Raw genomic sequence first — 57671 nt, forward strand, 5'->3', positions numbered from 1 at the left:
TTGTAATCACATTGTGTGCGCTTTTTCTTGTGTGGACTCGTATTCATAAAATAAGTCTAATTTGTGTCAACTTATTTCAGGACGGGACAAAAATTATATAAAAAGGCAACCATCAAGGTTGCCTTTTAGTTTGAAAATTATGCATCATTAATATAAAGAATATGAAAGTATTTATACTCGATAATAAGTTTTTAGCAAAAAACACAAAATTATTTCTTTGTATTTTAAGTATAAATATCTAGTTTTGAGACTTTAAAATTAAAAAAAAACAAGATTCTATGAAAACAAAACTACTTCATGTGGTTGCCTTTTTGGTAATTTCATTTTCATTAAATTCACAAAATTTATTAGATACTAATGTCTGGACCGTTGGCTCAGGTTCCGTTTCTGGATTTGCTCAGAATGGAACTACTGCTGAAAATAGTAGAGAATATGGTATTGGTCCTAAAGGAACTAATGTGATGTTATGGAAAGCTACTCCTGATACTTCCAATGATGCAGATGGGGGATGGAATTCTTCATATTCCAATATAGACCACACAAAAACGTATCGATTTGTTATTTGGTTAAAAAAGATAAACTCAAACGATGGTACTTCCTATTTCGGATTCCACAGCCCAGACAATGGGTTAACTCTCAATGGCACTGTAAATAACAATCCCTATTTCTGGTATGGAGATTTACCCCAACTTAATAAATGGTATATGTTAGTTGGATTTGTACATGGTAGTACTTATAATTCTACAGTCAGCTATGGTGCTATTTATGATGGTACTACAAGGCAAAAAGTAAATAGTATTACTGATTATAAATTTAAAACCACGGCTATGGTTTTAAGGCATAGAGCCTACTTATATTACGATACTAACACATCTGATAGGCAATATTTTTACGCTCCTAGAATGGAGTTGGTTGATGGGAATGAGCCATCTGTTCAAGAATTATTAGGATTAAATGATAATAATTCTGTAAACTTATTAGCTCCATATTTACCCAATTGGAATGTAGGTAATGGAAGCGTTTCTGGTTTTGGACAGAACGGTTCAACATCAGAAAATAGTAGGGAGTTGGGAAGAAACCATATAGGAGAGGAAGTTATTTTATGGAAGGCTACTCCTGATAACTCCAGTAATGCAGATGGAGGATGGAATACAAATTGGGTCTATGGAATAAATTCCACTATATCCTACCGATATAGTGTTTGGATAAAAAAAACGAATTCTAGCGATGGAACAACTTATTTTGGTTTTTATGCTAATGAAGAAGGTTCATTAAGATTAGACGGAACGTATAATAGTAATCCTTATTTTTTTGTTGGTGATTTACCAAAGTTGAATAGATGGTATTTGTTAGTTGGTTACGTACATAAAAGTAGTCATACCGGAACAACTAATACTGGAGGTATTTATGATGGTACTACAGGAGAAAAAGTAAGAACAATAACAGACTATAAACTGAAAAGTACGGTAAATTCTTTAAGACATCGATCTTATTTGTATTATGATACTAATACATTAGATAGGCAGTATTTTTTTGAACCCAGAATAGACCCTGTAAATGGTAATGAACCTACTATTGAAGAATTATTAAAAATAAATAACGATTCTAAACTAGTACTTTCATATGATGCCGCCAGCAACCAAACACAAAGTTTTTATTGTGGCGATCCTTCTTATTGCGCCCCTCCTGCTGCTCGTGAACAAGAGAAAGAAAAAGAATCTATTTCTTCTACAGCCGAAGAAAGCAGTAATGAAAAAAGTAAAGAAGAGATTGATAATACTCTTCAACTAGATGGTCAAGTACATATTTATCCCAATCCAACATCAGGATGGGCTACTTTAAGATTAGAAGAAACACTTCTTAAAAATATTCATTCTATAAAGCTATACAATACAAATTCAATATTAATTCAAAATATTACGCCGAGTACTAATACCCAACTAGATCTTTCTACTATGGCCTCAGGAGTATATTTTGTACATATTCATGTAAACAGAGGAAAAAGTATCACTAAAAAAGTTATTAAAAAGTAAAAGTTAGAAAGATGAAAAGAAATTTATATACTCTTATTATATTTTTATTATTTGTAGGAATACAGTTTTCAAAAGCACAAGACCCTAATGTTTTGGGAGGTAAGACTTCTGTAAAAATGAGGTTTAAGAAAACAAAATTAAAAACAAAAAAAACATTTAATGAGATTAATGAAGGAAGGACTACATTGGCAAAACTACCTATTGATGAACCTTGTTTAATGGATCCTGACACAGGAGAGTGCGTTGAAATTGATCCTATAGATCCTGTTGTAGTTACACCTGAAGCTGGAAGTACAGTTGGTAGTCTATCTGTTTCTTTGACAGGGTCAGCAAATTATTCTGTTCCAATAGTTATACCATCAGGAATAAGAGATATAGCCCCTAATATTTCAATAACTTATACGAGTCAAGGTTCAAATGGGTTAGCAGGATGGGGGTGGAATGTATCTGGGTTATCTACGATTAGTAGGATACCTGCTACTAAATATTATGATAATAAACATGATGGTATCGATTTTAAAGATGATCGGTTTTCTTTAGATGGACAACGTTTAATTATAAAATCAGGAGTTTATGGAGCAAATGAATCTGTGTATCAAACTGAAAATTTTTCAAACGTAAAAGTTGTTGCCTATGGAACCTCTCCTTATGGAGCGTCTTATGGCCCCTCGTATTTTATAGTTTATTATCCTAATGGGAATAGGGCTTGGTATGGTAACTCAGGGAACTCAAGAAGTAGATTGGAATGGGCTATTTTTAGATTACAAGATCCCCAAGGTAATTATATTGATTACAATTATCAATCTGATAATGGATTGTTAAGTATTAAAACAATTAAATATGGAGGGAGAATCGGTGGTACTACTCCTATGAACCAAATAGATTTTTCCTATGTTTTAAGAAGCAGACCTGAAAATGTATATGTTGGAGAATCTGTTTTTAAAAGAACTAATTTATTAAGAAGTATTGAGGTAACAACAAATGGTTCTCAATATAGAAAATATGAATTAGCTCATAATACCACATCTTTAGGGTATCAACGCTTAATTTCCGTCAAAGAATATAATGCAGAAAATAAGGCGTTAGTGCCAATAACTTTTGGTTATGATAATACTTCTTCATGGATTAAAGAAAGGGTGAAATCAGGAGATTTATACCCTGGATTTGATTATAAAACAAGCAGTTTAATAGCTGGAGATTATGATGGAGATGGAAGAACCGATGCTATTTTTTATAATAAAAATACTAGAGATAAGATATATATGCATATGAGACTATATGATCAAATCAGTCTGGCATATGAAATAAATACTGAGAAGTTTAGTGATATTTTTTCAAGCACTATTTTATCTCACAATAACAAAATATTGAGTCAACAAGCAGTAACTACAGTAAGGGAAACATCTTCATCTGGTTCTGCAACATCCTCTATTCGATTTAGAACTTTTGCTCAAGCAGCTTATGGTCCCGTGCATCAATATGACAAAGTTTGGACCACAAATAAATACAGAAGTGATGGTTATTGTGGAAATACTAACTATTATACAATCCCTAAAAAATATATTTCCGGAGATTTTAATGGAGATGGTTTGACAGATGTTATTGCTATTGAAAAACAATATACTTCAAGTTCTTGTTACCCAAGAGATTGTGATGGTGGTGGAGGTCCACTTCTCCCCACAGAACTTAAAAAAGAAGATAATAATTCTAAGGACAAATCAGCAAGGTTACCTATTGAAGAATGTTGTGATTGTAATTCGTATACTCAAAACCAATACAATGCTAAGGTGCATTTTATTGATTTAAAAAGAGATGTTACCTCTAATTTCGCTAAGGTTTCAGGTTATCTTAGAAAAGGTATTGGAACAAAAGATAAAATATTAACAGCTGATCACAACGGTGATGGTAAACAGGATATCTATCATTTTAAAGAAGGGAAGTTATACATTTACACCCTAGATGTAAATAATAATTTAACTTTACTCTATGAAGAAACTGACTCAGCAATAAAATTAGATAACCCAGTTCTATTGGGAGACTATAATGGTGATGGTAAAACAGACTTTGTAATTGCAACTGCAAATAAATCAAATAATTGGAAATATTTTATTTCAAAAGATACAAGTTTTTACAAAGAAGTAAAAACGTTACCTTTTGCTTACTATAAGGATGAACTAATACAAGGGTCGGTTACTAAAAGTGGGGTTTATATTAGTAATCCTTATTATGAGTATCGATATACAGCACAAGATGTAAACGGAGATGGTAAAACAGATTTAATTATGCATAATACGATAGCACCGTATTCTGCTTATGATAGATCTGTTGAATATATTAGTATTTATAAGAATAATCAAAATAGTTCAAGTAGCACTCCTACCTTTTCTTATGAGACAGGATATACGGATACAAGTGGAGAGGTTGGTAAATTTGGATTTCCTATATTTTTAGAATCTAATCGTACTAATGGTAACTTAGAATATGGATATATCAGTGTTAATAATATCTATATGTATGAGTTTGTAAAAGACCATCGAAAAGATATAGCGCTAAGAAGTATAACTAATAATGGAGTAAAGACTACAGTTGATTATGAGCTTTTAGGAGTCCCTGAGAACTCATTTGGATATCAAACTTACACTTCTGATTATAGTCAAAATTATCCTTATGTTAATGTAAATAGAGCAAACTCTTTTAAACTGGTAAAGAAGCTAACTGAAGAAGGAGCAGGTATAAAACGCTATCAAGATTTTCTATATCAAGGAGCTGTTTCTAATATAAATATAGGTTTTCAAGGTTTTTTAAAGACAAAAAGAACTAATTGGTATGGTGACGATGTAAGTACATTATGGACAATATCAAAATATGATATCGCTAACAAAGGAGTTGTAACTGATCAGTGGGTTTCTACTTCATCGTATGAAGGGAGTAACTATATGTCTAAGACAACGAATACTTTTAATTCAAGTTTAGCTGGTAATAAGGTATTTATTAGTGTTCCTACAAAAATAGAACAACATGATGCTTTAACTGGAGTAACAACTACGAAAACAATTACATATGATTCTTATAAAAACCCATTAACTGAAAATACAGTTTACAACGGGGGAAGTGAAAACCTAGCATATACTTATAGTGATAACATATCTTCAAGCAATCAATATTATCATGTGGGTAGATTAACCAAAAGAATAGAGACCAACACTATTGGAGGAAATGTTTTTACCACAGAAGAAGTATATAGTTATGCTAATAATTTAGTAACCGAACAAAAAGTAAAAGGAAATGGAACTCCTTGGAATATAGAAAGTTTTACTTATGATGCATCCGGTAATGTTACAAAAAAAACACTAACCTCTAGTGGATTAGCAGCAAGAAGTGAAAACTTTAAATATGATTCAAGTGGCCGTTTTTTAATAGAATCTATTGATGTAGAAGGGTTGAAAACTACTTTTACATATGACCTATTTGGTAATCCATTAACTTCAACTAATCCATATAACCAAGTTACTACCTATACTTATGATGGATGGAATCGTTTGGCTTCTCAAAAAAATTATTTAGGAAATACCACTACAATTACATATTCAAATCTGAGTGGAGGGGGAATAAGAAAGAATATAAATTATCCTCAAGGAGCAGATGAAATAGAGGAATATAATGCATTAGGTTGGATTGTAAAAACGGGTGTATTAGGTATTAACAATAAATGGACCTATAAAAATATAGAATATGATGTGGCAGGAAAAATAGTTAAAGAAAGTGAACCTTATTTTAGTTATCCAAGTCAATGGAATACTATTGCATTTGATAATTATGGTAGAGCAATTGCCAGAACTAGTTTTAATGGCTTAGTAGCAAATATTAGTTATAGTGGCTTAATTACTACAGTTGACGACGGTACAAAAACAATAAAAACAACTAAAGACGGTAGTGGAAACATCGTTAAAATGGAAGACCCCGGCGGTACTATAATCTATACATATCATGGTAATGGGGTTATGAAGTCTGCGAATTATGGTAGTCATGTGATAAGTACTGAAATTGATGGATGGGGAAGAAAAACAAAATTAATAGACCCTTCAGCGGGAACATATACATATCATTACAATAATTTAGGGGAATTATTAGAAGAAACCAACCCTAAAGGAGCTACAACGTATACTTATGATGCTTTTGGTAAAATAGCAACTAAAAAAATTAATGGGGAAGAAACTAATATGAGTTTGAATTACACTTATAATTCAACCACAAAATTATTAGCTTCTATTCAAGGAAATAATGCTCGTACCAATGAAAATTACACGTATACTTATTTGTATGATAGTCATAAAAGACCATCCATAACTAAAGAACAAAACGGCAAAGCCTATTTTGAGCATCAGGTAACAAGGGACACTTATGGAAGAGTTAATGCAGAAACATATATTAGTAAAAACTCATTAAATAACATAAGTAATACTGTAAAAGTTAAAAATATTTATGATACAAACTCTGGTATTTTAACCGAGATACAGGATTTCAATACGAGTAATAGTCTATGGAAAATTAAAGAAGTGAATGAGCGAGGACAAGCAAAAGAAGTACTTTTAGGAAATGGAATGGTTAAAAAGAGAACGTATGATCAATATGGATTTTTAACTAAAATGTTAGATCAGACCTCTGATGCTTCTAAAATAGCCTTAAATCTTGATTATAGTTTCAATACAATTAGGGGGAATTTAAACAGTAGAAAAAATAATAATTTAGCATGGAATGAAAACTTTACTTATGATAATTTAGACCGTTTAACAAATATTTCTGGTTCTGTAAGTAGAGAACAACAATACGATAACCGAGGTCGTATTACTTCAAATTCAGAAATAGGGACATATAATTATGGTAGTACTACTTCATATCGTTTAGAAGAGGTTAATTTAAATACTAGAGGAGATTTATATTATCAAAATCAACCCTTGCAAAAAATTAAATATAATGCATACAAAAAACCGATATCTATTTCGGTAAAAGATAAAGCAAAAGTTGATTTTGAATATGGATTGCTACAAAATAGAAGTCATGCATATTATGGAGGAAATGAAGATAATAAGTTAGACCGTAGATATCAAAAACATTACTCGGGAATTACTCCTGTAGAGATTGAAGTAGATAAACAAGGAAATACCAAAATTATTACCTATATAGGAGGTGATGCTTACTCAGCACCAATAATGCATGTTATGCAAACTGCTTCGGGTAGTGCTAATGGTTATCATTACTTGCATAGAGATTATCTAAGTAGTGTTTTAGCAATAACGAATAGTAATGGTACAATATTAGAACAACGTCAATTTGGCGCATGGGGAGAAGTTGATAAATTCAAGACTCTGAATAGTGAAATTGAATTTGAGCATGATACTACGTTATTAAGTCGCGGCTATACAGGGCATGAACATTTTATGGGGGTTGCTCTTATACATATGAATGGTCGTATGTATGATGCTAAGTTAGGGCGTTTCCTATCACCCGATAACTTTATACAAGAACCATTTAGTACACAGAGTTTTAATCGATTTGGTTATGTATGGAACAATCCTTTAAAATTTACAGATCAAAGTGGAGAGTTTATTATTACAGCTATTATTATTGGAGCTGTTATTGGAGGTTACTTAGGAGGTGTTCAAGCCAATGGTTCTTGGAATCCATTTAAATGGGACTGGAGCAGTGGAAAAACATGGTTAGGAGTTTTAGGAGGCGCCGTAATCGGAGGTGTGTCTGGAGGTGTTGGTGCATATGCGGCAGCTGCACTAACTCCTCTTATTACAACGGCAAGTGGTTTTATAGGTGGGGCTGTTTCTGGGTTTATTGCAGGAGCTGTTGGAGGTTTCATTACCGGAGGCTTTATGAGTCAATTACCGGGAGGAAATGGTGACTTTTGGGGAGGTGCTTTAAGAGGTACTGTAATGGGAGCTATAGGAGGTGCCGCCCTAGGAGGTGTTGTAGGAGGTATAAAGTCTGTATTTCAAGGGAAAAGTTTTTGGACAGGTAAAGACCTTGCTCCTAAAGTAATAAGCCCTAGACCTAAAGCTGAAGCTGTAAGTTCTATAAAAGCAAAAAGTGTTGAAGATGTAGCTCCTAAAAATAATTTATCAAATCAAAAACTTGATTTAAAAGCTCCAATAAGTAATAATAAACCTCCAACTACTGGTTCTTATAAAAAAATAGGAGGTTTAGATGGTAGAAAAAGTTTTAATTTTAGAGCAGAGCCAGTTTATAATTCACAAAGTAATCGAATAGCTCTAGGTGTAAGAGAAAGTTTAGATGATTTTGCATCTAAAGTTAAAGGTTTAACATGGAAAAAGTGGGGAGCAGTAGATTTTGAATCAAACTTCCTTAAACAAATAAACAATCCATCTACTGAAATTCATTTTAACCTTGATGGTGTTGATAATGTTTGGAGTGCTGTTCAACAAGGGGCTAGAGGACCAAATCTTGGAGGCTTCACAAATTGGGAACTATTCCAAATATATTCTAACTCAAATGCTTTATCTAGAACAATTTTTTATTCGAACGGTAGTGTTGTACCGAGTCCATTTTAATCAAAAAACACAAAAATGACAAAAATAATATTTAACTCAGAAAGATACTTCACAGTCTACGATTATAATTTAAGCCATGGTCAATTATTAATTCGATCAGATAAGAGAAAGGGGTATGATAATAACATTGATATTCTATTTTTTGACACACAATATATACAGATATTTAATATGTTAGATGGTATAACAATAAAATTATCGGATAAGACAGTATCAAATATTAAGTATGAAAGTGTTTCTAGTTATTTAAAATACGAAGACAATAATTTATTTGAAATAGAGAGTGGTGGTATATCATATTTTATAGCAGCTTCTTTTGTGAAGATTTATGAAAATAGATTAGAGCATTTCGAGTCAAGTATTGAAATGCATGAAAAAGGAAATTTAATTGGCTCTAGTATTTAAAGTTAAAGAACTTTTATTAACATTAAGAAATGATAGATCTTAATATAGAAAAAATTGAATGGATGTCTAAAGAGGCAGAAGAGGCTATTATTTATTTAAATGATGGTAATTATAAAATAATTTGTTTTAGTTGTCCATTTAATGAGCAGGAATTGAATAAAGGAAATTATCAAATCAATTGTTACGATGCTATAGGTTTTGAGCGTATAAAAGAGGAAACATATCACATAGGTAAACTTTCAGATTTTTTTTCATACCGTTTATATGGTAAAGTAAAAGATAGAGAAGTTGGTATTATAAAAGTAGGAGAGTTTCAATTCTATTTAGAAGATGGTGCTTTTCCAGGTGATATTGCAGATGGAGATTTTGTTACTTTTGAATGCAGCAGATTTGATTTATATTAAAAATGATAAAGGATGAGAATACTAACTTTAATGTTATTTAGTACGGTAATGTTGACAGCACAGAATCTATCCAACAAGTAATAATAAACCAGTAACTAGTGAATACAAAAAAATAACAATTTTAGATGGTAAACTCAATTTAAATTAAAAATAGAGCCTTTATAAATAGGGAGAAGTGTTGAAGCGTCTTGAGGTAAGCACTTTAATTATAGACACGGAGGAAGTATGAGTGCAATTGAACACATAAATTATAGACATGCTTTTAACTTTGGATTTGAAAATGCTAGCAGGTTTTCTCAAGGAACTTCAGTTAATATGATAAAAGACTATGTAAGTCAGGCTCTCAAATATGGAATCCCAATTAATGGAGATTTTGAATATACTTTTGGTAATGCTATTGGTACTAATATGAATGGAGGGGCAGCTTTTTCAATAAGAGTATTTGTAAGAGATGGTTGGGTTAGAACTGCTTTTCCTTTTTAAAAAATATTAATTATGAAAGTTTTAATAGATGATTTTATAAAAGAAGAAATTAATAATTATACAAAAACATTAATTTTAAATAAGATTGAAAATAAAGGTAAAAAACAAGAAGAAGAATTAATTTTTAATAAATATAGTTTAGAAATTAATTTTTCAAAAAATATAGTTGTAATATATGATGATGTTTTTTCAGAGGACTTGCCTTTAAAAATATGTTTAAAAGATTTTATCAGACATTTAAAAAATTACGATAGCGAAGACCAAGAATAAAAACAGTTAGCTCTTTAAAAGCAAAAAGTGTTGAAGATGTAGCTCCTAAAAATAATTTATCAAATCAAAAACTTGATTTAAAAGCTCCAACAAGTAATAATAAACCACCAACAACCGGTGAATATAAAAAAATAGGGGGCTTAGATGGGAAAGCTAGATTTAAGTTAGATGAACTTCCAAAGCAGAAACATCATTTTGCAACAAACAAACATAGTGTGTATACTCAAAAAATGGATAAAATAGCTTCTAAATTTAATTTATCTTTGGATGGGGAATGGAACCAAAAATTACTACCTCATTTAGGGAGACATCCTAATACTTATCATGAATTTGTTCTAGAAGGAATGCAACGAGCAGCTTCACAAGCAAGTAGTAGTCAATCTAAATTTATACAACTTTTCAATCAGTATGTTATAGACCCAGTTATTAAAAACCCAGAACTTTTAAGAAAATCAGGATGGCAATAAATAAAAAATACTATTCAATATATGCTAAAAACTTAAAAGAAGTTTCTAGCGCTAACTCTATAGGAAATGATAAATTAGATTATGAATTAATTCCTGAACTTAAAAACCTAGATGAAATGCCTTTTGAATTTGAATTAAAAATGTTAACTCATAGTAAAAGAGGTATTATTATTAGTGACGATACATCTTTATTGAAGCAAAAATGGTTTGATTATCAGTATAATGATTTGGCATGGCCTATTTTTTCAGAAAGATTAATGAAAGTTATTGAAACTAGCTTAAATAAAAATGAAAATCTTTCTTGGATTAAATGTATAATAAATTCGAATGAAGAAAAGAGAACCTATTTTATTCCAAAGTTTTCAAAAAAACCAGATTTATTGGACACTAATAAAACAATTTATGTACCTGGAACCAATCATATAATTAAACCTTACTTTTCTCTTTCAAAAGCCCAAAAGTACGCTGTATTTCCTAAACCGTCAACTTTTTGGGAAATACCTACTAGTATAGTTGTAAATCAACAGGTAAAAGAAGCTATTGAAAAGCAAAGATTTCCTGAAATAGAATTTGATGAGATACTAATTTCAGAAAGCTAGTTTTTATACTAATAATTATGACAAATTTTGATATTTTAATAAATATATATTTTAGTAAAAAACTCAATAAAGATAATATTGAATTTTTAACAGATTATATAAGTAAAAAAAGTATTCTTTTTTACAACAAAGAAATTGAAAACTTATCTTTTACTTCTGTTGAAGGAAAAAAAAGACAGAATAAAACATTAAAATTTAATTCTCAAAATTTAAAAAAAGTTTATGATTCAGTTCTTAAAGATTCCTTAAAAGGTTTTGATTTATTTAATCTTTCTAATGATTGGAAATATAAATCTAGAGATAATGACATATTATTTCTATATAGAAGTCAGGATGAATGGATTGAATATAGTTCTGTACTTTTAAAATTTAATGGAAACTTTAAAAATGAAAATTTAAATATTAATAATTCAATAAAAAATATTGTAAATGAATTATTAACTTATTTTAAACAAGAATTGTTTGATATAAAATATGGGTTTGTTTTTTCTATGGAAAGAGACAAGTCTCCAGCTTTTTTCGCGACAGGTATTAGTAGTGAAAATTTAACTAAGGAAGAGCAAGAAAAAGCTTTTTTATGGGGAAGAAGTCAACATCTTTGTAATGAGAAAGTATGGGATGTTTTTTGGGGAAATATAATAACTTCTAATCATTTCAAAAATGGTTTTTCTGAAAATCAATTAACTGATTTTTTTGGAGAAGGAAATATTATTAATAATGAAGGATTGTTTTATATATGTTATTTACCATATGAAATACCATTGTCTAGTGAAGTTAATAATGAAGTAAAAAGTCTTGGAAAAAAAATTAGAAATAAAATGAATGATTATAAAATGATAATTTAAAAACTGTAAATGAAGATTAAAATAATTTTATTAGTAGTATTAACATTTTTATCCTGCAGTTCTGATGATAATACTGTTGTAGAGTCTCAAGAAGAGCCACTAATTATTGAACTAGTAACTAATAATACTAATGTTACTATAGATGAAGTAGTAACTTTTCAGGTAAAGACTAATAAACCATTTGGGAGTATAACTTATTCTACAGATAATTTTATTACGTCAAAAACGGTTGGTAAAAGTTTGGGAGATTCTTTTGGTACAAGTTTAACATTATATGTTAACACTGCTAATATCGGTAAAATAACTCACAGTATTGAAGTTAGTGATGCTAATAACCCTAGCAAAAAGGCGAAGAGTAGTTTGAGTTTTACAGTAGAAAAAGGAAACGCCGTGCGTATTAAAGATGTTTTAGTTAACAGTTTTTATGATAAGGATAATATTTGGGATACAGAATTTTCTAATACGGATCCAAACAGATTGGCAGATGTGTTTTTTGTTTTACAAAAACCTCAAATAGGTACTTTGACAGGTCAATTTCAACAACAATTATGGTATAAGTCTAATGTTAAAGAAAATCAAGGTGATTTAAAATGGGATCTTTTACAAGACAATTTATATGTAAATCCGAATGCAATTATTCAATTAGGATTAGCTGATGATGATGGTGGAGGTATAGCGCAAGATTTATTATTGGGACCCCCTTATGAAAAGGATATTAATTTATCACAATATATTAGTACAAAACCTGACAATATTATTTTTGAGGATAATTCTATCAATTTAGATGTTGATTTTGGTTTAGAGTGGTAAAGAAGTAAATTGATTAAATTCCCGCTAACTAGTGGGGATTTTTGTTAACAAGATATGAAAACAATAGCAGTTTTCTTTTTTATTTTTAACATTTCTTTTTTTGCACAGAAAGAAACTAATATTTGGTATTGGGGTAAGTGTTGATTTTATTTCAGGTATAGTAATACTAATAACGTCTCCTCGAATAGGTTCTGATGTTGGTGGGTCAGCAACTATTTCTACATCAGTCATAAGTTAACCTAAGTTTTATGCCAAAACGATAATGGATTAACGATAAAGGTTAGAACGCTGTTTATAATGGACTGGTACTATCCTCAAATGACTAATGGTTTAATAAAGAGCTTATTGACCCAAAAGAAAATATTGTAAGAAAGAAAGGACGTTTTATTTTACTTAGATAATTGTTTTTACATTTTCAAATAAAAATCTTTTGTTAGATTAATATAGGCATCAGTATATTGGTGCCTTTCTATTTCAATAATTAATTCTTCCTCTTGAGTAGTTTTTTTTGAAAAAGAAAACTCTAATAAACTACGTTTAATTTCGGATGAAGGATTTCCTTTAACTCTACAAATTCTGTTTGCGTGTAGATGATAGCTCTCTGCTAACTGAATAAAATGTTCTTCTTCTTTGTAAGGAATAATAGTAGAAAAAATACCATTGTCTGATAAAATTTTACTCACTCCCATTACTAACTCTTCAAATGATAATGAACTGGTAAAACGGGCTTTGTTACGAGCATCGTTTTCTGTTTCAAAAGTATCGTTGTAAAAAGGAGGATTGGAGACTATAATATCATATTGTTCCTCTTCTTCAGCAATCTCATCAGCAAAGTCAACAAAAGAAGTATGATAGCAGAATAATCGATCTGCCCAGTCTGATTGCTCAAAATTTTCTACAGTCTGTTCATAGGCATTTTCATCAATTTCAACAGCATCGATAGTCATGGCATCACTACGTTGCGCCAACATTAATGAAATAATTCCGGTACCTGAACCAATATCTAATAACATATCAGAAAACTCACCTAAATTACACCAAGCACCTAATAATACAGCATCGGTGCCTACTTTCATGGCAGTCTTATCTTGATGTACCGTAAACTCTTTAAATTGAAAAGGTTTCATTTATAAAATACGTTCAATAAATTTTTCGGCATTAAACCAAAGTATAAGTATAATAATAAGTAAGAAAACTAAAAACAAGCCACGTTTAGGATTGGTTTTCTTTTTTCGTCCAAATCTTCTTTCAAATTTCATTGTTTTCTGTTTTAATTTTATAAAGCTAACTTATTTTTCTATGCAGAGAGCTTTACCCCGCGAAGCATTTCTCGTTTACCCGGAGGACCTGGCAAACGTTCTACATGAAAACCTACAGTTTGCATTGCACGTCGTACACTTCCTTTGGCAGCATAGGTTACTAAAACACCTTCTGATTTTAAAGCCGTAAACATAATTTTAAAAATATCTTCGGTCCAGGAATCAGGTTGCACTCTTGCTCCAAAAGCATCAAAATAAATTAAATCAAAGCAATTTTCATCTGTAATTTCAGAAAAAAACTGCTTACGCTTTGTAAGTAGAAAGTGTGGGGCAATAGTATGTTTTTTTTCCCAAGAAACCTCATGAATTTTTTCAAAAAGATTTCGGTTGTTTTCCGCCTTTAACACAGAAACATAATTAAGTTTTTCAACTTCTTCTTTGGTTATTGGATAAGCCTCAATTCCAACATAATCAATATTTTTTTCGGTTTCCAATAATGTTATAAAACAATTAAGCCCGGTACCAAAACCAATTTCAAGAATAGAAATTGCTTCTTTTTTTATAACCTCAAAACCACTTTTAATAAAAACATGGTATGCCTCTTGAATAGCTCCGTGTATTGAATGATATTGTTCGTTCCATTCAGGTAAATGAATGGTAGTTGAGCCATCTGAGGTTATAATAATTTCTCTCTTCAAATTATTTGATTAATAATTTTTGTATTCTGGGTATTGGACCGGTGCAAGTAGTTTTATGACAGGTAATGCAACTATTTATAGCGGTATTAAAATTTTCTTTTTGAGTATGTTTGTCATCTTCAAAAACAATTTTCATATTTCGAATATATTCATTAGAAAATTGCTCAAAACTTTCAGTTCTGTCATTAGGTTCTGTTAATGTTGCAGAGTGAATTTTTAAAAACCGTTCAGGAAAATAACCAATTGCCTGATTTTTTATAATCTTTTCTTTTATATCAAGATTAACATAGTACATTGTATTCATTAAAGCAGCCATTTCTGACTGCTTATGCATAATAAATTCAGTATCTTTTTTCTCTTGTTTTTTACATGAGAAGAAGCAAAAGGCTAAACAGATGATAAGGTAGTATTTCATTACTTTTTTAATAACACGCCATCAGCTTCAAAAGCATAAGTATATTTTGGTTCTGTTATTTTAGCAATTTCTTCTTCAGATTTACCGGCATCTTTAGCGTAATGCTGTAATTCTTCTACAGAAGTTTCAGTAACAAACGCTTTTCCGTTAACAATTACTTCTTTATTGTCGGCATTTAAAGGCATGAAAAAACCATAATCTTTAAAACGTACCATAGATTCTTTTTGATCACCCAAATCTAATTTCATCCAACATCCTTTTTTCTTACAAACCTCATTAATAGTTGAGGTAAATTTAATAGCTAAAGTATCTCCGACTTTTAAATTTTGAAATGTAGCCAAAGCTTCCGATTTGGTCAGTGGATTTTCTTCAGAAATAACTTCTCCAAAAGATAGGAATTCAGAATCTTGAGTGTTTTTTTGCGATGTGTTTTCCTTGTTTTCAGTTTTGCAAGACATTAGCAGATTGGCAAGAAAGAATCCTGCAATAAGTAGTTTTTTCATAATCAGTTGTTTAAGTTAAGCAAAATAACAAAGATAGATATATTTGTTTGATTCTTAAAGTAAATACCTTTAATACTGGTTGTTTTTGTAACTTTGTGAGGAAACAAAAATTTTACTTATGGATATTAAAATTCAACCGATTGAAACTTCTAAAATAAATAGTGTAGATTTTAGCAATTTAGCGTTTGGACATGTTTTTACTGATCATATGTTTATTTGTAGTTATGCCAATGGTGAATGGAAAAATCCGGAAATTGTTCCTTATGGTCCAATTGCTTTTGAACCTTCTGCACGTGTGTTTCATTACGGGCAGGCAGTTTTTGAAGGTATGAAAGCTTATAAAGATGATAGTGATGATATCTTTTTATTTAGACCTGATGAAAGCATTAAACGATTGAATAAATCTGCTGAAAGATTAGCTATGCCTGCTTTACCGGAAGAATTTTTTTATGAAGGGTTGAAAAAGTTATTACACATAGATACTTCGTGGATTAAAAAAGGGTTTGGAAACTCTTTATATATCAGACCTTTTATGATTGCAACTGAAGGAGCTATAGCTGCTTCACCGGCTAAAGAATATAAATTTATTATTATTTGTTCACCGGCTCAATCATATTATGCTGGTGAGGTTAGAGTTGTTATAGCTGAAAAATATAGTAGATCTGCAGATGGAGGTGTTGGTTTTGCAAAAGCAGCAGGAAATTATGCAGCACAGTTTTATCCTACAAGTTTAGCGCAAAAAGAAGGGTATCAACAGGTTATTTGGACAGATGCTAATACGCATGAGTTTTTGGAAGAAGCCGGAACTATGAATGTATTTTTCAGAATAGGTGATACCTTAGTTACTGCTCCTGTTAATGATAGAATTTTAGATGGAATTACCAGAAAATCAATTATTCAATTAGCAAAAGATTCCGGTGTAACTGTTGAAGTACGTAATATAACTGTTACCGAAATTAAGGAGGCTGCAACAAAAGGTGAGTTAAAAGAAATATTCGGATCAGGAACTGCGGCTGTGATTAATCCTATTAAAGGTTTCAAACATCAGGATTTTACGTATGAATTACCGGAGTTGGAAAATGCGTATGCTACTGTTTTTAAAGAAAAATTAATGAACATTCAGTATAATAAAGATACAGATGTACATAATTGGAGAGTGAAAGTTTAACAAAGTAAGCAATTTTTCCCTAAATTTATAGTTAGTTTGTTATAAATAAGAAAATTAATTATAGGGGGAAATGAAAAATATAGTAGTAGCCATACTGTCTTTAGCTATTGGTTTTGCCATTAGTGTTTTTGGAATTAAATTTTATTTAAAAAGCTATAAAGATAAAGTTGAGTCTAATACAAAAGAGAGTACACCAAAAAATATAAGGGCATCTCAGATGCCTGATTCAATTCAAGAGAGCTTTGAAAGTTGGACAGCATATTCTAAAGAGAATATTGATTTAATGTCAACATTCAAAGCTCTTGATGAAAATGGAGAGGGGATTGGAAAAGGATTTTTTTTAAACTTATTACGAACCGGTTCTTATTTACCTAAAAAAGTAGAGAAAGATAGTGAAGTATATTATCAACTAATTCCATTGGGTGAAACTACTGACGAAAAGATTAAAAAATCAATACAAAGTTTAGCAACCATGGCTAATCATTATTTTAGTATGGAAGGCAAAAAACTACCCAGTTATAATTTTGTAGACTTACAAGGAGTTTCATATAATAAAGAAAATACAAAAGGGAAGGTGTTGGTGTTGAAATGCTGGTTTATTACTTGTAAAACTTGTGTTGAAGAATTTCCGCAACTTAATGAGTTAGTTGATACTTATAAAGATAGAAATGTTGTTTTTGTTAGCTTGGCATTTGATGAAAAAGATAAACTGATAGAGTTTTTAAAAACAAAAACGTTTAAATATGCTACCATTCCTTTACAAAAAGATTATATGTCTAAAGAATTAAAGGTGAAACAATATCCTACCCATCTTATAGTTGACAGTAACGGCGTTATTTTAAAAATGGTTAATAACGTACATACATTGACTTTAGAGTTAGATAGGATAATGAATCAATCGTAGAGTGTTATTCGTGTAAGATTTTTTCTATATTCGGTTTAAAATAATTAGGTCCTTTTAAAACTTTACCGTCTTCTCTATAAATAGGTTTACCATCTCCTCCTAATTTACTCATGTTGCTACGTTGTATTTCATTGAAAACTTCTTCAATTTTATGTTGCATACCATGCTCTATAATAGTACCACACAAAATATATAACATATCACCTAAAGCATCAGCAACTTCAACCAAATCGTTATTATTAGCTGCTTCTAAATATTCTTCATTTTCTTCTTTCATTAAGTTAAAACGAAGCAAGTTTCTGTCTTCTCCAATATTAGCTATAGGCTTATTATTTATACCCAAACCAAAAGCCTCATGAAATTCATGAACTGCATTAATTTTATTTTTCATGTTTTATGTGTTGTTTATATAATTCCTAGTTTTTTTTCGGTTTCTTGTAAATCAAATTCAGTCCAATCATTAATATGATGTTTGATGTTCATTTTTTGAAAATCAGATATATTTTTTTTGTTAACTCCAACAAAATGAACGCCCAGATTTTGTGCGGTAGTAACATCCCATAAGCCATCACCAAAAGATATGATATGTTGAAAATCCGATACGTTATAATATTGTTTAGCTTTTTCTATGGCAGATTTTACAATATTTTCTCTGGTAAATATTTCATTAGAAGATTCTAATACTTGAGGAATCATGTTGATTTTTGCTTGCTGAAGTTTTAAAAAAGCGGGTTGTAATATAGAACCTGTAGCAAAACAAACGGCATAATTTGTTTGGTTGATGAAGAAATCGACAATTTTTTGAGCTCCTTTAATCTCCGGAGTATCAGGGAATGTTAAAAAACGTTCGGTCATTACAGATTCAAACTCAGGAATCAAATCAAAACTAAACTTTTTCTGATGTGTATTTTCATAGTTTACACTAAAAATATAGCTATCAGTAGCATTTTTGTAATTTCTCCAATCGGTGTCTATTTGTTTGATACCGAAGTGGTTCATGGCAAATAATAGAGAGTCAGTATGTTTTTCTTCACTTTTAGTAAGTGTATCGTCAATATCTAATATAATAAGATTTTTTTTAGTCATAAATTAGGTTGCTAATTTTAATAGTTTGGCAGGTACCAATTTAAGTACCCAAGCAATTAATATCCATCTTTTAGAAATGTAAGCTACTCGTTTTTTGCGTTTAATAGCTTTATAAATTTGTTTTCCGGCTTTTTCTAAAGAAGTCATCCAAAAAATATCATCACCAAGAGCCATAGCCGTATCAACATATCCGGGACGGATATCAGTAATAAAAACTTGTTTAAACGGAATTGTTTTAGTTTTAATATACAGGCTTTCTAAATAGGCTTTTGAGGCAAAATAAGAGGGAGCAAATCTGTTTCCTCTTAAAGAAGCAATAGATGAAATACCTACCAAATGTCCGTATTGTTGTTGTTCAAATAAAGTATAAGCTAAATCATACAGTTTAGTAACGCCTACAACATTAGTTTGTATTGTGGTGTTTTCTTTCTCCCAAATTAATTTATTATTTGTAAAACCAACTCCTGATGATTGTATAATAAGGTCGATTTTACCAAATTCGTCAACAATTTCGTTAAATACTTTTTCAACGTCTTCTACTTGTTGAATGTCATTTTGCTTATAAATAATTTGGTTTGGGTGTTGGTTTTTAATTTCTTGAAGTTCATTAAGTCGTCTTCCGGTAATGGCAACTTTATAATTATCAGTAAGTAACAATTCTGTTAATAGTTTACCAATACCTGAAGTAGCTTCGAAAACAATAGCTGTTTTTATTTTCATACGCATGAATTTTATGCAGATAGTTAGATTTGAAAATCTATTCAATATGAGTTTATCAATATAAAATCATTCTTTAACTTTGCTAAAAATACAATTTTATGTTTACTACCGGCCGAATAATTTTTGCAAGTTTGTTTGTGGTTGTTTTTGTAGCAGCTATGATTCTTAGTTATAAAAAAGATGCTAAAAGGAATAAAAAATATTATCAAAACGGAGCCTTGTATACAGCCATAGGTATTGTAGTAACAGTTTTATTACTTTTTTTGTTTAAGTATATAAACAAAAATTAATTCATTTTTTCAACATCACTTAGTTTATCATGATCTAAAATAGTATACCCTTTTTCATTAAAATGAGCAGAGGGTTTATATTTTACATCTACAATAAGATCAGAAAAATCATAGGAAGTAGCTTGATATACAATTTGGCCAAATGATTCTTCATGGTATTTTAGTAATACGTATAGTTCGGCATCTAAATCTTTTATTTCTGCTGAAGTATATTTTTGTAAAGGGCTTTCAGTATCAATTTCATGAACAATCGTCCATACAGTAGGAAGGTACATTATTTTATCTCTTTCTAAACTTATTTGGTAGTAATTTCTACTGTAAATATTTTGCTCATTTTTTTCATTCAAGGCAAGTGTAACCGTAATTTCAGGTTCTAACATAATGGTTTTTCTACGGTTCATTAACCTAAACATAACGGCCTTTTTACCATTAAAATCTCTTAAAATTATATTATTACTAAAACGAATAGCAGCTCTGGGTTTTGAAAATCTACCGTATAAGAGTCCTGTTATAAAAGAAAAACTAAGTAAACCAATCATAGCTTCAAAGGCAGCAATAATATTAGCTGTAATTCCTTGAGGAGCAATACCTCCATATCCTACGGTTGTTAATGTTTGAGCACTAAAGAAAAAACCGTTTAAACAATCGTCAAAAAAGTTTCCTTTAGAAGGAGTAATTTCTTCAATGCCAATAAAAACATAGACAAAACCAAAAAGAATATTTAGTAAAGTATATCCTAAAAAGACGAGGAAGAAAAATTTGTACCAAGACAATTCAATAAAATACGTGTATAAATCATCTATTGTAAACTTTTTATTTACATGAATTATAGTAGAACTACCATTTTTATTAATAATTCCACGAATATTTTTTTGAGAGTTATATCCAAATCCTGGATCTTTAACCTTTTTAGCCATTGATTATTTTTTCTGCTTAAAAATACAAAACCGATTCTAAACAGAATCGGTTTATAAAATTCAAAAGTTTATGTAATTATTTTTTAACCGGTAAAAAACTATAATTTTTTGAATAAAAATACATTTGTTCTTCAAAAGTATCAGGTTGTGTAACAGTTACATTGGTTATGTTGCCGTTTTCATCTGTTTCAGTAACTAAAACAGGGTTAACAAAACCACTGTATGGCGCTGAAGTAAATTGAGAGTTACGATCTAAAACTTCTTTGTGCAAGTCTTGGTCAACTTTTACTCCGTAGCCTTCTACCAATGCTTTAGCAGCTTCAAAATCTCCTTCAGATTTAATTCTTTGAGTTTCTTTTAATAAGCGCCCAAAAATTTCACGAAGCTTAGCATAATCATTTATATTATAGTACGTTTTACCATCTCTGGTAACTTTTTCAATAACATTGTCTTTCTTACCTTGTTCAAAAGCCCAAGCAGATACCCATTGACGGTTTACCATATGATCTTCTTCTATATCATCACCTAAATTAATTCTGATTAATTGCGTTATTAAACCATTTCTGATATAACCATCATAAGCAGCTTCACCTACTTTTTGCCAATCGTCAACTAACCCTAATTCTTGTAATTTCGGATCCATTAAATAGTATAATCCAACTAAATCAGCTCTACCTTCTTCCATTGTAGAAGCGTAGTTTTTTAAAGTTTCTTTTGGTTGACCAATACCATCATTAATTTTACCGGAAGCATGCCCGATAACTTCGTGTAAAGCTGTGTGTAACTTATCCGCTAATTTTCCATATTTGATTTCTAAATCAATTTCTTCCTTATCATTAGCAAATTCTTTTAATCTTCCGGTTCCTCCTGCATTATTGTATGAACCTATAATGTTACCTAAAGAAACCGATTTAGAACCGTGCTCTTGACGAATCCAGTTGTTATTAGGTAAGTTTACTCCTATTGGCGTACTAGGAGAAGCATCTCCCGCTTCACCGGCAACATTTACAGTTTTATAAGAAACACCTACAACATTTTCTTTCTTGTGAGAAGGATCTAAAGGAGAGTTATCTTCAAACCATTGCGCATTGTCTGATAAAACTTTCATTTTTTTAGACATGTCAAAGTCTTTAACTTGGATGATAGATTCATAAGAACCTCTATAGCCTTTAGGGTCATTATACACCTCAATAAATCCATTAATCCAGTCAATATTACCTTCTGTAGAGCTTACCCAAGAAATAGCATATTGATCCCATACATCTAAACTACCTGTTTTATAGTATTCGATTAATAATTCTATAGTTTTGGCTTGTTTTTCATTTTCAGCTACATCTTTAGCCTTTTCTAACCAAAAGATAATTTTATCAATAGCTTCACCGTATAAACCTCCTGATTTCCATACTTTTTCAACGAGTTTTCCATTTTCGCGAACTAAGGTTGAATTTAATCCGGCCTCAATAGGTTTTCCTTCCGGTCCTTTATAAGCTTTTGCATAAAAATCTTCAACATCTTTACTCGTAATGTCTGGTCCGTAAAAATTAATAGCAGAAGCAAGTACATTATCAACTCCGGCTTTTTTATTTACTTTTTTTACATCCTTATCATTAAAAATAGCGTCTAGGGCTTCGGAAGAAATAACGGTATTAGTTTCTTTTAATAAACCTTCTAAATATTCTTTAGAAAATTCCGGTTTAATTTTATCGTTAGAGTAGTGGTGGTGAATACCATTTGAAAACCATACTCTTTTTAAATACGTTTTAAAAGCTTTAAAATCATTACTTTCTTTATCTCCTTTAAATTGTGTATTTACATTTTCAAGAGCGGTTCTTATTTCGAGATTGTGGCGATAGTTTTGATCCCACATGATATCACGCCCTGATAAACCAGCTTGGGTTAAATAATAAACTAATTGTTTTTCTTTTAAGGAAAGTTGGTCAAATCCTGGGATTTGGTAGCGTAAAACTTTAATATCAGCAAATTGTTCAACAACATATTCAAACTCTTTTTTGGGCTTGTTTTCAACTGTTTTTGTTTCTTTTTTAGTGTCAACACCACAAGAAGATAAAATACTGGCGGCGGCAACAGCATAAAGCGTTTGTTTTAATTTCATGTATTATAAAATTTAAGTTGATCTTATTTAAGCGATAAAGTTACAAATTTTAAACTTCGTGATATCTAAAACAGTCGGTAGTATGGTCATTTACCATACCTGTAGCTTGCATATGTGCATAAATAACTGTTGAACCAACAAATTTGAACCCTCTTTTCTTTAAATCTTTTGAAATTGTATCTGAAATTTCGGTAGTAGCAGGAACTTCTTCTCTTTTAGCAAATTTATTTTTGATAGGTTTACCTTCAGTAAACTCCCAAATATATTTGGAAAAAGAGCCAAATTCTTTTTGTACCTTAATAAAAGCTTGAGCATTGGTAATAGTAGCTTTTATTTTTAATTTGTTTCTAATAATTCCCGGATCTTGTAAAAGTTGCTCATATTTTTCTTCAGAATATTCAGCAATTTTATGATAATTAAAATTATCAAAAGCTTTTCTAAAATTCTCTCTTTTTCTAAGTACAGTTATCCAACTTAAACCGGCTTGAAAGGTTTCTAAAATTAAAAACTCAAATAAAGTGTCATCTTCATAAACAGGAACGCCCCATTCATTATCATGATATTCTATATACAAAGGGTCATTACTTACCCAAAAACATCTTTTTTTCATGTATGTATTTTAAGAAGCTTAAAAATAATGTTAAATGCGTTAAAAAAAGTGAAAAAGAAGAATATTTTTCGCAACTTTATAAGGGTTAAAAGTATTGGTTATGAGATTTTTAAAAAATAGTTTGTTGGTTGTTTTTTTTATAGTTAGTGGTATAGCTTGTAGTACTTTAACACCTAAAAACAGTACAGTAGCTAAAGAAGAACCTGTGGTAATTGCCAATGATAGTTTAGAATATGAAATAACCATAATTGATCCCGGATTTACTACTTATTTAAATTCAATAGCTAGGCCAAGAGGCTATCATTCCTTAGCCTATTTAGAGATTAGAAATCGATTTTATGTACCTATTTGGAATACAAGAGTTAATAATCCCGGTTTATATAACCCTGCTATTTATGAAAATAGAATAGATTATGATCCGCATGTTAATTATGGCTATGAAGTAAACTATAAACTCTTTAATTATTTTGAGTTTGCACAGCGTAAGTATAGAATGGTTCTACGATAGTTAATCGTTAAATACTGTTGGTAAAACCGTATATTTGCCCCGTTAAAAAAAATACTTAGAATGAAGTTTTTACGAAATCTGTTAGCCTCTATTTTGGGCTTTTTTATTGCTCTATTTTTACTATTTATCTTTTTTGTTTTAGTAGCTTCACTAGTGAGCTCGCCGGAAGAAGTAGTTGTAAAATCAAATTCTGTTTTGGAGTTAGATTTAACATCTTCGGTTAAAGATTATGCTCCTAAAGAAGATAATCCATTTGCTGAAGTATTAGAATTAACAGGAAACAAATTAGCTTTAAATGAAATTATTGCAGCTATTGAAAATGCAAAATATGATAATAAAATAAAAGGTATTAGCATTAAAACTTCTTTTGTTAATGCCGGAGTAGCCCAAACTCAAGCCATTCGAAATAAACTTGAAGAATTTAAAGAAAGTGGAAAATTTGTATATGCTTATAACGATTTTTATGAGCAAAAAAACTATTATTTAAGCTCTGTTGCTGATAGTATTTTTGTCAATCCAGTAGGAGTGATTGATTTCAGAGGATTATCAACAGAAATTTTATACTATAAAGATTTTGAGGATAAATACGGTGTAAAAATGGAAGTAATACGACACGGAAAGTATAAAAGTGCTGTAGAACCGTATTTAGCTAATGAAATGAGTGAAGCAAACAGGGAGCAAATAACATCGTTTTTAAAATCTATTTGGTCTGAAATGACAGATGATATTAGCAGAAATAGAAAAATTTCTATTGAACAATTGAATGTAATTGCAGATGAATCTAAAGGAAGAAATGCGGAACTTGCGAAAGAGAATAGGTTAGTAGATGAAGTGGTTTATGAGGATGAATATAATGATAAACTTGAAACATTGATAGACGCTAAACCTAATTTTATATCAATTCAAGAATATATAAAATCAGGAAAAGGAAGAATAAAGTCTACAGCTAAAGATAAAATAGCTGTTATTTATGCTCAAGGTCAAATATTATATGGAGAAGGAAATGAAGATATAATAGGACAAGGATTGATAAATAAAGCGATAAGAAAAGCAAGAAAAGATAATGATGTTAAAGCTATAGTTTTACGAGTAAATTCTCCTGGAGGTAGTGCTTTGGCTTCAGAGTTAATATGGAGAGAATTAGAATTAGCAAAAAAAGAAAAACCCTTAGTGGTTTCAATGGGAAATTTAGCAGCTTCCGGGGGGTATTATATAGCGTGTAATGCTGATAAAATAGTAGCAGAACCTACTACTATAACCGGTTCTATTGGGGTGTTTGGTATGTTGCCTAATGTGAATACTCTTGCAGATAAAATAGGGATAAATGCAGAGCAAGTTTCAACCAATTCAAGTGCTAACTATAGTATTTTTGAACCAATGGATAAAAAGTTTTATGAAGTTACGAAAGAAGGTGTAGAGCAAATTTATACAACGTTTGTGTCTAGAGTTGCCACTGGAAGGAATATGAAATACGAAGCTGTTGACGCTATAGCTCAAGGAAGAGTTTGGACAGGAAAAGAAGCCTTAACAAATGGATTAGTAGATGCTTTGGGTAGTTTAGATGATGCTGTTAAATTAGCTGCTGTATTAGCCGAGGTTGATGTATATAGAGTGAGAAATTATCCAAATTATAAAAGGGATTTTAAAGAAGCTTTTAAATTTGCCCCGTTTGCTAATTCTTCTAAGAAAGAACTCTTAAAAGAAGTTTTGAATACTGAAGAGTATAAAGTATACTCAACGATTAATGAATTAAAAAATTTAAAAGGAATACAAGCAAGAATGCCTTATATTCTAGAGGTTAAATAATAAAAAAAATCCTACTTGGATGAAATAAAAAATGCTTAGAAAATTTTCTAAGCATTTTTTTATTTTTAATGAAGTTATTTTACATCATTCCGGGCATTCCACCACCCATTGGAGGCATTGCAGGAGTTTCTTCTTTAATATCAACTAAAGCACACTCAGTAGTTAAAATCATACCAGCTACAGAAGCTGCATTTTCTAAAGCAATACGAGTTACTTTTTTAGGATCGATGATACCTGCCTCTAACATATCTACATAAGTTTCAGATTTTGCATCGTAACCAAAATTGTTGCTTCCTTCTACTACTTTGTTGATTACAACAGATCCTTCACCACCTGCATTTTCAACAATTGTTCTTAACGGCGCTTCAATAGCTCTGTTTACTATTTGGACACCTGTAGTTTCATCTAAATTTTCAGTAGTTAAAGTTTCTAATATTTTCTTAGCTCTAACTAAAGCAACTCCACCACCGGCAACAATACCTTCTTCAACCGCAGCTCTGGTAGCATGTAAAGCATCATCAACTCTATCTTTCTTTTCTTTCATTTCTACTTCAGATGCTGCACCAACATAAAGTACAGCAACCCCACCAGCTAATTTAGCTAAACGCTCTTGTAATTTTTCTTTATCGTAGTCAGATGTTGTTGTTTCAATTTGTGCTTTAATTTGGTTAACACGAGCTTTAATTTGCTCTTCTGAACCAGAACCGTTAACAATAGTTGTATTGTCTTTATCAATAGTAACTGTTTCAGCAGTACCTAATAACTCTAACGTAGCGTTTTCTAAAGAGAAACCTCTTTCCTCAGAAATTACAGTACCTCCGGTTAAGATAGCAATATCTTCTAACATTGCTTTTCTACGATCACCAAAACCTGGAGCTTTTACTGCAGCAATTTTTAAACCTCCACGTAATTTATTTACAACTAAAGTAGCTAAAGCTTGCCCATCAACATCTTCAGCAATAATTAATAAAGGTCTACCAGATTGAGCAACAGGCTCTAATATTGGAAGTATTTCTTGTAAGTTAGATATTTTCTTATCAAATAAAAGAATGTATGGGTTGTCTAACTCAGCAACCATTTTATCAGCATCAGTTACAAAGTAAGGAGATAAATATCCTCTGTCAAATTGCATACCTTCTACAACATCTACATACGTATCAGTACCTTTTGCTTCTTCAACAGTAATAACACCTTCTTTACCAACTTTACCAAAAGCTTCAGCAATTAAGTTACCAATAAAAGCATCATTATTAGCAGAAATTGAAGCTACCTGTTGAATTTTCTCAGAAGAATCACCAACTTCTTTTGATTGTTTTGCTAAATCTTGTGTAATTGCTTCTACTGCTTTATCAATACCACGCTTTAAATCCATTGGGTTTGCACCGGCAGCAACGTTTTTTAAACCTTCTTTAACGATCGCTTGAGCTAATACAGTAGCTGTGGTTGTACCGTCTCCAGCAAGATCATTTGTTTTAGAAGCTACTTCTTTTACCATTTGTGCTCCCATGTTTTCAAGAGCATCTTCCAATTCTACTTCTTTAGCTACAGACACCCCGTCTTTAGTTACGTGTGGCGCACCAAATGATTTAGAAATAATTACGTTACGTCCTTTTGGTCCTAAAGTTACTTTTACTGCATTAGCTAATGCATCAACACCACGTTTTAGACCTTCACGTGCATCAACATCAAATTTTATATCTTTTGCCATTGTTTTTTAGATTTTAATTCTGGTTTTTAATAAACCTAAATTTACGATTAGTTTGAATTGTTAGTTTGTTAAACTGATTTTAGATAATAGCGAAAATGTCACTTTCTCTCATAATAAGATAGTCTTTTCCTTCAAATTTTAATTCGGTACCAGAGTACTTTCCGTATAAAACAGTATCACCAACGTTTACCGTTAAAGGCTCGTCTTTCTTGCCGGTTCCAACAGCAACAATAGTTCCTTTTTGTGGTTTTTCTTTAGCGTTATCCGGAATAATAATCCCTGATGCGGTAGTAGTTTCTGCTGCAGCAGGTTCTACAAGAACTCTATCTGCTAAAGGTTTAATGTTTAATCCCATTTTATATATTTTAATTAAATTAATTTTTTTGATTTACCATGTAATTAGTCAGAAACTATGCCATAGCATGAATGCTGACACTTTTTCAAAAAGCATGAATTTTTCACAAAAAAAATGTCAACGTTAATGACACGTTGACATTTTGTAATATTTTAAATTAAAGTATAATTTACTTTACGCTGTCTTTAGTTGTTTCAGTATTAGCAGCAGGTGTAGTATTGTTAGTAGTTGTTTCAACACCTTTTAATGTTTCATCTAATTGAGGTGCATTTTCAACATTTCCTCTTGGAATAGCAAAGTTTGATAATAAAATTAAAGCAAACATAGCAATAGCTAAAGTCCAAGTAGTTTTATCTAAAAAAGTATTAGTGTTTTGTACACCACCAATGTTTTGAGCACCACCACCAAAAGATGAAGATAAACCTCCTCCTTTAGGGTTTTGTACCATTACAATTAAAATTAGTGCTACTGCAACCACTAAAATTAAAACTAAAAGTAAAGTATATGTAGTCATTATTTATTGTTTTGTAAAATTTTAATTCTTTTGACTTGGTCTGCAAAGAAACCACTTTTTTCTGGATATTTCAAACTTAATATTTTATAAGCTTGAATAGCACTGTCATATTTTTTTTGTTCAAGGTAAACTTTAGCTAAAGTTTCAGTCATAAGCTGGTTATTTTGCTGGGTTTCCGGAGCTTTAACATCTGAGTTATTACCTTTAACTGGTCTGGAAATTTTTGGGTTATTTTCTATAAAACGATCAATAATTTCTTCTTGTTCAGATTTTTTTGGTTCATTTTCTTCTGAAATATCTCTGATGATAACTTTTTTAGAAGAAAGTTCTAACCATTGATTAAATGAAAAAGCTTCACTTTTTGTAAAAGATAGAGGTTTACCAATAGACAATTCTTCGATAGCTTTGTCAAGCTGTGAGTTTTTAACTTTAGAAAGAACCAGACTTTTTAATATCGGGGGCTTTTTTTCTTCAGTTTTTTCTTTTTGCTGAAAATCTTCCGAAGTTATAAGATCAAATAAAACTTCTCTGTCAGTTGTATATGCCGCCGTTATTTTTAGTTCATTATTGTATTTAAAGCTTTCATTATTTTTTAATGTTTTTAAATACAAGGCTCTCGCTAATTGGAAGTAAGGGTATTTTTCAGTTAAAGATTTTAACTGATGTGTGTCTTCTTCCTGAAAAGAATTGGTTTCAATAATAGCTTGTATATAATTATTTATAATCAAAATATGAGATTACCATTTAGCTACTGAGGCGTTAAAAATATCTTGAGTTATACGTTCTAATATTTCATCTAAAGCTGCTTCTAATACAGAACCGGTAAGTTGTTCTGAGGCACCATAATCATGATAAAATGAGAATTGTTTTTCAAAATTATCTTTTTCTTCTAAGTTATTGGTGTAACGAACATTTATAACAATAGTTAATCGGTTTTGTGCTGCTGTTTGGTTTGCAGTCGCACTCATAGGAGTAATTCGATAATCAACAATTTCACCTTCAAAATGCAATTCACCACCATTCGATACTAAAGTAAGATTGGTTTGTCGTGTAAATAAATCTTGTAAATCTTGAGTAAAACGTTGGCTTAGTGTAGGCTCAATAATTGGTGCTTGATTAGGGAAAAAGTCAACCTGAATAGTTTTAGCATTTCCTGTGTTTCCACCTGTAAAAGAATAGACACCACAGCCTATAAATGTGATTGTTATTGAGATGATGAATAGTAGTTGAAAAACTTTTTTCATTTCCTGTGTTTTTGGTAAAAATACTTAAAAGAACTTTTTATAAATCGTATTGTTTAATTTTTCTATAAAGTGTTCTTTCAGAAATTCCTAGTTCTTTTGCTGCCAGTTTTCGTTTCCCGTTATTTTTTTCAAGTGATTTTTTTATCATTTCAACTTCCTTATCTTGTAATGATAAACTTTCGTCTTCTTCAATAGCCTCTACAAAATCGTAATTACTTTGTTTAGGTGTTTTAGGAATCTGGACTACTTCAACTTCAGGGATTTCTTCTGTTTGTTGTTCTTGATAAATTTTTTGTATTAATCGATGATTGTCTTCTCTAACTTGTTTAGAATTTCCTTCTTTAAGTAAATCTAACGTTAGTTTTTTTAAATCATTAATATCATTTCGCATGTCAAACAAGATTTTATACATAATATCTCGTTCGTTCGCAAAATCGTTTTTATGGGTGTTGTTATTGTTTACTACTGCCGGTAAATTACCTTGTATATTTGGTAGGTATTGAGCAAGTTTTTCAGGTGTAATATTCCTGTTTTCTTCTACTACAGAAATTTGCTCTGCTATGTTACGCAATTGCCTAATATTTCCGGGGAAATTATAGTTAGCTAACATTCTAACGGCATTATCTTCTAATCGGATGGCAGGCATGCGATATTTTTGAGCAAAATCTGCTGCAAATTTTCTAAATAATAAATGAATATCTTCACCACGTTGCCTTAGTGGAGGAAGGAAAATTTCAATAGTACTTAACCTGTAATATAAATCTTCTCTAAACTTTCCTTTAGTTATCGCATCGTGCATATTAACATTGGTTGCGGCAACAATACGAACATTTGTTTTTTGTACTTGTGATGAACCAACTTTTATAAACTCTCCGTTTTCTAAAACACGTAATAAGCGTACTTGAGTGGTAAGCGGAAGTTCGCCAACTTCATCTAAGAAAATAGTACCTCCGTCTGCTACTTCAAAATAACCTTTACGTGCTTGCGTAGCTCCGGTAAATGCTCCTTTTTCATGACCAAATAATTCACTGTCAATTGTTCCTTCCGGAATAGCACCACAGTTTACAGCTATGTATTTTGCATGTTTTCTGTGTGAAAGTTGATGAATAATTCTTGGAATATTTTCTTTACCAACACCACTTTCTCCAACAACTAACACAGAAATATCAGTAGGGGCAACTCGTATCGCTTTTTCAATAGCTCTATTAAGTTGAACATCGTTACCAATTATTCCAAATCGTTGTTTTGTTGCTTGTAAACTTTCCATGCCAGTTACTTAAAAATTTAATTCTTTAATTAGATGTTTGAATTTTTCTAGTTTCTCGTTTGAAAAAAAAGTTTTTGGTAAAACAAAATTTTTAAAGTTATATTTAGGATAAATGACTATTTCTTTTTCCATTAGCAAAATTTAATTATTATCAGAATATCCAACGGCGGTACCTTTTAGAGTTGTAGAAGTACAATCTTCAATTTTTACATTAACAAACTCTCCCATTTTATAATTTTCTTTTGGAAATACCACTACCGTATTTTGTGTGTTACGCCCTTTCCATTCATTAGGGTTCTTTTTTGAAGTTCCTTCAATTAAAACTTCTTGAATTCTACCAACATGTTCTTTAGCTCTGTATAAACTATGTTCTTGTTGTAAATCAATTATTTCTTGAAGCCTACGTTTTTTTGTCTCTAAAGGTACATCATCTTCCATCTTTTTAGCAGCTAGGGTTCCGGGTCTTTCTGAGTAAGCAAACATAAAGCCAAAACTATATTTTACTTTACTCATTAAGTCAAGTGTATCTTGATGGTCTTCTTCAGTTTCACCACAGAAACCAGCTATAATATCCTGACTTAAATTCATTTCAGGAATTATTTTATAAATATTTTCAACTAGTTCTAAATATTCTTCTCGGGTATGTTGGCGATTCATAGCTTCCAACATTTTATTACTACCACTTTGAATAGGAAGGTGTATGTATTTACAAATATTTTTATGCTTAGCCATAATATGAATAACATCCAAAGTCATGTCTTGCGGATTAGAAGTTGAAAATCTAAAACGCATTTTTGGAAATTCGGTAGCACACATATCTAATAAATCAGCAAAGTTAACAGCAGTTGCTTTAGCCATTTCAGAAGCTTTGTCAAAATCTTTTTTTAATCCGCCTCCGTACCATAAATATGAATCTACGTTCTGACCTAATAAGGTAATTTCCTTATAATTTTTTTCTTGCATTGAACGAATCTCTTCAAGGATACTTTTTGGATCACGGCTACGTTCACGACCTCTGGTAAAAGGAACTACACAGAAAGTACACATATTATCACAACCACGAGTTATAGAAACAAAGGCCGATACACCATTAGAGTTTAAACGTACAGGAGATACATCTGCATAAGTTTCTTCTTTAGAAAGAATAACATTTACTGCATCTCTACCGGCTTCAACCTCTTCAATTAAATTAGGTAAGTCACGGTAAGCATCAGGACCAACTACTAAATCCACAATTTTTTCCTCTTCTAAAAATTTCGCTTTAAGACGTTCTGCCATACAACCTAAAACACCAACCTTCATTTTTGGGTTACGTTTTTTAGCATGATTGTATTTTTCAAGTCTGTTTCGAACTGTTTGTTCAGCTTTTTCGCGAATAGAACAAGTATTTACCAATACTAAATCGGCTTCTTCTATATTTCCGGTAGTGTTAAAACCTTGTTCTGAAAGAATTGACGCAACAATTTCGCTATCATTCATATTCATCTGGCAACCATAACTTTCAATAAAAAGTTTTTTTGTATTCTTTTCTTTTTGTTCAGTTAATAAAGGCTTACCTTGCTTTTTCTCGTCTATAACTTTCTCTACGTGCTCCATATAATTCTTAAAATCGTGATAAAAAATAGATTGCAAAGATACAACCAAAAAAGGTAATCTATGACAAGATGACAGAAATTAATTGTGTAAAATTTTATTTAAAAAAAGTAATTTTTCGTAATAAAAGGCCAAATAAAAAAAAAGTGTCTACTTTTGCAAACTGAAAATAACCATGATATCGTGGTGTGGTTTAGATAAGAGTTAGAAGTATGGCAAAGAATTTAGTTATAGTAGAGTCACCGGCTAAAGCGAAAACTATTGAGAAATTTTTAGGAAAAGATTTTCAGGTAGAATCAAGCTTTGGTCATATTGCAGATTTACCTTCAAAAGAATTGGGGATTGATGTAGAAGGTGATTTTAAACCCAAATATATTGTTTCTACCGATAAAAAATCGGTAGTAAAAAAACTAAAAGATTTAGCCAAAAAAGCAGATACAGTATGGTTAGCTTCCGATGAAGATCGTGAAGGAGAAGCAATTGCTTGGCATTTATTTGAGCAATTGAAATTAAAAGAAGCAAATACAAAACGTATTGTTTTTCATGAAATAACAAAGAATGCAATTTTAAAAGCAGTAGATAATCCAAGAAGAATTAATTACAATTTGGTAAATGCTCAACAAGCCCGAAGAGTATTAGACAGATTAGTAGGATATGAATTATCACCTGTTTTATGGAGAAAAGTAAAAGGAGGATTATCAGCAGGTAGAGTACAATCGGTAGCCGTTCGATTAATTGTTGAAAGAGAACGAGAAATTGAAGGGTTTACTCCGGAAGCTTCATATAGAGTTGATGCTGAATTTGTTAATTCTGAAAGTAAGAAGTTTAAAGCAAAACTAGGGAAGAATTTTTCAACCAAAAAAGAAGCAGAAGAGTTTTTAAATAGTTGTCTTGATGCAATATTTACGGTTACAGATCTACAAAAAAAACCGGCAAAAAAATCACCTGCGGCACCATTTACAACATCAACATTACAGCAGGAAGCTTCAAGAAAATTAGGATTTCCGGTTGCTAAAACTATGATGATGGCTCAGCGTTTATATGAAGCCGGATTTATAACGTATATGAGAACAGATAGTGTTAATTTATCTGACGATGCTAAAAAAGCTGCTCAAAAAGAAATTACAAGTTATTACGGAGCTGAATATAGCAAACCACGAAACTATTCAACAACTGCTAAAGGTGCACAGGAAGCTCACGAAGCTATCCGTCCTACAGATATGTCTTGTCATGAAATTTCTGTAGATTATGATCAGGATCGATTATATAGCTTAATATGGAAACGTACACTCGCTTCGCAAATGAGTGATGCAGAATTGGAGAGAACAGCTGTGAAAATAGATAATAACAAAAATGATAAAACGTTTTTGGCAAACGGAGAGGTAATTACTTTTGAAGGCTTTTTAAAAGTATATTTAGAGGGGACAGACAATGAAGATGAAGAGCAAGAAGGAATGTTGCCTATGATGGAAGTAAATGAAGTTCTTGAAAATGAAAGTATAATTGCTACAGAGCGTTATACACGACCAGCACCTAGGTATACAGAAGCGTCTTTAGTGAAACGTTTGGAAGAATTAGGTATTGGACGTCCGTCAACGTATGCGCCTACAATTTCTACAATCCAACGAAGAGAATATGTAGAAAAAGGAACGGTTGAAGGAAAAGATAGAAAATATACACAGTTAACTTTAGAAGGAGGGAGAATCTCTGAGAAAAAATTAACAGAAAAAGTAGGCTCTGATAAAGGAAAATTAGTGCCAACCGATATAGGAAATATTGTAAACGATTTTCTTGTAGAAAATTTTGAAACTGTTTTAGATTACGGATTTACAGCAAAAGTAGAAGATGAGTTTGATGAAATAGCATCAGGAAAAGAAGATTGGACTTCAATGATCAAAGATTTCTATAAAGGATTTCATGTACATGTAGAGGATGTTGCTGCGAATGCTGATAGAGCTAGTGGTCAAAGATTATTAGGAATAGATCCGGAATCAGGAAAAAATGTGTATGTTCGTTTAGGTCGTTTTGGTGCTATGGTACAAATAGGTGAAGCTACTGATGAAGAAAAACCTAAATTTGCAAGTCTTCAAGCAGATCAAACCATGAACACGATTACGTTTGAAGAAGCAATGGATTTGTTTAAATTACCTAAAACACTAGGTAATTATGAAGGAGAAGAATTAGTAGTTGCCAATGGGCGTTTTGGACCTTATGTAAAGTTTGGTAGTCAGTTCATATCACTTGATAAAGGAGAAAATCCTATGTCGGTTGATATGGAAAGAGCTATTGAGTTAATAGAAGAGAAAAGAAAAGCAGACGCTCCGATAGGTACCTATGAGGGAATGCCTGTTCAAAAAGGAGTAGGGCGTTTCGGACCTTTTATAAAATGGAATTCTATTTTTATCAACGTAAATAAAAAATACGATTTTGATAACTTAACACAAGCAGATTTAGTTGAGCTTATTGAAGATAAAAAGAAGAAAGAAAGAGAAAAGCTGATTCATAATTTTGAGGAAGTAGGAATTCGAGTAGAAAAAGCCCGTTGGGGACGATATAATGTTATAAAAGGGAAGGTAAAAGTAGAACTTCCTAAAACAGTAGAGATCGAAAAACTTACTCAGGAAGAAGCTGTTAAGATGATTGAGGCTAAGAGTCCCAAAAAAAAGACAAGTAAAAAAAAGTAATAAAGTATTTTTAGGAAGAGATAGTTTTTTTAGTATATTGCAATACCTTTTAATCCCCTTAAATAGATGATTGTCGATTTCTTTTCACCGGTAAATAATTCGGTAGTTGCGCACATTTTGTCGCAGCCATCTATGGTATTGGGTAAAACTGTAAGACTTCATACAGAAAAAGAGGGATTTCCCGATTTAACAGGAATAAAAATAGCTATTTTAGGAGTTGCCGAAGGCAGAGGTGCTGAATTGTATAACTGCTATGAAGGACTCTATTATGTTAGGAAAGAATTATATCAGTTATTTGCTGGTAATTGGCATGCTGAAATAGCAGATTTAGGAAATATTGAGCAAGGGAATACAATTGAGGATACTTATTTTGCCGTTGCCACAACCGTTTCTTCACTTTTAAAAGAAAATATCATACCGATAATTATTGGAGGAAGTCAAGACATAACATATGCTAACTATAGAGCTTATGATATACTTGAACAAACCGTAAACCTTGTTTCGGTAGATAGTAGATTTGATATAGGAACTTCTGAAGAAGATATGTTGTCCAGATCTTTTCTGAGCAAAGTAATTATGGAAGAACCTAACAACCTGTTTAATTATAGTAATATAGGATACCAAACCTATTTTAATTCACAAGAAGAGATTCTCTTATTAGATAAATTATATTTTGATGCTTACAGATTAGGGGAAGTTAAAGACATTACCTTGGTTGAACCTATATTAAGAGATGCAGATATAGTAAGCTTTGATATTGGATGTATACGGCAAAGTGAAGCACCTGCAAATAGCAATGCTTCGCCTAACGGATTTTATGGGGAAGATGCTTGTGCAATAGCAAGATATGCCGGAATAAGTGACAAAGTAACCTCTTTTGGTGTCTATGAGTATAACGGAGCTTTAGATATACATAATCAAACAGCTAAACTTATAGCACAAATTATTTGGTATTTTGTAGAAGGAGTAAATCATAGAGCTTATGATTATCCCTATGCAACTAAAGAGAGTTATGAGAAATATACTGTAGTTTTAGATGACGACGACCCTTTGAATTTTTATAAAAGTGATAAAAGTGGACGTTGGTGGATGGAAATAAATTTAATATCGAATAATAAACACAAAAGACATGCGTTAATACCATGTAGCTATCGAGATTACGAAGAAGCTTTAAAACTAAAAATCCCAAAAAGGTGGTTTAAAGCGTTGCAAAAGCTTGCCTAAAAGAGAGTTAACTTTTAAAAGCTTATTTTTTGTAACTCGTAATTGTTTTTTAATAAAAAAAATAATAGGTTTACGCCTCTTTTTATAAGAAAAGAATAAAGTATGAAGAAAATAGCAGTATTTGCATTATTAGTGTCTATCGTATACGCCTGTGGTGGTTCTAGTGGCGATAGAGGAGAGTTGGTGGGAGTGACATCAAAAAGAAAATGGTTTGCTGAAAAACCATACGGGATGGCTAAAATACCAGGAGGTTCTTTTACTATGGGTAAACAAGATGAAGACCCATTAGGAGCAATGAATGCACCAACAAAAACTGTTACAGTACAGCCATTTTATATGGATGAGTCTGAAATAACCAATAGTGAATATAAGCAGTTTGTGTTTTGGGTACGAGATTCTATTACCAGAACAAAATTAGCATACCAAGCTGAGCTTGCTTCAAGTGGTGATCAAACAGATAGTAAACCTACCGGAATACAACTTTATGCCTTTGCTTCAAAAGATACAGTTAATGAAACACCATATGAAAAATATATGCGTGAGAATTACTATGAAGTTGGAGCAGGATTAGATTCTTTAAAACCATTAAACTGGAGAGAAGAAATTATATGGGACCAACAAGAGTTTCCGGATGCTGATTATGTTGAAGTAATGGATTCTTTATACATTAAAAAAGATGAGGCTCTTAACGGGATACGAACTTTTAATACAAAATTATTAAACTACAGATATTATTGGTTTGATAATGAAAATGCTGCAAGATTTGGAAAAGACAGAAAAGAGTTTATGAAAAATGAAGTAATTAATGTATATCCAGATACTACGGTATGGATTAAAGACTTTAATTACTCATACAATGATCCAATGCATCAAGAATATTTTGCTCACAAAGCTTATGAAAATTATCCTGTAGTAGGGGTTAACTGGAACCAAGCTAAAGCTTTTTGTCATTGGAGAACTAAAAATAAAAACAGCTATCAACGTTCTAAGAAAAAATTAGGATTAGTTCCGGCTTTCAGATTACCAACTGAAGCAGAATGGGAATATGCAGCAAGAGGAGGTCTTAATTTTGCAAAGTATCCATGGGGAGGTCCAAGTACTACAAGTGATAGAGGATGTTTCTTAGCAAACTTTAAACCGGTTCGTGGAGATTACGCTGCTGATGGTGCTTTATATACTGTAGAAGCTGTATCTTACAATCCAAATGAATATGGATTATACAACATGGCTGGAAATGTAGCTGAGTGGACTAACACAGCGTACAATCAAATGTCTTACTATATGGGGTCTACAATGAACCCTAACGTAGAAAACAGAGAAAATAGAAGAAAAATAATCAGAGGTGGATCATGGAAAGATGTAGCTTATTTCTTAGAAGTAAGTTCAAGAGATTGGGAGTATGCAGATACTGCCAGAAGTTACATCGGATTTAGAACGGTACAAGATTATTTAGGCACAAATAAAAGCCAGTAAATAGAACCCAAAACAAATAAATAAATAATAATCAAATTAATTTCCCTTAAAAAGTAAAAATTATGGCACAATCAAAATCAACTAAGAAATTATTTAACATGGCCTATGGTTTAGGTGCAGCTATCGTTATTGTTGGAGCTTTATTTAAAATTATGCACTTTAAATTTGGTTTTATTACCGGTGGTCTTATGTTAACAATTGGTATGGCAGTTGAGGCTTTAGTATTCGCTCTTTCGGCTTTTGAACCGGTAGAAGAGGATTTAGATTGGACTAAAGTTTATCCTGAATTAGCCGGAGGAAGCTCTTCTTTAAATAGCAAGAAAAAAGAAGCATCTCCGGAAGAAGCACAAAGCATGTTATCTCAAAAATTAGATAACATTTTAAAAGAAGCTAAATTAGACGCAAATTTAATCTCTAGTTTAGGTGATAGTATTAAAAATTTCCAAGGAGCAGCAGAAGGATTAACATCTACATCTGCAACTATTTCATCAACTAATCAATACAATGAGCAAATGTCTATGGCAGCTGCTAAGTTAGAGTCATTAAATGGTTTATATTCAACTCAGGTTGAAAATGCTTCTAAACAAGCTGAGTTAAACTCTGCTTTAGTTGAAAATTCTCAACGTTTACAAGAACAAATGGAATCGTTAGCTACAAACTTATCTTCATTAAATGGAGTATATGGTGGTATGTTATCTGCAATGTCGTCTAATAGATAATTAGATCTTTTTAAATCTAATTATTAACTTTAAAGAATTTATATAATATGGCAGGAGGAAAACTATCACCAAGGCAGAAGATGATTAACCTTATGTATCTGGTATTCTTAGCAATGCTAGCAATGCAGATGGATAAAAAAGTTTTATCATCGTTCGGTTTCATGAAAGAAAAAATAGAAGACGCAAATACAATTGCAAGTTCTAATAACACAAAATCTCTACAAGGTTTAGCTACAAAAGCTAGTGAACAACCGGATAAGTTTGGAGATTTAAATGAAAAAGCTAAAAAAGTTAGTGAATTATCAAATGACTTTTTTGGATACTTATCATCTTTAAAAGAAAAAATGTCTGCAGACATTAAAGAAGAGGATAAAACTAATTACGAAGCACAAAAAAGTCCGGATAAAGTAGATGAATTATTATTTCAGGGAGATAAATTTACTGAAGAAGGAGATAAATTTGTAGCTGAGATTAATAACTATAACGCTAAGTTAAAAGAGGTCTTAGGAAACAAAGCATCAGCTGAGATACTAAGAAATATAGAAAAAAGATTCAATACGAATCCTGATAAATCCGCTGAAGGACAAGATATCGCTTGGTTAAGAAGTAGATATGAAGGAATGCCTTTAATTACTTCTATCGCTAACGTTAGTCAAATTCAGAGTGATATTAAAACTACAGAGACTGAAATTTATTCAGCATTAGTTGGAGGTCAGTTAGAAAGTGAAGTTTCTATGAGTAACTATAATGGTATTGTTGCTTTAGACAAAAATGCATTTTATCCAGGTGAAAAAGTAACAGGATCGGTAGTTTTAGGTAGATATGACCCTACGTTAAAACCAACAAGAGTTGAGTTTAATGATGAAAAAGACTATAAGAACTTTAAAGATGGTAGAGTAATTGTTGACATGCCTGCGGGTTCTGTTGGAGACAAAAAGATAAAAGGAACAATTTTCTTTACTGAAAATGGCGAAGAAGTTCCTGTACCTTTTGAAAGTTCTTATTCAGTAATACCAAAACCAAATGAAGCTGTAATATCAGCTGATAAAATGAATGTGGTATACCGTGGATTATCTAACCCGTTAACAATATCAATACCAGGTATCCCAGGAAATAAAGTAAACGCTAGTGCTCCTGGATTAAAAAGAGTTAATGGAGATAGTTACGTAATGAGCCCTCAAGGTGGTAACGAAGTAACCATTAGAGTAAGTGGTACATTGCCTGACGGTAAAGGAGTTAGCTCAAATAAAAAGTTCAGAATAAAAGATATACCACCAGCAGTAGGTATGGTAAGAAATCAATATGGTACGGTAAAAATGCCTAAATCAAGTGTTGAAAAAGTAGTTGTTGATGCCGGGTTACCTGATTTCTTATTCGATTTAAAACTTAATGTATCTAGTTTTAAAATACAAATTCCTGGTCAACTTACAATACCGGTAACAGGAACACGTTTAAATGCTAGAGCAAAACAAGCTTTACAAAAAGCAAGAAGAAACGATATAATCACTATTTTTGATATCGAGGCTTCGGTTTCAGGATCAAATTATAAGGTTAAAAAGGTATTGCCTGTAAGTATTGAAGTTACAAATTAATAAGTAAAATTATAGAAGTATGAATTGGAAGCGTTTTTATATGGTTGCATTAACACTTGTAGCAACAAGTTATGCAAGTGCCCAAGCAAACCTTTTAAATGCTAAAAAGGTAAGCGAAATTGGATTTAAGTCTGAAGCTCAAATAGCTTCTGAGGATGAAAAACCATTACCATACGGTCATATTAGTGATCGAGATGTGTTATGGTCTAAGGTAGTTTGGGAGTATGTAGATTTAAACCAAAAGATTAATTTACCTTACTACTATCCAATTGATACAGTAAGTGCAGGAAATAACAGACGATCTTTATACGATTCTTTATTAAAAGGAATCAGAGATGGTGAAATAAATGAGGTTTATAATGATTCATATTTTACCACTAAGATAGGTATGGAACAGATAAAACAAGCCACTGAAAACTCTAGAGATGATGGTTATGGTAATATCGATGTTTATACTATAAAATCTGATTTTATTAAAGGATTTATGTTAAAAGGTATATGGTATTTTGATAAACGTCAAGGAGAGTTAAAATATCGTTTATTAGGAATTGCACCAATGGGACCGGATGTTCAAGTATTAGGTGTTGATGAAATTGAAAACAAAGATGATGTATTTCCTTTATTCTGGGTGTTTTATCCGGATGCAAGAGAAACCTTACATAAATCAAAAGTTTTCAATCCGTTAAACTCTGCTAGACCTATATCGTACGATAACTTATTGAATGCTCGTAGATTCAATTCTGTTGTTCAAAAAGAAGAAAACCTTTATGGTGACAGAACGATTAAAGATTACGTTAGAGGAAATTCTTTATTCCAACTTTTAGAAGCGAATAGAATAAAAGAAGGAATTAGAGATAGAGAAATGGATATGTGGAATTATTAATTTCTGAATATTTCATTTCTATACAATCTAAAGAAGCGTTTACATATTGTAAACGCTTCTTTTTTGTATATAGGTTAGAGCTTTATCATTACCTTTGTTTTATGAAAAAAGAGGTCGATTATATCATTGTAGGTCTAGGGTTAGCAGGCATTGCCTTCACAGAAAAATTAATTGAAAACCAAAAAACATTTGTGGTTTTTGAAGATGATTCACAAACATCATCTAATGTTGCCGGAGGAATGTATAATCCTGTTATTTTAAAACGATTTACACCCGCTTGGAATGGACACGAACAATTAGAATATGCACTACCTAAGTATAAAAAATTAGAAGAAAAGTTAGGCGTTAAATTTGATTCAAAATTTAATACGAAAAAAGTGTTTTCTTCTATAAAAGACCAAAATAATTGGTTTGTAGCCTTAGATAAACCCAATTTATCTAATTATATGCAAACTGAAATTGAAAAAGGACAAATTGAAGGGGTAAATGGAGATTACGGATTTGGTGTTTTAAACGGAACAGGAAGAGTTAATACTGAGTTGTTAATCGAAAATTATAAAAGTTATTTAAAAGAAAAGAATAGTTTATTAGAAGAAAAGTTTTCTTACGAAGAATTAACTATCAGTGAAGAACTTATGTATAAAGATATAAAAGCTTCCAAAATAGTTTTTTGTGAGGGATACGGACTAAAAGAAAACCCGTTTTTTAATTACTTACCTCTAAACGGAACCAAAGGAGAAATACTCACAATACACGCTCCGGAATTAAAAATAGACTTCTTATTAAAGTCAACTGTTTTTGTTTTACCTATGGGAAATGATTACTATAAAGTTGGTGCTACATTTAACTGGACAGATAAAACTTCTATTCCAACAGAAGAAGGAAAAAACGAATTAAAAGAAAAACTAGATAAAGTAATTTCTGTACCTTATACGATAGTAGACCAATCAGCTGGTATAAGACCTACGGTTAAGGATAGAAGACCACTGGTAGGAAAACATCCACAATATGAAAAATTAGCTGTTTTAAACGGATTAGGAACTCGTGGGGTAATGATAGCTCCAACAGTTGCAAACAGCTTATTTAACTACCTCGAAAAAGGAATAGAATTAGATTCTGAAATAGATATCAAAAGATTTAGTTAATCTTTTTCAGTTTGTAACTCTTTAGCTTTTTTATTATAAGAAACAAAAAAGTTGATCCAAATAATTCTTGATAAACGCAAGCTGATAGGTGTTAATAATAATGAAATAACTATAACAGTAATAAAGCTGTGTAAAATTGAAAATCCTAAAAATACTTTCGAAATAATAAAAACAGCTACAAAAAGAGCTACGGCAATAGCATAATTAACATACATGGCACCAAAATAAAAAGAAGGCTCCATCATATATTTTAAGTTACACTTTGGACAATGATCGTGTAACGTAGTTATCTTTTTAGGATTTAATGAAATTTTATATTTAAAAAAGTCACCTTCATGGCAACGTGGGCATTTATTTCTAAAAATACTATATAATTTATGGCCTTTTCCAAACATATCTTAAAGGTAAGGGGTTAAATAACTATTTCGTTTTTGTAAGTTTGTGCAAATTTCAACAATAACAAGAAAATGTCTTGTAACAACGGTTACAAAATTACATTAATTAGTTAATAAAGTATGCTAAACGTACATAATTTAACGGTTTCTTTTATGGGAACCGATTTGTTTTCCGGAGTAACCTTTAAGTTAAATAAAGGAGATAGAGTTGGTTTAATAGGGAAAAATGGTGCCGGAAAATCAACATTATTAAAAGTATTGGCAAAAGACCTGGAAAGTAGTGGAGGAACCATAGCTTTTGATAAAGAAGTACGTATAGGTTTTTTGAGGCAGGATATTGATTTTGTTCATGGAAGAACTATTTTAGAAGAAGCCTATCAAGCTTTTACCGAAATAAAAGAACTGGAAGGTGAGATTAGTACTATAAATAATCAATTAGTTGAGAGAACAGATTATGAAAGTGATAGTTACAATCAATTGATTATTGATTTAAACGAAAAAAATGAACGTTACGAACTGTTAGGAGGGTATAATTATCAAGGAGAAACAGAAAAAATATTACAAGGATTAGGATTTCAACGAAGTGATTTTGATAAACTGACTGATACTTTTTCAGGAGGTTGGAGAATGCGTATTGAACTGGCAAAGTTACTATTACAAAATAATGATATTTTACTGTTAGATGAGCCTACGAACCATTTAGATATAGAGTCAATCATTTGGTTAGAAAACTTTTTAAAAAACTATCCCGGAGCTATTGTGTTGGTATCTCATGATAAAATGTTTTTAGACAATGTTACCAATAGAACTATTGAAATATCTCTAGGACAAATTTATGATTATAAAAAGCCGTACTCAGAATTTTTAGAATTACGAGCAGAAATCAAAGAAAAACAATTACAAGCTCAAAAAAATCAAGAAAAAGAAATAGAACATACTCAAAAATTAATTGAGAAATTTAGAGCAAAGGCCAATAAAGCTTCAATGGCTCAATCGCTTATAAAAAAGCTAGATAAAGTAGAAAGAATTGAGGTAGATCAGGATGATAATGCAGTAATGAATGTTCGATTTGAAGTGTCAAAAGAGCCCGGAAAAATTGTTGTAGAAGCCGCGCAATTATCAAAAAGCTACGGAGAAAAAAAGGTATTAGAAAATGTAAGTCTATTAATAGAACGAAATAGTAAAATAGCCTTTGTAGGACAAAATGGTCAGGGTAAATCTACGCTAGCCAAAATGATGGTTGGTGAAATACCTTTTGAAGGAAGTTTAAAACTAGGACATAATGTAGAAGTAGGCTATTTTGCGCAAAATCAATCTGAATATCTTCCACCGGAAAAAACAGTACTTGAAATTATGGAAGATGCTGCTAATGAAACCAACAGAACTAAGGTGAGAGATATGTTAGGCGCCTTTTTATTTGGAGGTGAAACTGTTGATAAAAAAGCTAAAGTACTTTCAGGAGGAGAACGAAACCGTTTAGCTTTGTGTAAATTATTGTTATCTCCATTTAACGTACTTATAATGGATGAGCCTACAAACCATTTAGATATAGCATCTAAAAATGTATTGAAAAAAGCACTACAAAGTTTTAATGGTACGTTGATTTTAGTTTCTCACGACCGTGATTTTCTTCAAGGATTAACAACAACTGTTTATGGTTTTAAAGACAAAGAGATAAAAGAATATTTAGGTGATATTGATTATTTCTTAGAACAACATCAAATGGAAAGTTTACGTGATGCAGAAAAGAGAACAGAAATAAAAGAAGAAAAAAGTACCTCAAAAAAAGAAGCTTATAAACTATCAAAAGAACAAGAAAAAGAACTTAAAAAGTTGAAGAATAGAGTAAGCAAAGTAGAAAATCAAATTCAAGATTTAGAAGCTGAGATTGAACAAATAGATTTAGAGTTAGCTCAAAATTATGAGGAGGTTTCATCAAAACCTAATTTCTTTGAAAATTATAAAGCAAAGAAAGCAACTTTAGATACTTTAATGGAAGAGTGGGAATTATTGGAAGAGCAAGTGTCTAACTTTAGTTAAGCGTTGTATGTTTAATTCTGAAATTCTTATTAAAAATCAACAAATTTATCTTTCCATATTAAAAGAGAAAAAAGTTGAGCTTTTTATAAAAAGAGAAGATGAAATTCATCCGTTTGTTTCCGGTAATAAATTCAGAAAACTAAAGTATAATATAAAAAAAGCTCAAGAACAAAAGTTAGCTACATTACTCACTTTTGGCGGAGCATACTCAAATCATATTGCCGCTACAGCATTTGCCACTAAAATATCCGGTTTAAAAAGTATAGGAATTATTAGGGGAGATGAATTAGCAAATGATATACATAGAACGTTAAAACAAAATTCAACCTTAAAAAACGCTGTTGAAAATGGCATGGAACTTAAATTTGTTTCAAGAGAAACGTATAGAAAAAAAAGTTCTGAACGGTTTATTGAAATACTAAAGCAAGAATATGGCGAGGTGTATATAGTTCCAGAAGGAGGAACTAATGAACTGGCGGTAAAGGGATGTGAAGAGATTTTAACTTCTGAAGATGAAAAATTCAATTATATTTGTTGTGCAGTAGGCACAGGAGGAACTATTTCCGGTTTAATAAATTCAGCCAAAGAACATCAAAAAATTATAGGATTTCCGGCGTTAAAAGGTGATTTTTTAAAAGAAGAAATTTGTAAGTATTCAAAAAGAAATAATCATTGGGATTTGGAGTTAAACTATCATTTTGGTGGTTATGGAAAATTTGATAGAGAGCTGGTAACATTTATAAACCAATTTAAAGAAAAAACGGGTATTCCGTTAGATCCGATTTATACAGGTAAGATGTTGTATGGAATTTTGGATAAGGTGGCCAAAAATGACTTTCCTCCTTACAGTAAGATTTTAGCTATACATACCGGTGGATTGCAGGGAATTGAAGGGGCTAATGAGAGATTAAGAAAAAAAGATGAAGAAATAATTAAATAACATTTTAATTAAAAATGAAGTTTAGAGCAGCATTTGTAATAATAGTAGGATTGTTTTTTTTAACCAGTTGTGGTTCAAAAAAGAGGGTTGTAACTTCTCATAAAAAAAGAATTGTTGTAGAGCATAAAGAAGAAATACCGGAAATACCGGAGTTGGAACAAATAAAAAGAACACATCCTACAACAACAAACAATACACTTGGGTATATAGAAAAATTCGCTCCTATTGCCGTAAAAAAAATGCATGAATATAACATTCCGGCAAGTATAACTCTAGCTCAGGGAATATTAGAGTCCGGAAGTGGAAGAAGTCCGTTAGCTATTCGATCTAATAATCATTTTGGAATAAAATGTCATAAAGGATGGGAAGGAAAAAGCGTAACTCATGATGATGACGAAAAAGGGGAGTGTTTTAGAAAATATAAATACCCGGAAACTTCGTATGAAGATCATTCTCAGTTTTTATTAACTCGTAAACGATATGCAGGACTATTCAGGCTAAGACATACAGATTATAAAGGTTGGGCATATGGTTTAAAGCGAGCAGGGTATGCAACTGATAAAAGATATCCTCAAAAGTTAATTGGGCTTATTCATAAGTACAATTTAATGGATTATGATAAAATAAAACCTGTTAAAGATACAACAAAATACACTCCGGTAAAATCTGTAGGAAATTATTATGAAGTTAAAAAAGGAGATACTTTATATTCAATTGCAAGAAGACATAATACTACCGTCAAACAGTTAAAAGAAATAAATGGTTTAAAGAATAATGAAATTAATATAGGACAACATTTATTAGTTCAATAAAAAAAAGCGAAGTAGTGCACTTCGCTTTTTAAATAACCAACCAAATGCTACCTACCATGAGTAGTTTTTCTTTTTAGCTTGTTTTTTTATAGCATTTAAAATAACGCTTTCAAGCTCGTTACTTTTTGCATTTTCTTTTTGCTTTTGAGTAACATAAATGGTTCTTTTCTTATTCAATTCCTGAATTTTTTGTTGAATAGCTTTACGTTCCTTACTTTTTTCTTCAACGTATTTTTCAATTTCTTCGGTTGATTTATCTTGTAATACACTAGGCAATTGTTTTTTCTTTAAGTCTTTATAAGAAAAACTTTTTTCTTTAGACGCATCAACTAAATCCCATGAGGCATTAGAATATAATTTAGAACTTTTGGTTACGGCTCTTTTTACAGCAACAACCTCATCGAGTTCTTGAGCATTAGTATCCTGAACAGCTTGTTTTTCATATTTTGAAGCACCAAGAGCTCCATAGTATAAATATGTTTTATTTAATTTTTTGTTTAAAATAATAATGTCATTGTCATAAGGAGTAACAATATGAACAATGTTCTTATTATGATTAATTGTCATATAGTCACCACCACCTAAATGAGCTCCTTCTTGCCAACTACCTGAAATTCCTTGGTTATATGCTCCGCAAAAAATAGTATTAATCGTAATGTCTTTCTCTTTAGCATCGGCAATAGCATCTTTAAAGTGAACTTTTCCCTGTGTAAAAGGCTCATTACCTGCAATAAAAATTAATTTTAAATCCTCTTTACTATTTCCCCATTGTAATTCATTAATTGAATGCTGAATAACCTGCCCGCAGTATTCACTACCACCATTAGTAGTTAAAGAAAATAAACGCTCAGAAATTTCATCTAAATCACTTGTAAACTCTACTACCTGTCGTATAAAACCTTTTTCAGAAGCTAAAGAATCATTTCCATATTCATATAAAGCAATTTGAAGATTAGGATTATCTCCTTTGCATTTAGCATAAGAAAGTTCATTAACAATTTCCCATAATTGAGCTTTTGCTTGGTTAATTAAACCATCCATACTATTACTAGTATCTAATAGTAAAGCAACTTTAATGGTTTGCTTTTTGGTGATTGTTTTAGGAGATTCATTGTTAGCAAAACCAACATGCATCACAGCTAAAAAAATAAAGGTAAGTACATTAAAAAAATAGGTTCTCATGGCTTTTGTTTTTTAAATTAATAACTAAAGGTTTGGAGTTGAGTTATTTTACAAGGTAAAACTAGGAGCAACTTTTTTAGAAAAAAAATAAGAATGAGTAAAAACTACTTTTTAGTGAGTAATAGCGTTTTTTGATTGAGTAATACCGTATAAAATAACAGGGAAAATAGAGTAATGATTTAAACTCGATTTTTTTAATTGATTTTTTGATAATAAGTTTACAAAAAAATGTAAACCCATAACTAATGTGGCGCAAAATAAGTATTGTATTTTTCTTTTTGATAACCCAGCTAGTATTAGCGCAAAATAGAGGGCCAACAGAGAGATATTTTTCAGTAAAAATAAAAATAATTGATAAAGCAAGTAGAAAAGCCATTACAGATGCCTATATAACTGTAAACGGAGTTTATCAGAATCGATATTCAAGAAATGAAGAATATACAGTAACAGTAAAAGTTAATGATGAATTGATGGTGAGTCATCCTAATTTTGAAACAGTATATTATACCATAAAAGGGGGAGATGAAATACGTATTGAAGTTGAAGAAAATAAGCGGGATAAGAAAAGTAAGTCGTTAAATAAATTGAACTTTTCTATTAGTAAAAGGAAAAATAACTATACACAGTATTTAGACTCAGCTAAATTTTATGAGAAAAAAGATATTGATAAAAGTTTATCGTTTGTAGAAAAAGCATTAAAAGAAAATATAAACAGGTACCAAAAAGCAGACGTGCTAAAAACATTAGCTACCATTTATTTTTATTGGCAACAATATGATTTAGCCATAGAAAATTACGAAGCGTCTTTAAAAGAAGTAGATGATGTTTCATTGCGTTTACAATTAGCAAAAACACAGTTTTTATATAAAAAGTATCAAGCTAGTGAACTATCGTATTTACAGTCTTTAAAAGGAAAATTAACAGCTTATGAAACAATGTCTCTTTATGAAGGGTTAGGAGATGTGTATACGGCAATGAATCAGTTTTCAAAAGCACAGTTAAATTATAAATCCGCATTAACAATTGCTCAAAATAATTCGTATAGATCTAAAATTACAGATTTAAATTCAAAACTGGCAGAAGTATATGCAAAGTCAGGAGATATAAAGAAAGCAGATTCCTTATTTAAAAATTCATTAGAGTTAGCTACTAAAGAAAATGTAAAACGTTCTTTAATGGAAGAGGAAAAAGTAGCTGATTTTTTAAACTCAGCACGCAGGTATGATGAAGAGATTGAATTGAGAAAAGAAAGCTTAAAAAAAGCAGAAAAAAATACTGTAGAAGCAGATGATAAAGAATCATTAGTAGATTCTATTACTTCACAAAAAATTAGTTATAAAATAGGAAATGCGTATTTACAAAAAGAAGATTATAATCAGGCCATTCCTTATTTAGAAAAAAGTATTAATGAGGCCGATAAAAATGAAGACCTTATTGTTCAGAAAGATGCTACCAGAAAGCTTTCAGAAGTATATGAAACAGTAGGAGATTATACCAAAGCGTTAAAAAGTTACCAAGAATATGTACAGTTGGTTGACTCTTTATATGTAAAAAAAGAACAAGAAATACAACAAGTAAAAAGGTTTAGTAAACGAATATCAGACAATCAAAATAGAATAGCCAGTTTAGAAAAAGATAAAGAACTGGCACATAGTAAAATTGATTTGGCTTATAAAGATCAACAATTAATTCAGGAAAATAATAAAAAGCAACTAATTGTGATTTATTCATTATTAGCTGGCTTGGTGCTTTTTTCATTGTTGGTGTATTTTATGTATAGAAATATCCGTCAACAAAAGTTAGCTAATAATTTATTAGCATTAAAATCAATGCGCTCACAGATGAATCCGCATTTTATATTTAACGCATTAAATTCAGTAAACAGTTTTATTGCCGTAAACGATGAGCGAAGTGCCAATCGATATTTATCTGAATTTTCAGTATTAATGCGCTCAGTGCTTGAAAACTCAGATGAAGATTTTATACCCTTATCAAAAGAAGTAGAATTGTTGCAATTGTATGTGCGTTTAGAACATAATCGTTTTCAAGATAAGTTTGATTATGAAATAAAAGTAGATGAAAAAATTTTATTAGATGCCTATGTAATTCCTCCAATGTTATTACAGCCGTATATAGAAAATGCTATTTGGCACGGATTACGATATAGAAAAGAAAAAGGCCTTTTACTTATATCAATGGAACAACAAGAAGAAGAGATTGTTAAAATAACTATTGAAGATAACGGAATAGGCAGAAAAAAATCTATGGAAATGAAAACAAAAAATCAATTAAAACAAAAATCAAAAGGAATGAGTACCATTAAGAATAGAATTGCTATTCTTAATGATATGTACCAAGATAAAATTGCGGTACAGGTATCTAATGCCTTTGAAGATGAATCAGGAACTAAAGTAGAACTATTTTTAAAAAAGATCAGACTATGAATATAAAAGCTATTATTATTGAAGATGAAGCCATAAGTAGAGACATCTTAAGAAATTATATAAAAAAATATTGTCCTAATGTAGAGGTCTTAGGCGAGGCAGGAAATATTGAAGAAGGATACATGTTAATTCAAAATCACCAACCGGATTTAGTGTTTTTAGATGTAGAGATGCCTTATGGTAATGCCTTTGATTTGTTAGAAAAAATTGACGATAGAACTTTCGAAACTATCTTTGTAACCGCCTATGATCATTATGCAATAGAAGCCTTAAATAACCAAGCATCTTATTATTTATTAAAACCTATTTCTATAGATGATTTGATTAAAGCGGTTAACCATGTTACTCAAATTAAGGAAAAAGAAATGCAGTTAGAAAATGCGGTTTTGAGTCCTAAAGAAATAAAAACAGGAAAAATAACAATTCCGATGCAAGATGGTTTTGAAGTGATTGAAGTAAGCGATATTTTATACTGCAAAGCAGATGATAATTATACAGAAATCTATTTTGTTAATACTAAAAAATTAGTTAGTAAAACCTTAAAATACTTTGAAGAAATTTTAAAGGATTATTCTTTTGCCAGAGTTCATAAATCATACTTGGTAAATGTAAATGCGGTTACACGATATAAAAAAGGTAAAGGAGGAAGTATAGTGTTGAGCAACGGAAAAGAACTCATGGTGTCCTCAACTAAAAAAGCTAATTTATTGTCATATTTTAAATAACTTTATACCCGAAATAACCAAAAGCTTAGAGCTAATAGCCTAAAAAAATAATCAATGAAAGTAATAAAACCTGTAAACGGAAAATATCCGCAAATACCGGAAGATTGTTATATAGCTGATAACGCAACTATTGTAGGAGATGTTCAAATGGGACAGGAATGTAGTGTGTGGTTTAATGCGGTAATTAGAGGAGATGTACATTATATAAAAATGGGTAATAAGGTAAATGTACAAGATGGAGCAGTGATTCATGCAACGTATCAAAAATCTCCAACAACCATAGGAAATAATGTGTCAATAGGGCATAATGCTATTGTACATGGATGCACGATTCATGATAATGTGTTAGTAGGTATGGGTAGTATTATTATGGACGACTGTATTGTAGAATCTAATACAATTATTGCAGCCGGAGCTGTAGTTACAAAAAACACACATGTTGAAAGCGGAAGTATATATGCAGGTGTTCCTGCCAAAAAAGTAAAAGACATTTCTGAAGAATTAATTTCAGGAGAAATCGATAGAATAGCAAATAATTACGTAACCTATTCAAGTTGGTTTAAAGAATAAAGAAAGGACTGATAGCAGTCCTTTTTTTATGACGTCTTATTTTTCAAGTATGTTTAGCTTTTCAAGAAAACATTTAAAATAATACGAATGTTGGTGTATTAAACTTCGCTTAGAAAACTAAGGTTAATAGGAATAAAAATAATACAATCATAACTTTTCTGTTTTTCCATTATGGGTAGCTCTATAATATGCATTGTTTTTAATAAGTAACCCTTCTGATTTTTTAAGAGGCCAGTTGGTTTCATAATCTTTCGGATGTTTAATATCAATAGCATATAGCTTCCCGTTAAATAATTTTTTCACCTTTCGCTGTAGCGTATGCCCTACAATAATAGAGTTTGCATTGAATTTTTTTAAGCAAGATTCAATTTGCTCCTCTGATACATTATCTTTAAAATATCCTCTATACCAAGCAAGTCCGGTACGAGTTGATGTTAAAAATTGAGTCAAAGATTTTTGTTTTTTAGGATAAAAAGTAAGTGCGTAGTTTTTTCGTACAATAGTATTGATAGAATCTAAATCTATAGCATAGGAAGTAATGTCAGGATGAATTCCGCCATGAACAAACAAATTTCCGTTAATACGCTCAATAACATTTTTACTAGAAAGCCATTTTCCTAAGAAAGATTTTTTATTAAAAAGCTCAAATTGTTGTTTTTCTAAAATAGCTGAAACAGCTTTGTATTTAAGAGAAGAAGAGAGATAATCACCCTGAAGATTTTTAATTTCATGATTTCCTATAATAAAATGAACCATTCCGCCATTTTTAGCAGCTTCTTGCTCTAATTTATAAATAAACCAAAGTACTTGAGTTGTAGAAGCTCCTCTATCAACAAAATCGCCAACCAGTACTAAATGGCCTTTTCCAAATGTCCATTGCAAATTGCTGTCAATAACCTGGTTTTTGATTAAAAAATCTCTAAATGATTTATATCCACTCTCAATATCAGAAATAGCTATTATAGGATAATCGTCATCATAAATACTTTTAGGAGTATTAAATGCAGTCTTCAAGTTAAAATTAAAATAAGTAGAATCAAGCGGGAAAAATGAAGAAATAGTTAGTTCATTTTTAGAACTATATTTTTTACAATCGACCTCAAATCCATCATCTTTATTTCCTTTTAGATAGTTAACACTTAATACACTATCATTTTCAAAAAAAATATAAGGTCCTTCATTGTGTAAGTTTTTTGCAACTTCATTTGTGCCTAGGTTTACACTACCATTCATAGATAGTAATATGATCAGACCTGTAATTAATAAAAAAAATAAGGTTCCGAAGATGTTTTTTAAGTAAGTAAAAATTCTGTTTTTCATTTGAGTTGAGTTTATAATTTGTTAGTTAATTAAGGGTTTACTATCATCGGTATAGATAAACTGAGTTTTCATGTATTGAATTTGTAATTGTCATGACAAACCTATTTTAAGAGAGAAGAATGCGAAAAATAATGTGATGATATACCTTAAAATTGATTAAAAAAGCGTTGAATAGCCTATGTATGCTGTTTACAACCTGAAAACTGTTGTACAGCACAGTTCAGAGTTAGTTTAACACATAATGTATAGATAAACTGAAATAGAATGTATTTTTGGAGTATGACACACCCGATTCTCAAAAATAAAAAAGAGATTATTAAAGGAATTGTAATACTTTCTCTTATTATACCAATTGTATGGCTTACCTATGAAATACTTTATTTAGGAAAAGAATCTGTAGTTTTCTTAGCCAATACTCCGGGAGTTATCAGTTTATTTATTTTAATTTACTATTTAGCCATTATGATTTACGGAATTGTATGGCTCTTAATACAGTTAAAATCTATAATTTCTATAAAAAAAGAATTAAAAGAAAGTGAGTTATTACACTTGAAATCGCAAGTAAATCCTCACTTTTTTTTCAATATGCTCAATGGTCTATATAGTTTTATTGAAAAAGACCCTAAAAAAGCACGGCAGTTAGTCTTAAAATTATCAGATTTAATGCGTTATGGTATTTATGAATCAGATAAAACAAGCGTTTCTATAGAAGAAGAAATAACCTATCTTCAAAATTATATAGAGCTTCATAAAATGAGATATTATAAAGATATTGATGTGAAATTCACTACCAGTTTAGATAAAAAAGAGTATCAGGTTATGCCTTTATTATTTATTAATTTGGTTGAAAATGCCTTTAAACACGGTATAGAAAACCTAAGAGAGAAAGCCTATGTTTATATGAAACTCAATACCAACAATGGTGTTGTTAAATTTGATATAGAAAATAATTTTGATAAGGAAGTTGAGGGAAATAAAGAGGGGATAGGACTTAAAAATTTAAAGAGAAGATTAGAATTGACATACCCTAAAAAACATAGTTTGACTTTTAACAAAGAAGAAGGTATTTTTAAAGCACAACTAATTTTAAATGTATGATGCACTATATAATAGTTGATGATGAAACGGCAGCACATGATATTATTAAAGAATACTGTGATGCACTTCCTAACTTTAAATTACTTAAACATTGTTATGATGCTCTCGAGGCCTTAGAATTTTTAAATTCACATACGGTAGATTTACTGTTTTTAGATTTAAATATGCCTAAATTAAAAGGATTTGATTTTTTAAAAACCCTACATAAACCACCTAAAATTATAGTTACTACAGCCTATAAAGAATTTGCCTTAGAAGGGTATGAGTTAAACATAGTTGATTACTTATTAAAGCCTTTTAGTTTTGAGCGTTTTTTAAAAGCGGTGAATAAAATTAATGAACCTAAGCCCATTCACACAAATTCAGAAGAATTAAAAAATAAAAATCTTTTTTTTAAAGTGAACGGAAAGTATGTACAACTCAATCCGGAAGAAATTTTATTTATAGAAGCTATTGGAAATTACTGTAAAATTGTTACAAAAACGAATGAAATTGTTGTAAGAAATCAATTATCAGAATGTATGAATAATGTTGGTGGAATTCATATTATTCAAGTACATAAATCATTTGCAGTAGCAGTAACACATATAAATGCTATAGAAGGAAACAGAATTTATATAGACCAACATATACTTCCTATAGGACGTACCTACAAAATTAACCTTCAGAAAATTATGCAGCAATAAAAAAGCCCGATTTGTAAAAATCGAGCTTCGTTAAAAACTAATCTAAATGGTTAATCAACCTGTCTACTACTAAGTATGTACTTATTTTTCCTGACCGTCTTTTTCCGGATGACGCTTACCTTTTTTGTGCATTCTTTTTTTCATTTTATGCTCTTTTTTAGCCGCCATTTTTTCAAAACGATCATATTGCTCTTTGTTTAAAATCTGCTTCATCTCAGCTTTAAAAGCAATCTGTTTGTCAAGTCTGTTGTTCGTCATTTTATAACGTTCATCAGAAGAAGGCTTTTTATTAGCATCTTTCATCGCCTTTCTTTTTGCATGCATGGTTCTTTTTTCTTCTATTTGCTTAGCTAATAAAGGCTTAATTTTTTGCTGTTGAGCAGGCGTTAAGTCTAACTTTAATGTCATTTTTTTAACAGCTAATTCTGTTTGTTGCTCAGCAGTCATTTTTTCACCTTGATGTTCTTTTCTGTGCTCCTGAGCAACAGTTAATGTTGAAATGCCTAAAGCAAGTACTAAAAATCCAATGAATTTTTTCATATGTAATAAGTTTAAAATTTAAAGTTTATTGTCAAAATTTTGGTAATTACCGTTACGCTAAAAATGTTGTATATTAATTTTTTCATTTTAATTACACTTATAGGACATATCTAAGTTAAAAAGGTTTAAATTTGGAAAAAACATTAACATTTTTTTTAGAATTTACCACAAGAGAATTCTAACTAAGTTTATATACAAAAACATAGTTATTAAATGAAACGCCTTTTAACTCTTCTTCTAACATTGGTAGCAATACTAATGACCGCATCTGTGCTATTTTTTTTCTGGGCTTCATCTTCTACTTTAGAAGAAGCTTCGTATGCGCAACTACTAAAAAATGACTATCCAACTACTGTAGATCATGATTCTATATACAGTATTGTTACGTATAACATTGGGTATTTAAGTGGTATGACTAATAACAGAGCCATAGCTAAACCAAAAGAATTATTTGATACCAACCTAAAAACAGTAATTACAGAAATAAAAAAAGTAAATCCGGATATTATTGCTTTTCAAGAAATAGATTATAACGCTGCCCGTTCTTATGAGGTTGACCAAGAAGAAGAAATAGCCAAACTAGGCTATAATTATGTGGCAAAAGGGATTAACTGGGATGAGCGTTATTTACCATTTCCATATTGGCCACCAAGTATGCATTTTGGAAAAGTAGTTTCCGGTCAGTCAATACTAAGTAAATACCCGTTAAAAGATTATGAACGTATTGTTTTAGAAAGAGTAAGTGACAATCCGTTTTATAGAGATGCTTTTTATTTAGACAGGTTATTACAAATAACAAAAGTAGTTTTAGAAGGAAAAGAAGTCGTATTGATGAATGTACATTTAGAAGCTTTTGATAAAGAAACTAGGGTTAAACAATTGCAAAAAGTAAGTAAATTATTTACGGAATATGCAAAAACATATCCTACAATTTTATTGGGAGATTTTAATAGCGACCCTAAATATAAAGAGCCGGCAGTTCAAAAAATATTCGATTTACCTAATATTGGTAGCGCTGCTTATTCAAAAGAAGCGTATGATATGACTTTTGATACCGCAAACCCTTTTGAACGATTAGACTATATTTTTTACACAGAAAATACAATAGAATATGTTGAAGGACGTGTATTGAAAAGCTTTGGTCAAGCCTCTGATCATCTGCCTGTTGAGATGAGTTTTAAGTTGAAGTAAACTTGAAAAGAATTACAGCAATTTTTTAAAAAAATAAAAAAAAGCTTGGAAATTAAAATTTAATTTTAAAATATTTGCACTCGTAAAAGTTCAAACACTTATTGTCGATGTTATCAAGAAAGGTGGAGGGATTAGACCCTGTGAAGCCTTAGCAACCCTTTGTTCTATACAAAGAAGGTGCTAAATTCTACCTAAAGTAAATCGAAAGCATAAAATCAAAAAATATTTTTTGAACGCAACCGAGAAAACTTAATTATGGATAGATAACCCAAAAGAAGACTCTTTTATAAACCTACAAGAATCTTCTTATAATTTCTTAATAACATTTTTCTGGTAAGCAACATCTAAAAAGATGTGTTTTGGCTTTTGTTTTAATTATTTATTAACTCAAAAACAAGAAAAATGAGTACACAAAAATTCGCAACCAATGCGTTGCACGCAGGACACGATGTAACACAAACCGGTGGAACAAGAGCAGTGCCTATTTATCAAACAACCTCGTATGTGTTTAATGATTCAGATCATGCAGCTAATCTGTTTTCATTAAAAGAATTAGGATTTATTTATACCCGATTAAATAACCCTACAAATCAAATTTTGCAAGAGCGTTTAGCAGCTTTAGAAGGCGGTATTGGAGCTGTTGTATTTGCTTCAGGAACTGCCGCCATTGCTACCGGATTATTAACCTTATTAAAAGCAGGTGATCATATTGTAGCATCGAGTAGTTTGTACGGAGGTACCTACAATTTATTAAATGTTACCTTACCAAGATTAGGAATTACTACCACTTTTGTTGACGCTTCTGAACCCGAAAATTTTGCAGGCGCCATACAAGAAAATACCAGAGCTATTTTTGTTGAATCTTTAGGAAATCCTAAGTTAGACGTATTAGACTTACAAGCCATTTCGGTTCATGCTAAAAAAGCAAAAGTGCCTTTTATTGTAGATAACACAGTAGCTACACCGGCTTTATTAAATCCAATAGAGCACGGAGCTAATATTGTAATACACTCCTTAACAAAATATATAGGAGGGCAAGGAAACTCACTAGGAGGTGTAATTGTTGATGCCGGAACTTTTGATTGGGCTAACGGAAAATTTCCGGAATTTACAGAACCGTCTGCCGGTTACCACGGATTAGTATACCATGAAGCCTTAGGAGCTGCATCCTATACATTTAAATTAATTTTAGAAGGATTGAGAGATTTTGGAGGTGCTTTAAGTCCAACCAATGCCTTCCAAATTATTCAAGGACTAGAAACCTTAGAAGTTAGAATTCAAAAACATAGTGAAAATGCCTTAGCCTTAGCTACTTGGTTAGAAAAACAAGATGAAGTTGCTTGGGTAAACTATCCGGGTTTAGAAGGAAATAAATACAAAACTTTAGCAAATAAATACTTACCTAAAGGTCAGAGCGGATTAGTCACTTTTGGAGT

The 57671-nt window shown here is 30.9% G+C and carries 54 protein-coding genes and 1 riboswitch (1 of these 55 running past the window's edge); of the genes, 32 read left to right on the top strand and 22 right to left on the bottom strand.

Annotation, left to right across the window (positions count from 1 at the left end; all coding sequences use genetic code 11):
• Positions 1-278 precede the first annotated feature (278 nt).
• The 10 genes from ACQY1Q_RS08445 (at position 279) to ACQY1Q_RS08490 (ending at position 12894) form a co-directional block, all read left to right on the top strand.
• Positions 279-2033 carry a T9SS type A sorting domain-containing protein gene (locus ACQY1Q_RS08445; protein WP_431004866.1) on the top strand — a complete coding sequence of 585 codons (1755 nt, stop codon included), beginning with the start codon at positions 279-281 and terminating at the stop codon, positions 2031-2033.
• An 11-nt stretch (positions 2034-2044) separates the two neighbouring features.
• Complete coding sequence (locus ACQY1Q_RS08450) at positions 2045-8611, top strand: RHS repeat-associated core domain-containing protein (protein WP_431004867.1); 6567 nt, start codon at positions 2045-2047, stop codon at positions 8609-8611.
• A 15-nt stretch (positions 8612-8626) separates the two neighbouring features.
• Positions 8627-9016, top strand: coding sequence for a hypothetical protein (locus tag ACQY1Q_RS08455; protein ID WP_431004868.1), 390 nt, complete (start codon positions 8627-8629; stop codon positions 9014-9016).
• 29 nt (positions 9017-9045) lie between these two features.
• Positions 9046-9420, top strand: a complete 375-nt coding sequence (locus ACQY1Q_RS08460) for a hypothetical protein (protein WP_431004869.1) — start codon at positions 9046-9048, stop codon at positions 9418-9420.
• A gap of 225 nt (positions 9421-9645) precedes the next feature.
• On the top strand, positions 9646-9903 hold the full coding sequence (locus ACQY1Q_RS08465; RefSeq protein ID WP_431004870.1) for a hypothetical protein: 258 nt from the start codon (positions 9646-9648) through the stop codon (positions 9901-9903).
• A gap of 12 nt (positions 9904-9915) precedes the next feature.
• A complete protein-coding gene (locus ACQY1Q_RS08470; protein WP_431004871.1) occupies positions 9916-10173 on the top strand; it encodes a hypothetical protein in 258 nt (85 codons plus the stop codon).
• A 131-nt stretch (positions 10174-10304) separates the two neighbouring features.
• On the top strand, positions 10305-10640 hold the full coding sequence (locus ACQY1Q_RS08475) for an AHH domain-containing protein (protein WP_431004963.1): 336 nt from the start codon (positions 10305-10307) through the stop codon (positions 10638-10640).
• Entirely contained in the window at positions 10631-11239 is a 609-nt protein-coding gene (locus tag ACQY1Q_RS08480; RefSeq protein ID WP_431004872.1) for an imm11 family protein, read from the top strand. The genes ACQY1Q_RS08475 and ACQY1Q_RS08480 overlap by 10 nt, the downstream gene beginning before the upstream one ends.
• A 17-nt stretch (positions 11240-11256) precedes the next feature.
• The gene (locus tag ACQY1Q_RS08485) at positions 11257-12084 is read left to right on the top strand and encodes a hypothetical protein (RefSeq protein WP_431004873.1); all 828 of its coding nucleotides are present in this window, start codon (positions 11257-11259) and stop codon (positions 12082-12084) included.
• A gap of 9 nt (positions 12085-12093) precedes the next feature.
• Positions 12094-12894: a hypothetical protein gene (locus ACQY1Q_RS08490; RefSeq protein WP_431004874.1), complete on the top strand. Its 801-nt coding sequence runs from the start codon at positions 12094-12096 to the stop codon at positions 12892-12894.
• A gap of 407 nt (positions 12895-13301) precedes the next feature.
• Here the strand turns inward: ACQY1Q_RS08490 and ACQY1Q_RS08495 are convergent, their stop codons facing one another.
• Genes ACQY1Q_RS08495 through ACQY1Q_RS08515 form a run of 5 tightly spaced genes read right to left on the bottom strand, consistent with a single transcriptional unit; the run spans position 13302 to position 15769 of the window.
• A complete protein-coding gene (locus ACQY1Q_RS08495) occupies positions 13302-14021 on the bottom strand; it encodes a tRNA1(Val) (adenine(37)-N6)-methyltransferase (RefSeq protein WP_431004875.1) in 720 nt (239 codons plus the stop codon).
• Entirely contained in the window at positions 14022-14153 is a 132-nt protein-coding gene (locus tag ACQY1Q_RS08500; protein ID WP_431004876.1) for a hypothetical protein, read from the bottom strand.
• Between the two features lie 38 nt (positions 14154-14191).
• Positions 14192-14851 (bottom strand): tRNA (5-methylaminomethyl-2-thiouridine)(34)-methyltransferase MnmD, encoded by a 660-nt coding sequence (gene mnmD / locus ACQY1Q_RS08505; RefSeq protein WP_431004877.1) that lies wholly within the window; start codon positions 14849-14851, stop codon positions 14192-14194.
• Position 14852: 1 nt separating this feature from the next.
• Positions 14853-15266, bottom strand: coding sequence for a hypothetical protein (locus ACQY1Q_RS08510; protein ID WP_431004878.1), 414 nt, complete (start codon positions 15264-15266; stop codon positions 14853-14855).
• Positions 15266-15769 (bottom strand): DUF4920 domain-containing protein, encoded by a 504-nt coding sequence (locus ACQY1Q_RS08515; protein WP_431004879.1) that lies wholly within the window; start codon positions 15767-15769, stop codon positions 15266-15268. Before ACQY1Q_RS08515 ends, ACQY1Q_RS08510 begins: the two co-directional genes overlap by 1 nt.
• Before the next feature lie 118 nt (positions 15770-15887).
• On the opposite strand from ACQY1Q_RS08515, the gene ACQY1Q_RS08520 reads away from it, so the two are divergent.
• A complete protein-coding gene (locus tag ACQY1Q_RS08520) occupies positions 15888-16937 on the top strand; it encodes a branched-chain amino acid aminotransferase (protein WP_431004880.1) in 1050 nt (349 codons plus the stop codon).
• Between the two features lie 70 nt (positions 16938-17007).
• On the top strand, positions 17008-17841 hold the full coding sequence (locus ACQY1Q_RS08525; RefSeq protein WP_431004881.1) for a TlpA family protein disulfide reductase: 834 nt from the start codon (positions 17008-17010) through the stop codon (positions 17839-17841).
• Positions 17842-17845: 4 nt separating this feature from the next.
• On the opposite strand, the gene ACQY1Q_RS08530 is transcribed toward ACQY1Q_RS08525, so the two are convergent.
• The 3 genes from ACQY1Q_RS08530 to ACQY1Q_RS08540 are packed head-to-tail and all read right to left on the bottom strand — an operon-like array spanning position 17846 to position 19647.
• The gene (locus tag ACQY1Q_RS08530; RefSeq protein ID WP_431004882.1) at positions 17846-18232 is read right to left on the bottom strand and encodes a hypothetical protein; all 387 of its coding nucleotides are present in this window, start codon (positions 18230-18232) and stop codon (positions 17846-17848) included.
• Between the two features lie 14 nt (positions 18233-18246).
• On the bottom strand, positions 18247-18927 hold the full coding sequence (locus ACQY1Q_RS08535) for an HAD family hydrolase (RefSeq protein WP_431004883.1): 681 nt from the start codon (positions 18925-18927) through the stop codon (positions 18247-18249).
• 3 nt (positions 18928-18930) lie between these two features.
• The gene (locus ACQY1Q_RS08540) at positions 18931-19647 is read right to left on the bottom strand and encodes an SDR family NAD(P)-dependent oxidoreductase (RefSeq protein ID WP_431004884.1); all 717 of its coding nucleotides are present in this window, start codon (positions 19645-19647) and stop codon (positions 18931-18933) included.
• 98 nt (positions 19648-19745) lie between these two features.
• On the opposite strand from ACQY1Q_RS08540, the gene ACQY1Q_RS08545 reads away from it, so the two are divergent.
• A complete protein-coding gene (locus ACQY1Q_RS08545) occupies positions 19746-19937 on the top strand; it encodes a hypothetical protein (RefSeq protein ID WP_431004885.1) in 192 nt (63 codons plus the stop codon).
• On the opposite strand, the gene ACQY1Q_RS08550 is transcribed toward ACQY1Q_RS08545, so the two are convergent.
• The 3 genes from ACQY1Q_RS08550 to ACQY1Q_RS08560 form a co-directional block, all read right to left on the bottom strand.
• Positions 19934-20854 carry an ion channel gene (locus ACQY1Q_RS08550; RefSeq protein WP_431004886.1) on the bottom strand — a complete coding sequence of 307 codons (921 nt, stop codon included), beginning with the start codon at positions 20852-20854 and terminating at the stop codon, positions 19934-19936. The two genes, ACQY1Q_RS08545 and ACQY1Q_RS08550, sit on opposite strands and share 4 nt — an antisense overlap.
• A 76-nt stretch (positions 20855-20930) precedes the next feature.
• Positions 20931-22967 (bottom strand): dipeptidyl-peptidase 3 family protein, encoded by a 2037-nt coding sequence (locus ACQY1Q_RS08555; protein WP_431004887.1) that lies wholly within the window; start codon positions 22965-22967, stop codon positions 20931-20933.
• A gap of 49 nt (positions 22968-23016) precedes the next feature.
• Entirely contained in the window at positions 23017-23577 is a 561-nt protein-coding gene (locus tag ACQY1Q_RS08560) for a DNA-3-methyladenine glycosylase I (protein WP_431004888.1), read from the bottom strand.
• Between the two features lie 100 nt (positions 23578-23677).
• Here ACQY1Q_RS08560 and ACQY1Q_RS08565 point away from each other — a divergent pair, with 100 nt between their 5' ends.
• Positions 23678-24085 (top strand): DUF6146 family protein, encoded by a 408-nt coding sequence (locus ACQY1Q_RS08565; protein WP_431004889.1) that lies wholly within the window; start codon positions 23678-23680, stop codon positions 24083-24085.
• A 60-nt stretch (positions 24086-24145) separates the two neighbouring features.
• Positions 24146-25891: a signal peptide peptidase SppA gene (gene sppA / locus ACQY1Q_RS08570; RefSeq protein WP_431004890.1), complete on the top strand. Its 1746-nt coding sequence runs from the start codon at positions 24146-24148 to the stop codon at positions 25889-25891.
• 79 nt (positions 25892-25970) lie between these two features.
• On the opposite strand, the gene groL is transcribed toward sppA, so the two are convergent.
• From groL to miaB, 7 genes are all read right to left on the bottom strand, one after another.
• A complete protein-coding gene (groL, locus tag ACQY1Q_RS08575; protein ID WP_431004891.1) occupies positions 25971-27599 on the bottom strand; it encodes a chaperonin GroEL in 1629 nt (542 codons plus the stop codon).
• A 79-nt stretch (positions 27600-27678) separates the two neighbouring features.
• Entirely contained in the window at positions 27679-27954 is a 276-nt protein-coding gene (locus ACQY1Q_RS08580; RefSeq protein WP_431004892.1) for a co-chaperone GroES, read from the bottom strand.
• A gap of 169 nt (positions 27955-28123) precedes the next feature.
• Positions 28124-28468, bottom strand: coding sequence for a preprotein translocase subunit SecG (secG, locus tag ACQY1Q_RS08585; RefSeq protein ID WP_431004893.1), 345 nt, complete (start codon positions 28466-28468; stop codon positions 28124-28126).
• On the bottom strand, positions 28468-29196 hold the full coding sequence (locus ACQY1Q_RS08590; RefSeq protein WP_431004894.1) for a hypothetical protein: 729 nt from the start codon (positions 29194-29196) through the stop codon (positions 28468-28470). The genes secG and ACQY1Q_RS08590 overlap by 1 nt, the downstream gene beginning before the upstream one ends.
• 9 nt (positions 29197-29205) lie before the next feature.
• The gene (locus ACQY1Q_RS08595; RefSeq protein ID WP_431004895.1) at positions 29206-29712 is read right to left on the bottom strand and encodes an LptE family protein; all 507 of its coding nucleotides are present in this window, start codon (positions 29710-29712) and stop codon (positions 29206-29208) included.
• A gap of 37 nt (positions 29713-29749) precedes the next feature.
• Positions 29750-30979: a sigma-54 interaction domain-containing protein gene (locus ACQY1Q_RS08600; RefSeq protein ID WP_431004896.1), complete on the bottom strand. Its 1230-nt coding sequence runs from the start codon at positions 30977-30979 to the stop codon at positions 29750-29752.
• 141 nt (positions 30980-31120) lie between these two features.
• A complete protein-coding gene (gene miaB / locus ACQY1Q_RS08605) occupies positions 31121-32575 on the bottom strand; it encodes a tRNA (N6-isopentenyl adenosine(37)-C2)-methylthiotransferase MiaB (RefSeq protein ID WP_431004897.1) in 1455 nt (484 codons plus the stop codon).
• Between the two features lie 209 nt (positions 32576-32784).
• Here miaB and topA point away from each other — a divergent pair, with 209 nt between their 5' ends.
• The 7 genes from topA (at position 32785) to ACQY1Q_RS08640 (ending at position 42292) form a co-directional block, all read left to right on the top strand.
• Positions 32785-35256: a type I DNA topoisomerase gene (gene topA / locus ACQY1Q_RS08610; RefSeq protein ID WP_431004898.1), complete on the top strand. Its 2472-nt coding sequence runs from the start codon at positions 32785-32787 to the stop codon at positions 35254-35256.
• A 66-nt stretch (positions 35257-35322) separates the two neighbouring features.
• Positions 35323-36480, top strand: coding sequence for a formimidoylglutamase (locus ACQY1Q_RS08615; protein ID WP_431004899.1), 1158 nt, complete (start codon positions 35323-35325; stop codon positions 36478-36480).
• Between the two features lie 102 nt (positions 36481-36582).
• The gene (gene gldK / locus ACQY1Q_RS08620; RefSeq protein ID WP_431004900.1) at positions 36583-37953 is read left to right on the top strand and encodes a gliding motility lipoprotein GldK; all 1371 of its coding nucleotides are present in this window, start codon (positions 36583-36585) and stop codon (positions 37951-37953) included.
• Positions 37954-38015: 62 nt separating this feature from the next.
• Positions 38016-38672, top strand: a complete 657-nt coding sequence (gene gldL / locus ACQY1Q_RS08625; protein WP_431004901.1) for a gliding motility protein GldL — start codon at positions 38016-38018, stop codon at positions 38670-38672.
• 47 nt (positions 38673-38719) lie between these two features.
• Entirely contained in the window at positions 38720-40264 is a 1545-nt protein-coding gene (gene gldM, locus ACQY1Q_RS08630; protein WP_431004902.1) for a gliding motility protein GldM, read from the top strand.
• A 19-nt stretch (positions 40265-40283) separates the two neighbouring features.
• Positions 40284-41147: a gliding motility protein GldN gene (gldN, locus tag ACQY1Q_RS08635; protein WP_431004903.1), complete on the top strand. Its 864-nt coding sequence runs from the start codon at positions 40284-40286 to the stop codon at positions 41145-41147.
• Between the two features lie 101 nt (positions 41148-41248).
• Positions 41249-42292 carry an NAD(P)/FAD-dependent oxidoreductase gene (locus tag ACQY1Q_RS08640; RefSeq protein WP_431004904.1) on the top strand — a complete coding sequence of 348 codons (1044 nt, stop codon included), beginning with the start codon at positions 41249-41251 and terminating at the stop codon, positions 42290-42292.
• Here the strand turns inward: ACQY1Q_RS08640 and ACQY1Q_RS08645 are convergent.
• Complete coding sequence (locus ACQY1Q_RS08645) at positions 42289-42687, bottom strand: DUF983 domain-containing protein (RefSeq protein ID WP_431004905.1); 399 nt, start codon at positions 42685-42687, stop codon at positions 42289-42291. The two genes, ACQY1Q_RS08640 and ACQY1Q_RS08645, sit on opposite strands and share 4 nt — an antisense overlap.
• A gap of 120 nt (positions 42688-42807) precedes the next feature.
• Here ACQY1Q_RS08645 and ACQY1Q_RS08650 point away from each other — a divergent pair, with 120 nt between their 5' ends.
• Genes ACQY1Q_RS08650 through ACQY1Q_RS08660 form a run of 3 tightly spaced genes read left to right on the top strand, consistent with a single transcriptional unit; the run spans position 42808 to position 46479 of the window.
• The gene (locus ACQY1Q_RS08650; RefSeq protein ID WP_431004906.1) at positions 42808-44727 is read left to right on the top strand and encodes an ATP-binding cassette domain-containing protein; all 1920 of its coding nucleotides are present in this window, start codon (positions 42808-42810) and stop codon (positions 44725-44727) included.
• Positions 44728-44734: 7 nt separating this feature from the next.
• Positions 44735-45667, top strand: a complete 933-nt coding sequence (locus tag ACQY1Q_RS08655; RefSeq protein ID WP_431004907.1) for a 1-aminocyclopropane-1-carboxylate deaminase/D-cysteine desulfhydrase — start codon at positions 44735-44737, stop codon at positions 45665-45667.
• A gap of 14 nt (positions 45668-45681) precedes the next feature.
• A complete protein-coding gene (locus tag ACQY1Q_RS08660; protein ID WP_431004908.1) occupies positions 45682-46479 on the top strand; it encodes a glucosaminidase domain-containing protein in 798 nt (265 codons plus the stop codon).
• Positions 46480-46530: 51 nt separating this feature from the next.
• Here the strand turns inward: ACQY1Q_RS08660 and ACQY1Q_RS08665 are convergent, their stop codons facing one another.
• On the bottom strand, positions 46531-47661 hold the full coding sequence (locus ACQY1Q_RS08665; protein WP_431004909.1) for a hypothetical protein: 1131 nt from the start codon (positions 47659-47661) through the stop codon (positions 46531-46533).
• 245 nt (positions 47662-47906) lie between these two features.
• Here ACQY1Q_RS08665 and ACQY1Q_RS08670 point away from each other — a divergent pair, with 245 nt between their 5' ends.
• The 3 genes from ACQY1Q_RS08670 to ACQY1Q_RS08680 are packed head-to-tail and all read left to right on the top strand — an operon-like array spanning position 47907 to position 51400.
• Positions 47907-50105 (top strand): tetratricopeptide repeat-containing sensor histidine kinase, encoded by a 2199-nt coding sequence (locus ACQY1Q_RS08670; protein WP_431004910.1) that lies wholly within the window; start codon positions 47907-47909, stop codon positions 50103-50105.
• Positions 50102-50830: a LytR/AlgR family response regulator transcription factor gene (locus ACQY1Q_RS08675; RefSeq protein ID WP_431004911.1), complete on the top strand. Its 729-nt coding sequence runs from the start codon at positions 50102-50104 to the stop codon at positions 50828-50830. Before ACQY1Q_RS08670 ends, ACQY1Q_RS08675 begins: the two co-directional genes overlap by 4 nt.
• Before the next feature lie 54 nt (positions 50831-50884).
• Positions 50885-51400 (top strand): gamma carbonic anhydrase family protein, encoded by a 516-nt coding sequence (locus ACQY1Q_RS08680; protein ID WP_431004912.1) that lies wholly within the window; start codon positions 50885-50887, stop codon positions 51398-51400.
• A gap of 147 nt (positions 51401-51547) precedes the next feature.
• Here the strand turns inward: ACQY1Q_RS08680 and ACQY1Q_RS08685 are convergent, their stop codons facing one another.
• Positions 51548-52720, bottom strand: a complete 1173-nt coding sequence (locus ACQY1Q_RS08685) for a metallophosphoesterase (RefSeq protein ID WP_431004913.1) — start codon at positions 52718-52720, stop codon at positions 51548-51550.
• 264 nt (positions 52721-52984) lie between these two features.
• On the opposite strand from ACQY1Q_RS08685, the gene ACQY1Q_RS08690 reads away from it, so the two are divergent.
• The gene (locus ACQY1Q_RS08690) at positions 52985-53818 is read left to right on the top strand and encodes a sensor histidine kinase (protein ID WP_431004914.1); all 834 of its coding nucleotides are present in this window, start codon (positions 52985-52987) and stop codon (positions 53816-53818) included.
• Entirely contained in the window at positions 53815-54504 is a 690-nt protein-coding gene (locus ACQY1Q_RS08695; RefSeq protein ID WP_431004915.1) for a LytR/AlgR family response regulator transcription factor, read from the top strand. The genes ACQY1Q_RS08690 and ACQY1Q_RS08695 overlap by 4 nt, the downstream gene beginning before the upstream one ends.
• 81 nt (positions 54505-54585) lie before the next feature.
• Here the strand turns inward: ACQY1Q_RS08695 and ACQY1Q_RS08700 are convergent, their stop codons facing one another.
• The gene (locus ACQY1Q_RS08700) at positions 54586-55044 is read right to left on the bottom strand and encodes a hypothetical protein (protein ID WP_431004916.1); all 459 of its coding nucleotides are present in this window, start codon (positions 55042-55044) and stop codon (positions 54586-54588) included.
• A 213-nt stretch (positions 55045-55257) separates the two neighbouring features.
• Between ACQY1Q_RS08700 and ACQY1Q_RS08705 the strand changes: the two genes are divergently transcribed.
• Together ACQY1Q_RS08705 and ACQY1Q_RS08710 are read left to right on the top strand one after the other, a co-directional pair.
• A complete protein-coding gene (locus ACQY1Q_RS08705) occupies positions 55258-56235 on the top strand; it encodes an endonuclease/exonuclease/phosphatase family protein (RefSeq protein WP_431004917.1) in 978 nt (325 codons plus the stop codon).
• Between the two features lie 107 nt (positions 56236-56342).
• Positions 56343-56451, top strand: a riboswitch (SAM riboswitch).
• Between the two features lie 186 nt (positions 56452-56637).
• Positions 56638-57671, top strand: the 5' portion of a protein-coding gene (locus tag ACQY1Q_RS08710; RefSeq protein ID WP_431004918.1) for an O-acetylhomoserine aminocarboxypropyltransferase/cysteine synthase family protein. 259 nt of this gene lie beyond the right edge of the window; the window shows 1034 of its 1293 coding nt (coding positions 1-1034); its start codon is at positions 56638-56640; its stop codon lies beyond the right edge, outside the window.

This window comes from Tenacibaculum sp. TC6, assembly GCF_050606265.1.
Lineage (GTDB): Bacteria > Bacteroidota > Bacteroidia > Flavobacteriales > Flavobacteriaceae > Polaribacter.

Coding starts and splice junctions, on each gene's coding strand:
- ACQY1Q_RS08670 (WP_431004910.1), top strand. CDS start 47,907: ATGTGGCGCAAAATAAGTATTGTATTTTTCTTTTTGATAACCCAGCTA.
- ACQY1Q_RS08705 (WP_431004917.1), top strand. CDS start 55,258: ATGAAACGCCTTTTAACTCTTCTTCTAACATTGGTAGCAATACTAATG.
- ACQY1Q_RS08580 (WP_431004892.1), bottom strand. CDS start 27,954: ATGGGATTAAACATTAAACCTTTAGCAGATAGAGTTCTTGTAGAACCT.
- gldL (WP_431004901.1), top strand. CDS start 38,016: ATGGCACAATCAAAATCAACTAAGAAATTATTTAACATGGCCTATGGT.
- ACQY1Q_RS08450 (WP_431004867.1), top strand. CDS start 2,045: ATGAAAAGAAATTTATATACTCTTATTATATTTTTATTATTTGTAGGA.
- secG (WP_431004893.1), bottom strand. CDS start 28,468: ATGACTACATATACTTTACTTTTAGTTTTAATTTTAGTGGTTGCAGTA.
- ACQY1Q_RS08500 (WP_431004876.1), bottom strand. CDS start 14,153: ATGAAATTTGAAAGAAGATTTGGACGAAAAAAGAAAACCAATCCTAAA.
- ACQY1Q_RS08675 (WP_431004911.1), top strand. CDS start 50,102: ATGAATATAAAAGCTATTATTATTGAAGATGAAGCCATAAGTAGAGAC.
- topA (WP_431004898.1), top strand. CDS start 32,785: ATGGCAAAGAATTTAGTTATAGTAGAGTCACCGGCTAAAGCGAAAACT.
- ACQY1Q_RS08535 (WP_431004883.1), bottom strand. CDS start 18,927: ATGACTAAAAAAAATCTTATTATATTAGATATTGACGATACACTTACT.
- sppA (WP_431004890.1), top strand. CDS start 24,146: ATGAAGTTTTTACGAAATCTGTTAGCCTCTATTTTGGGCTTTTTTATT.
- ACQY1Q_RS08480 (WP_431004872.1), top strand. CDS start 10,631: ATGGCAATAAATAAAAAATACTATTCAATATATGCTAAAAACTTAAAA.
- gldM (WP_431004902.1), top strand. CDS start 38,720: ATGGCAGGAGGAAAACTATCACCAAGGCAGAAGATGATTAACCTTATG.
- ACQY1Q_RS08445 (WP_431004866.1), top strand. CDS start 279: ATGAAAACAAAACTACTTCATGTGGTTGCCTTTTTGGTAATTTCATTT.
- ACQY1Q_RS08485 (WP_431004873.1), top strand. CDS start 11,257: ATGACAAATTTTGATATTTTAATAAATATATATTTTAGTAAAAAACTC.
- ACQY1Q_RS08510 (WP_431004878.1), bottom strand. CDS start 15,266: ATGAAATACTACCTTATCATCTGTTTAGCCTTTTGCTTCTTCTCATGT.
- ACQY1Q_RS08515 (WP_431004879.1), bottom strand. CDS start 15,769: ATGAAAAAACTACTTATTGCAGGATTCTTTCTTGCCAATCTGCTAATG.
- ACQY1Q_RS08530 (WP_431004882.1), bottom strand. CDS start 18,232: ATGAAAAATAAAATTAATGCAGTTCATGAATTTCATGAGGCTTTTGGT.
- ACQY1Q_RS08645 (WP_431004905.1), bottom strand. CDS start 42,687: ATGTTTGGAAAAGGCCATAAATTATATAGTATTTTTAGAAATAAATGC.
- ACQY1Q_RS08700 (WP_431004916.1), bottom strand. CDS start 55,044: ATGAAAAAATTCATTGGATTTTTAGTACTTGCTTTAGGCATTTCAACA.
- ACQY1Q_RS08455 (WP_431004868.1), top strand. CDS start 8,627: ATGACAAAAATAATATTTAACTCAGAAAGATACTTCACAGTCTACGAT.
- ACQY1Q_RS08680 (WP_431004912.1), top strand. CDS start 50,885: ATGAAAGTAATAAAACCTGTAAACGGAAAATATCCGCAAATACCGGAA.
- gldK (WP_431004900.1), top strand. CDS start 36,583: ATGAAGAAAATAGCAGTATTTGCATTATTAGTGTCTATCGTATACGCC.
- ACQY1Q_RS08690 (WP_431004914.1), top strand. CDS start 52,985: ATGTATTTTTGGAGTATGACACACCCGATTCTCAAAAATAAAAAAGAG.
- ACQY1Q_RS08545 (WP_431004885.1), top strand. CDS start 19,746: ATGTTTACTACCGGCCGAATAATTTTTGCAAGTTTGTTTGTGGTTGTT.
- ACQY1Q_RS08660 (WP_431004908.1), top strand. CDS start 45,682: ATGAAGTTTAGAGCAGCATTTGTAATAATAGTAGGATTGTTTTTTTTA.
- ACQY1Q_RS08490 (WP_431004874.1), top strand. CDS start 12,094: ATGAAGATTAAAATAATTTTATTAGTAGTATTAACATTTTTATCCTGC.
- ACQY1Q_RS08465 (WP_431004870.1), top strand. CDS start 9,646: ATGAGTGCAATTGAACACATAAATTATAGACATGCTTTTAACTTTGGA.
- miaB (WP_431004897.1), bottom strand. CDS start 32,575: ATGGAGCACGTAGAGAAAGTTATAGACGAGAAAAAGCAAGGTAAGCCT.
- ACQY1Q_RS08550 (WP_431004886.1), bottom strand. CDS start 20,854: ATGGCTAAAAAGGTTAAAGATCCAGGATTTGGATATAACTCTCAAAAA.
- ACQY1Q_RS08520 (WP_431004880.1), top strand. CDS start 15,888: ATGGATATTAAAATTCAACCGATTGAAACTTCTAAAATAAATAGTGTA.
- ACQY1Q_RS08695 (WP_431004915.1), top strand. CDS start 53,815: ATGATGCACTATATAATAGTTGATGATGAAACGGCAGCACATGATATT.
- ACQY1Q_RS08600 (WP_431004896.1), bottom strand. CDS start 30,979: ATGGAAAGTTTACAAGCAACAAAACAACGATTTGGAATAATTGGTAAC.
- ACQY1Q_RS08655 (WP_431004907.1), top strand. CDS start 44,735: ATGTTTAATTCTGAAATTCTTATTAAAAATCAACAAATTTATCTTTCC.
- ACQY1Q_RS08595 (WP_431004895.1), bottom strand. CDS start 29,712: ATGAAAAAAGTTTTTCAACTACTATTCATCATCTCAATAACAATCACA.
- ACQY1Q_RS08560 (WP_431004888.1), bottom strand. CDS start 23,577: ATGAAAAAAAGATGTTTTTGGGTAAGTAATGACCCTTTGTATATAGAA.
- ACQY1Q_RS08495 (WP_431004875.1), bottom strand. CDS start 14,021: ATGAAACCTTTTCAATTTAAAGAGTTTACGGTACATCAAGATAAGACT.
- gldN (WP_431004903.1), top strand. CDS start 40,284: ATGAATTGGAAGCGTTTTTATATGGTTGCATTAACACTTGTAGCAACA.
- groL (WP_431004891.1), bottom strand. CDS start 27,599: ATGGCAAAAGATATAAAATTTGATGTTGATGCACGTGAAGGTCTAAAA.
- ACQY1Q_RS08460 (WP_431004869.1), top strand. CDS start 9,046: ATGATAGATCTTAATATAGAAAAAATTGAATGGATGTCTAAAGAGGCA.
- ACQY1Q_RS08470 (WP_431004871.1), top strand. CDS start 9,916: ATGAAAGTTTTAATAGATGATTTTATAAAAGAAGAAATTAATAATTAT.
- ACQY1Q_RS08540 (WP_431004884.1), bottom strand. CDS start 19,647: ATGAAAATAAAAACAGCTATTGTTTTCGAAGCTACTTCAGGTATTGGT.
- ACQY1Q_RS08615 (WP_431004899.1), top strand. CDS start 35,323: ATGATTGTCGATTTCTTTTCACCGGTAAATAATTCGGTAGTTGCGCAC.
- ACQY1Q_RS08665 (WP_431004909.1), bottom strand. CDS start 47,661: ATGAGAACCTATTTTTTTAATGTACTTACCTTTATTTTTTTAGCTGTG.
- ACQY1Q_RS08555 (WP_431004887.1), bottom strand. CDS start 22,967: ATGAAATTAAAACAAACGCTTTATGCTGTTGCCGCCGCCAGTATTTTA.
- ACQY1Q_RS08525 (WP_431004881.1), top strand. CDS start 17,008: ATGAAAAATATAGTAGTAGCCATACTGTCTTTAGCTATTGGTTTTGCC.
- ACQY1Q_RS08565 (WP_431004889.1), top strand. CDS start 23,678: ATGAGATTTTTAAAAAATAGTTTGTTGGTTGTTTTTTTTATAGTTAGT.
- ACQY1Q_RS08685 (WP_431004913.1), bottom strand. CDS start 52,720: ATGAAAAACAGAATTTTTACTTACTTAAAAAACATCTTCGGAACCTTA.
- ACQY1Q_RS08640 (WP_431004904.1), top strand. CDS start 41,249: ATGAAAAAAGAGGTCGATTATATCATTGTAGGTCTAGGGTTAGCAGGC.
- ACQY1Q_RS08650 (WP_431004906.1), top strand. CDS start 42,808: ATGCTAAACGTACATAATTTAACGGTTTCTTTTATGGGAACCGATTTG.